Source organism: Neobacillus kokaensis, from assembly GCF_014656545.1.
GTDB classification, from domain to species: domain Bacteria; phylum Bacillota; class Bacilli; order Bacillales; family Cytobacillaceae; genus Neobacillus; species Neobacillus kokaensis.
In genome coordinates this window covers 1-57,671 of record NZ_BNDS01000005.1, presented here as the reverse complement: position 1 = coordinate 57,671, position 57,671 = coordinate 1, and the positions used below count along the sequence as shown (strand labels likewise).

53 protein-coding genes (1 of these 53 running past the window's edge) are annotated in these 57,671 nt (G+C 43.5%); 40 read left to right on the top strand and 13 right to left on the bottom strand.

Annotated elements, in window-relative coordinates:
- On the top strand, positions 1-600 hold the 3' portion of the coding sequence (gene lipL, locus IE222_RS07585) for an octanoyl-[GcvH]:protein N-octanoyltransferase (protein ID WP_191271374.1). It extends 255 nt beyond the left edge of the window; the window shows 600 of its 855 coding nt (coding positions 256-855); its start codon lies off the left edge, out of view; the stop codon is at positions 598-600.
- Positions 601-684: 84 nt separating this feature from the next.
- On the opposite strand, the gene IE222_RS07580 is transcribed toward lipL, so the two are convergent.
- Positions 685-1,464: an RsfA family transcriptional regulator gene (locus IE222_RS07580; protein ID WP_191271372.1), complete on the bottom strand. Its 780-nt coding sequence runs from the start codon at positions 1,462-1,464 to the stop codon at positions 685-687.
- Positions 1,465-1,849: 385 nt separating this feature from the next.
- Here IE222_RS07580 and IE222_RS07575 point away from each other — a divergent pair, with 385 nt between their 5' ends.
- The 4 genes from IE222_RS07575 to IE222_RS07560 all read left to right on the top strand — a co-directional run bounded on the left by IE222_RS07575 (position 1,850) and on the right by IE222_RS07560 (position 4,633).
- Positions 1,850-2,071, top strand: a complete 222-nt coding sequence (locus IE222_RS07575) for a YuzB family protein (protein ID WP_191271672.1) — start codon at positions 1,850-1,852, stop codon at positions 2,069-2,071.
- A gap of 364 nt (positions 2,072-2,435) precedes the next feature.
- Entirely contained in the window at positions 2,436-3,737 is a 1,302-nt protein-coding gene (locus IE222_RS07570) for an HD domain-containing protein (protein ID WP_191271670.1), read from the top strand.
- Positions 3,738-3,766: 29 nt separating this feature from the next.
- The gene (locus IE222_RS07565; protein ID WP_191271370.1) at positions 3,767-4,270 is read left to right on the top strand and encodes a YwgA family protein; all 504 of its coding nucleotides are present in this window, start codon (positions 3,767-3,769) and stop codon (positions 4,268-4,270) included.
- A gap of 132 nt (positions 4,271-4,402) precedes the next feature.
- Positions 4,403-4,633: a hypothetical protein gene (locus IE222_RS07560; RefSeq protein ID WP_191271369.1), complete on the top strand. Its 231-nt coding sequence runs from the start codon at positions 4,403-4,405 to the stop codon at positions 4,631-4,633.
- A 130-nt stretch (positions 4,634-4,763) separates the two neighbouring features.
- Here IE222_RS07560 and thmT read toward each other — a convergent pair whose 3' ends face one another.
- Positions 4,764-4,949 carry a 2-hydroxymuconate tautomerase gene (gene thmT / locus IE222_RS07555; protein WP_191271367.1) on the bottom strand — a complete coding sequence of 62 codons (186 nt, stop codon included), beginning with the start codon at positions 4,947-4,949 and terminating at the stop codon, positions 4,764-4,766.
- A gap of 212 nt (positions 4,950-5,161) precedes the next feature.
- On the opposite strand from thmT, the gene IE222_RS07550 reads away from it, so the two are divergent.
- A complete protein-coding gene (locus IE222_RS07550) occupies positions 5,162-5,785 on the top strand; it encodes a site-2 protease family protein (RefSeq protein ID WP_191271668.1) in 624 nt (207 codons plus the stop codon).
- A gap of 18 nt (positions 5,786-5,803) precedes the next feature.
- On the top strand, positions 5,804-6,313 hold the full coding sequence (locus tag IE222_RS07545) for a YwhD family protein (RefSeq protein WP_191271365.1): 510 nt from the start codon (positions 5,804-5,806) through the stop codon (positions 6,311-6,313).
- A gap of 206 nt (positions 6,314-6,519) precedes the next feature.
- Here IE222_RS07545 and IE222_RS07540 read toward each other — a convergent pair whose 3' ends face one another.
- The gene (locus tag IE222_RS07540) at positions 6,520-8,589 is read right to left on the bottom strand and encodes a transglycosylase domain-containing protein (protein ID WP_191271363.1); all 2,070 of its coding nucleotides are present in this window, start codon (positions 8,587-8,589) and stop codon (positions 6,520-6,522) included.
- Between the two features lie 276 nt (positions 8,590-8,865).
- Here IE222_RS07540 and speE point away from each other — a divergent pair, with 276 nt between their 5' ends.
- From speE to IE222_RS07520, 4 genes are all read left to right on the top strand, one after another.
- Positions 8,866-9,696, top strand: a complete 831-nt coding sequence (gene speE, locus IE222_RS07535) for a spermidine synthase (RefSeq protein ID WP_191271361.1) — start codon at positions 8,866-8,868, stop codon at positions 9,694-9,696.
- A gap of 317 nt (positions 9,697-10,013) precedes the next feature.
- Positions 10,014-10,886 (top strand): agmatinase, encoded by an 873-nt coding sequence (speB, locus tag IE222_RS07530; protein WP_191271359.1) that lies wholly within the window; start codon positions 10,014-10,016, stop codon positions 10,884-10,886.
- A 166-nt stretch (positions 10,887-11,052) separates the two neighbouring features.
- Complete coding sequence (locus IE222_RS07525) at positions 11,053-11,487, top strand: YwiB family protein (RefSeq protein ID WP_223282618.1); 435 nt, start codon at positions 11,053-11,055, stop codon at positions 11,485-11,487.
- Positions 11,488-11,544: 57 nt separating this feature from the next.
- Positions 11,545-11,724 (top strand): H-type small acid-soluble spore protein, encoded by a 180-nt coding sequence (locus IE222_RS07520; protein ID WP_191271357.1) that lies wholly within the window; start codon positions 11,545-11,547, stop codon positions 11,722-11,724.
- Between the two features lie 154 nt (positions 11,725-11,878).
- On the opposite strand, the gene IE222_RS07515 is transcribed toward IE222_RS07520, so the two are convergent.
- A complete protein-coding gene (locus IE222_RS07515; protein ID WP_191271355.1) occupies positions 11,879-13,159 on the bottom strand; it encodes a phospholipase D-like domain-containing protein in 1,281 nt (426 codons plus the stop codon).
- Positions 13,160-13,502: 343 nt separating this feature from the next.
- Here IE222_RS07515 and IE222_RS07510 point away from each other — a divergent pair, with 343 nt between their 5' ends.
- From IE222_RS07510 to pyrG, 11 genes are all read left to right on the top strand, one after another.
- A complete protein-coding gene (locus tag IE222_RS07510; protein ID WP_191271353.1) occupies positions 13,503-15,614 on the top strand; it encodes a (Fe-S)-binding protein in 2,112 nt (703 codons plus the stop codon).
- A gap of 544 nt (positions 15,615-16,158) precedes the next feature.
- Positions 16,159-17,346 (top strand): acetyl-CoA C-acetyltransferase, encoded by a 1,188-nt coding sequence (locus tag IE222_RS07505; protein WP_191271351.1) that lies wholly within the window; start codon positions 16,159-16,161, stop codon positions 17,344-17,346.
- 87 nt (positions 17,347-17,433) lie between these two features.
- Positions 17,434-18,285, top strand: a complete 852-nt coding sequence (locus IE222_RS07500; RefSeq protein ID WP_191271349.1) for a 3-hydroxybutyryl-CoA dehydrogenase — start codon at positions 17,434-17,436, stop codon at positions 18,283-18,285.
- A gap of 337 nt (positions 18,286-18,622) precedes the next feature.
- Positions 18,623-19,753 carry an acyl-CoA dehydrogenase gene (locus tag IE222_RS07495; protein WP_191271347.1) on the top strand — a complete coding sequence of 377 codons (1,131 nt, stop codon included), beginning with the start codon at positions 18,623-18,625 and terminating at the stop codon, positions 19,751-19,753.
- A 244-nt stretch (positions 19,754-19,997) separates the two neighbouring features.
- Entirely contained in the window at positions 19,998-21,137 is a 1,140-nt protein-coding gene (locus IE222_RS07490) for an acyl-CoA dehydrogenase (protein ID WP_191271345.1), read from the top strand.
- Between the two features lie 112 nt (positions 21,138-21,249).
- On the top strand, positions 21,250-21,888 hold the full coding sequence (locus IE222_RS07485; RefSeq protein WP_191271344.1) for a TetR/AcrR family transcriptional regulator: 639 nt from the start codon (positions 21,250-21,252) through the stop codon (positions 21,886-21,888).
- A 13-nt stretch (positions 21,889-21,901) separates the two neighbouring features.
- Positions 21,902-25,153, top strand: coding sequence for a fused isobutyryl-CoA mutase/GTPase IcmF (icmF, locus tag IE222_RS07480; protein ID WP_191271342.1), 3,252 nt, complete (start codon positions 21,902-21,904; stop codon positions 25,151-25,153).
- Positions 25,154-25,305: 152 nt separating this feature from the next.
- Complete coding sequence (locus tag IE222_RS07475) at positions 25,306-25,479, top strand: hypothetical protein (RefSeq protein ID WP_191271340.1); 174 nt, start codon at positions 25,306-25,308, stop codon at positions 25,477-25,479.
- Positions 25,480-25,601: 122 nt separating this feature from the next.
- Positions 25,602-26,174 carry a DNA-directed RNA polymerase subunit delta gene (rpoE, locus tag IE222_RS07470; RefSeq protein WP_191271338.1) on the top strand — a complete coding sequence of 191 codons (573 nt, stop codon included), beginning with the start codon at positions 25,602-25,604 and terminating at the stop codon, positions 26,172-26,174.
- A 170-nt stretch (positions 26,175-26,344) separates the two neighbouring features.
- The gene (locus IE222_RS07465) at positions 26,345-26,917 is read left to right on the top strand and encodes an ABC transporter permease (protein WP_191271336.1); all 573 of its coding nucleotides are present in this window, start codon (positions 26,345-26,347) and stop codon (positions 26,915-26,917) included.
- A gap of 294 nt (positions 26,918-27,211) precedes the next feature.
- Positions 27,212-28,807, top strand: a complete 1,596-nt coding sequence (pyrG, locus tag IE222_RS07460) for a CTP synthase (protein WP_191271334.1) — start codon at positions 27,212-27,214, stop codon at positions 28,805-28,807.
- A 165-nt stretch (positions 28,808-28,972) separates the two neighbouring features.
- Here the strand turns inward: pyrG and IE222_RS07455 are convergent, their stop codons facing one another.
- Positions 28,973-29,506 carry a DUF2529 domain-containing protein gene (locus tag IE222_RS07455; protein ID WP_191271332.1) on the bottom strand — a complete coding sequence of 178 codons (534 nt, stop codon included), beginning with the start codon at positions 29,504-29,506 and terminating at the stop codon, positions 28,973-28,975.
- A 183-nt stretch (positions 29,507-29,689) separates the two neighbouring features.
- On the opposite strand from IE222_RS07455, the gene IE222_RS07450 reads away from it, so the two are divergent.
- The 11 genes from IE222_RS07450 (at position 29,690) to prmC (ending at position 40,590) form a co-directional block, all read left to right on the top strand.
- The gene (locus IE222_RS07450) at positions 29,690-30,061 is read left to right on the top strand and encodes a response regulator (protein ID WP_066389559.1); all 372 of its coding nucleotides are present in this window, start codon (positions 29,690-29,692) and stop codon (positions 30,059-30,061) included.
- A 218-nt stretch (positions 30,062-30,279) separates the two neighbouring features.
- Positions 30,280-31,137, top strand: coding sequence for a class II fructose-bisphosphate aldolase (locus tag IE222_RS07445; protein WP_191271330.1), 858 nt, complete (start codon positions 30,280-30,282; stop codon positions 31,135-31,137).
- Between the two features lie 141 nt (positions 31,138-31,278).
- Positions 31,279-31,929 carry a fructose-6-phosphate aldolase gene (gene fsa, locus IE222_RS07440; protein ID WP_191271329.1) on the top strand — a complete coding sequence of 217 codons (651 nt, stop codon included), beginning with the start codon at positions 31,279-31,281 and terminating at the stop codon, positions 31,927-31,929.
- Between the two features lie 221 nt (positions 31,930-32,150).
- Positions 32,151-33,437, top strand: a complete 1,287-nt coding sequence (gene murA, locus IE222_RS07435) for a UDP-N-acetylglucosamine 1-carboxyvinyltransferase (RefSeq protein WP_191271327.1) — start codon at positions 32,151-32,153, stop codon at positions 33,435-33,437.
- A gap of 111 nt (positions 33,438-33,548) precedes the next feature.
- Positions 33,549-34,508 (top strand): class II fructose-bisphosphatase, encoded by a 960-nt coding sequence (glpX, locus tag IE222_RS07430; protein WP_191271664.1) that lies wholly within the window; start codon positions 33,549-33,551, stop codon positions 34,506-34,508.
- Positions 34,509-35,011: 503 nt separating this feature from the next.
- Complete coding sequence (gene rho, locus IE222_RS07425; protein WP_191271325.1) at positions 35,012-36,277, top strand: transcription termination factor Rho; 1,266 nt, start codon at positions 35,012-35,014, stop codon at positions 36,275-36,277.
- Between the two features lie 196 nt (positions 36,278-36,473).
- Positions 36,474-36,680, top strand: a complete 207-nt coding sequence (rpmE, locus tag IE222_RS07420) for a 50S ribosomal protein L31 (protein WP_191271323.1) — start codon at positions 36,474-36,476, stop codon at positions 36,678-36,680.
- A 219-nt stretch (positions 36,681-36,899) separates the two neighbouring features.
- On the top strand, positions 36,900-37,508 hold the full coding sequence (locus IE222_RS07415) for a thymidine kinase (protein ID WP_191271321.1): 609 nt from the start codon (positions 36,900-36,902) through the stop codon (positions 37,506-37,508).
- Between the two features lie 438 nt (positions 37,509-37,946).
- Positions 37,947-38,462, top strand: coding sequence for a hypothetical protein (locus IE222_RS07410; protein ID WP_191271319.1), 516 nt, complete (start codon positions 37,947-37,949; stop codon positions 38,460-38,462).
- 180 nt (positions 38,463-38,642) lie between these two features.
- The gene (gene prfA, locus IE222_RS07405; RefSeq protein WP_191271317.1) at positions 38,643-39,716 is read left to right on the top strand and encodes a peptide chain release factor 1; all 1,074 of its coding nucleotides are present in this window, start codon (positions 38,643-38,645) and stop codon (positions 39,714-39,716) included.
- Positions 39,709-40,590, top strand: coding sequence for a peptide chain release factor N(5)-glutamine methyltransferase (gene prmC, locus IE222_RS07400; protein WP_191271315.1), 882 nt, complete (start codon positions 39,709-39,711; stop codon positions 40,588-40,590). Before prfA ends, prmC begins: the two co-directional genes overlap by 8 nt.
- 69 nt (positions 40,591-40,659) lie before the next feature.
- Here the strand turns inward: prmC and IE222_RS07395 are convergent, their stop codons facing one another.
- Complete coding sequence (locus IE222_RS07395; RefSeq protein WP_191271313.1) at positions 40,660-41,121, bottom strand: CBO0543 family protein; 462 nt, start codon at positions 41,119-41,121, stop codon at positions 40,660-40,662.
- A 152-nt stretch (positions 41,122-41,273) separates the two neighbouring features.
- On the opposite strand from IE222_RS07395, the gene spoIIR reads away from it, so the two are divergent.
- The 7 genes from spoIIR to IE222_RS07360 all read left to right on the top strand — a co-directional run bounded on the left by spoIIR (position 41,274) and on the right by IE222_RS07360 (position 47,712).
- Positions 41,274-42,299: a stage II sporulation protein R gene (gene spoIIR, locus IE222_RS07390; protein WP_191271311.1), complete on the top strand. Its 1,026-nt coding sequence runs from the start codon at positions 41,274-41,276 to the stop codon at positions 42,297-42,299.
- 257 nt (positions 42,300-42,556) lie between these two features.
- On the top strand, positions 42,557-43,003 hold the full coding sequence (locus IE222_RS07385; protein ID WP_191271309.1) for a GNAT family N-acetyltransferase: 447 nt from the start codon (positions 42,557-42,559) through the stop codon (positions 43,001-43,003).
- 186 nt (positions 43,004-43,189) lie between these two features.
- On the top strand, positions 43,190-44,239 hold the full coding sequence (locus tag IE222_RS07380) for an L-threonylcarbamoyladenylate synthase (protein WP_191271307.1): 1,050 nt from the start codon (positions 43,190-43,192) through the stop codon (positions 44,237-44,239).
- 320 nt (positions 44,240-44,559) lie between these two features.
- Positions 44,560-45,117, top strand: coding sequence for a manganese efflux pump MntP (locus IE222_RS07375; RefSeq protein WP_191271305.1), 558 nt, complete (start codon positions 44,560-44,562; stop codon positions 45,115-45,117).
- A gap of 85 nt (positions 45,118-45,202) precedes the next feature.
- Positions 45,203-45,646 (top strand): low molecular weight protein arginine phosphatase, encoded by a 444-nt coding sequence (locus IE222_RS07370; RefSeq protein WP_191271303.1) that lies wholly within the window; start codon positions 45,203-45,205, stop codon positions 45,644-45,646.
- Between the two features lie 114 nt (positions 45,647-45,760).
- Complete coding sequence (gene rpiB / locus IE222_RS07365; RefSeq protein ID WP_191271301.1) at positions 45,761-46,207, top strand: ribose 5-phosphate isomerase B; 447 nt, start codon at positions 45,761-45,763, stop codon at positions 46,205-46,207.
- Between the two features lie 596 nt (positions 46,208-46,803).
- A complete protein-coding gene (locus tag IE222_RS07360; RefSeq protein ID WP_223282617.1) occupies positions 46,804-47,712 on the top strand; it encodes a nuclease-related domain-containing protein in 909 nt (302 codons plus the stop codon).
- Positions 47,713-48,446: 734 nt separating this feature from the next.
- On the opposite strand, the gene gyrA is transcribed toward IE222_RS07360, so the two are convergent.
- From gyrA to dnaA, 7 genes are all read right to left on the bottom strand, one after another.
- Complete coding sequence (gene gyrA / locus IE222_RS07355; RefSeq protein ID WP_191271297.1) at positions 48,447-50,984, bottom strand: DNA gyrase subunit A; 2,538 nt, start codon at positions 50,982-50,984, stop codon at positions 48,447-48,449.
- Between the two features lie 101 nt (positions 50,985-51,085).
- A complete protein-coding gene (gyrB, locus tag IE222_RS07350) occupies positions 51,086-53,008 on the bottom strand; it encodes a DNA topoisomerase (ATP-hydrolyzing) subunit B (protein WP_191271295.1) in 1,923 nt (640 codons plus the stop codon).
- Positions 53,009-53,069: 61 nt separating this feature from the next.
- The gene (gene remB, locus IE222_RS07345; protein ID WP_191271293.1) at positions 53,070-53,321 is read right to left on the bottom strand and encodes an extracellular matrix regulator RemB; all 252 of its coding nucleotides are present in this window, start codon (positions 53,319-53,321) and stop codon (positions 53,070-53,072) included.
- Between the two features lie 36 nt (positions 53,322-53,357).
- Entirely contained in the window at positions 53,358-54,473 is a 1,116-nt protein-coding gene (gene recF, locus IE222_RS07340) for a DNA replication/repair protein RecF (RefSeq protein WP_191271292.1), read from the bottom strand.
- Positions 54,474-54,491: 18 nt separating this feature from the next.
- Complete coding sequence (gene rlbA / locus IE222_RS07335) at positions 54,492-54,707, bottom strand: ribosome maturation protein RlbA (RefSeq protein ID WP_191271290.1); 216 nt, start codon at positions 54,705-54,707, stop codon at positions 54,492-54,494.
- Positions 54,708-54,862: 155 nt separating this feature from the next.
- A complete protein-coding gene (gene dnaN, locus IE222_RS07330) occupies positions 54,863-55,999 on the bottom strand; it encodes a DNA polymerase III subunit beta (RefSeq protein WP_191271288.1) in 1,137 nt (378 codons plus the stop codon).
- Positions 56,000-56,224: 225 nt separating this feature from the next.
- A complete protein-coding gene (gene dnaA, locus IE222_RS07325) occupies positions 56,225-57,571 on the bottom strand; it encodes a chromosomal replication initiator protein DnaA (protein ID WP_191271286.1) in 1,347 nt (448 codons plus the stop codon).
- Positions 57,572-57,671: the final 100 nt, after the last annotated feature.

Here is a 57,671-nt window from a genome sequence, read left to right as displayed (position 1 = left end):
AATTCCGGCGGTTTGGCGGTTGTTCTTGACGCAGGAGTCCTCAATATTTCGCTTATTTTTCCGGAAGCAGAAAAAGGGATTGATATTAACCGCGGCTATGATACGATGTGGGCGCTGATTCAGAGCATGTTTGCTGATTTTTCGCAAACGATTGAAGCGCGTGAAATCGTCGGCTCCTATTGTCCTGGAAGCTATGATCTTAGTATAAATGGAAAAAAGTTTGCCGGAATCTCGCAAAGGCGGCTGCGAAGAGGCGTGGCGGTCCAGATTTATTTGTGTGTGGACGGCAGCGGTTCGAAGCGCGCGGAGATTGTACGCAAGTTTTACTCAAGAGCGAAGCGGAACGACGAGACAAAGTTTGTCTATCCGATGATTGTGCCGGAAGTAATGGCTTCCTTGTCGGAGCTGTACGGCTGTAATTTTTCCGTCAGCGATGTGATGCAGCGTCTATTAATCCAGTTAAAGCAACACAGCGGCCTGCTTTATGCCGGGTCATTAAATGAACATGAGCTTGAGCTTTTGCCGGGATATTTGCAGCGGATTGCAGAGCGGAATGAGCCATTTTTGGCCATGCAAAAAGAGGCTGACTCACAGGTGTGACACCTTCATTAGAGTCGGCCTCTCTTTTTTAATGGAGATGCTGCGCGTTGTTCTCCTTCTCCCCATATATGGCAGTTTGCATGGTTATTCCGCAACTTTTTCTAAGTTTCCGTTACGGTCCATTTTGAATTTAGTAGCGGGTCTTTCCTCTTCTTCAAATAAGACAAGCTTGCGGGCACGATTCATGATCTTCATTAATGTTTCGTAGTCTTCCTGCATCGTTTCGGAATTTTCCTCTAGGCCCCTTACCTTGGCGCTCATTTCCTCGTTTTGTCTCTTTAACTCGGCGATTTCCCGCTTTAATCTTTCATTCTCACTTTTTAATGCTTCATTTTGCAGATTGGAATGTTTAAAGTTTTGCAAGAAAGCAATCACTGAATCCATCGTTAGTCCTGCTCCAGTTACTGGCTGTGTATATACCTGCGGCTGCGGCTTGACGTATGATTCCATTGCCATTTCTGCGGTTAAGTTCTGAACCTCGGAAGCTGGTACATCCGCTATTGATACATCCATGGCAGGCATTTCCGGCATAGCAGGGATTTCCATATTGACTGGCATTGTTTCTAGTTCTTCAGGTGCCCCAACCGGCGGATTATAAAGCAGTTTTTTCTTCCCGCCTTGATCTTTTCCTAAGATTCGTTGTCTTTGTTTCCGTTGTTTTTTGGCTAATGCCAATGCTTTTTCATAGCGGTGGCGGACAACTGCATTCCATCTGAAGCCACAGGCCGCGGAGGTTCGGTTCAGCTTGTCACCCACTTCTTCAAATGCGTTCAGCTGGGTACTGCCTTCCCTTACATGTCTAAGGACAGTCTCAGCCAAGAGCAAATCGTTTTCATCTGTCCATGCGTCTTGACGAACTTTCATTTGTTTCAACTCCCTAATAATTATTTTCCAATGAATACTAGCCTGATGCTGGCTGTAATTTAAAAGTTCTAGTCTTATGATGGACAAGTTTTTCAAGGTTTATACCAAAATGGTTAAAAGGATAATAGATTTTTTAAATAGCTATTTTTTCTGGTAAAAATTGTTTGTCTGGTGGGATATCGTGAAAGTTGTTGATATTCGCAGGACTTGTTGAGGGTGGCCGAAGATTGCTGCTTGCATTAGGAGGATAGAAAATGTAAAATACGTTAGGAGTAAAATGGATGATGATTTGTTATTTTTTCTATTGTTTGCCAGCTGGTGAAATTCTAAGCTGCCGGTTGGGTAAAATAATGTTATAGAGTGCTTGAAGAAAGGGTTGTCGGAAATGGCTAATGAATTTCGCGTTTGTGATGATTGCCAAGCCGTAAATTTGAAGACATTAATCCCTCGTTTGAAAGAAGCTGATCCGAATGCCGAAATCAAAATCGGCTGCCAATCATATTGCGGGCCAGGACGGAAAAAGACCTTCGCCTTCGTCAACAACCGCCCAGTCGCCGCCCTGTCAGAAGAGGAATTAATGGAAAAAGTAAATAAAAAGATAAAATAGACGTGAAAAAAGAATAAATCACCTTTGCTGCTGGAATGGACAAAGGTGATTTTTCTTTTTAAGGTGTCATTTTTTGAGAGTTGTGTCAGGCACCATGTGAATTTTTCACATGTTCTGCTCCAGCGCCTAGCGCCTCGAGTCATATGCTAATCCGTCCAAAAGGTTAAAAAGCAACCTTTCAGCCGGCTCGTCTTATGCTAGTCGGTGCTGACCAAGGCGCTTCCGCTATTCGCGGTGCCTGACACCAAAGCAACAGCACTTGTCGAAAAATCCTGCGGAATTTTGTGTTTTTTTGGTATATAATAGAAATAATGATGTTCGGTTAATTAGGTTTATTGGAATGTTAATGGGAAGAGGGAAGCGGATGACCTATATGGTGGAGAAGTTGAGTGAAGAGAAAGTGTTTAAGGATCCTGTCCATCGCTATGTTCATGTGCGTGACCGGGCGATTTGGGATTTAGTCGGAACGAAGGAGTTTCAGCGCTTAAGGCGGATTAAACAGCTTGGTACGACCTTTTTGACCTTCCACGGGGCAGAGCACAGCCGTTTTAACCATTCCCTTGGCGTTTACGAAATTGTCCGCCGTATCATTGACGATGTCTTTGACGGCAGACCGGAATGGGACAATAGGGACCGCCTTCTCACCTTATGTGCCGCCCTTCTTCATGACCTTGGCCATGGACCGTTTTCCCACGCATTTGAAAAAGTATTCGATTTTGATCATGAGGATTTTACACGGGCGATTATTTTAGGCGATACAGAGGTAAACAAGGTACTTAAAAACGTTAGTCCCGAATTTCCGGAAAAAGTTGCAGAAGTGATTGCGAAGACTTCAGAAAAAAAGCTTGTAGTCAGTTTAATTTCCAGTCAAATTGATGCTGACCGGATGGATTACCTGCAGCGTGACGCCTATTTTACCGGGGTCAGCTACGGCCAATTTGACATGGAACGGATTTTGCGCGTCATGCGCCCTCGGGAAGAGCAGGTCGTGATTAAAAAAAGCGGTATGCACGCGGTTGAAGACTATATTATGAGCCGCTATCAAATGTACTGGCAGGTGTATTTTCATCCAGTTTCCCGCAGCGCAGAGGTCATTTTGACGAAAATCCTCCACCGGGCGAAGCAGCTATATAAGGATAACTATGCCTTTAAACACGAGCCGCAGCATTTCATCTCGTTTTTTAGTGAAACTGAAAACGTCACATTAGAAGACTACTTAAAGTTAGATGAAGCGGTCATTATGTTTTATTTTCAAATTTGGCAGAATGAGGCCGACCCGATCTTAAGCGATTTGTGCCGCCGTTTTGTCAATCGAAATTTGTTTAAGTATGCCGAGTTCGACCCGGCTAAGGAATACAAAAAGCTGGCCGAGTTAAATGGCCTGTTTTTAAAAGCAGGGATTGATCCTGACTATTATTTGGTGGTGGATTCCTCCTCTGATTTGCCTTACGACTTTTATCGTCCGGGCGAGGAAGAAGAGCGGCTGCCGATTCACTTATTGATGAAAAACGGGGAATTACGGGAGCTTTCTAGAGAATCAGAGATTGTCGATGCGATTTCAGGAAAACGAAGAACCGACCATAAACTCTATTATCCTGCTGATTTTCTTGCCGATGAATCAAATGCAAAGGATATAAAGAAGCAGATACGTACCCTTTTAGAATAGCTGTTAAATGGAGTAGGAGATGACGAATAGTGTTAAAAGATCATGCCAAGCTGATGCAGGCGATTTTGGTTTCTGGCGAAATCATCGGGCGGAAAAAGCTGCAAAAGATGATATACATTGCGAAAAAAATTCAATTTCCATTTAATGATAGATTTCAGTTTCATTTTTACGGCCCATACTCTGAGGAATTAACGACAAGAGTAGAAGAGCTATGCAACATGGGCTTTTTGAATGAGGTTAAGGAAAAAAAGGGCGGTTATTTTCAATACCGCTATACGCTGACCGAGACCGGGAAAGAGTTCTTGAGCATAAATGAAGTGGACATGCCGTGTTTAGAAGATTGCTTAATAGATATGAATGAGCAAAATGCCAGATTTTTAGAGCTGGTCTCAACGGTGCTGTTTTTTGACGACCTCCCGAAGGGAGAGGTTATGAACAAGGTGTTTACGTTAAAAAGCAGCCAGCGCTACACAGAGGCGGAAATTGATGAGGCTTATCAGTATATTGAAAGCTTGAAAGCGAAAATTCAATAGAGATACGGATAGGAAAAGACGCTTGGTCTCGGTGTAAGTCGGGTATACAGGCGTTTTTTATTTGGAAGGAATATGAATTTTTTTGAAATTCTGTTATGATTTGTCTATCGGAGTGGTGAAGGAGGATGCTACATGGGTGAATTTGTAGGATTGGTTGCGATTGTGATGATCTTCGGTATTCCCATTATTGCGATTCTGGGAGGCTATTCAACGAAGAAGGCAAAATTACAGGCAGAAATGGTTAAAGACCAGCTGGAGCTTGAAAAACTAAAACATCAAAACTATTTAATTGAAACTGAAAAAATGCGCCTTGAACTCGAAAAAATCAAACTCGAAAGTCCAAAGGATAATCTAAATCTATAATGGGACGAAACCAAAAAGAGTGTGTAACCTCAGATGGCTCACACTCTTTTTTACTCTCAAACTGTATCAAGCGCTGAAGCTGGAATGTGAAAAAATCACATGATGCCTGACACCAAATTATGTCACTAACTTATTTGTCGCTAAAGCGTACACCTGCTACGCCGTAGTGATTTTTGCTCATTTCTTCGATGAAGACAGTGACGTTCTCTTTTGGTGCGCCAGTGGTTTCGCTGACGGCGTCAGTTACTTTTTCGACTAACGCTTTCTTTTGGTCTTCGGTACGTCCCTCAAGCATTTTGACTGTTACGTATGGCATTCTCTTTACCTCCTTAAAATGGACTACTTTAGTAGTGTTCCATAATTGACGGAAAAGTGCAATATCTTGCCTATCATTTGATTTTCTTTTTCAAACCGGTTTCATGTATACTATAAGGAAAATAGAGACAGTTCGGTTAAATAAAGCCGTTATAATAAGGAGGAGTAGCCCGTTTGGATTTTTTAGAAGGATTTTTGGCATATCCCTTGCGAATGATTCCCTATGTGGCGATTACGTTGGTGTTTGCCTTCACGCTGCACGAATTTGCCCATGCCTATGTCGCCTATAAATTTGGTGACGAGACGGCGAAAAAACAGGGGCGGCTGACGTTAAATCCGCTACAGCACCTGGACCCGTTTGGCACGATCTTAATCTTGATTGCCGGGTTCGGCTGGGCCCGCCCGGTACCGGTCAACCGCTACTTTTTCAAAAAGCCGCGTCTGGCAGGGATTCTCGTATCTGCCGCCGGCCCGCTGTCGAACTTGCTTTTGGCCTGCATTGGCTTTATGATTGGCTATGGTTTATCTCGCGCCGGCTTTAACTTGACGGATAATTTTTATGATTTTCTAGATATTTTTATCAGGCTTAATATTGTTTTATTCATTTTTAACCTGCTGCCGCTGCCGCCGCTGGATGGCTACCGGATTGTCGAGGACTTAGCGCCTAACCATTTGAGAGCAAAAATGACACAATATGAACAGTATGGAATCCTGATCTTTTTGATCTTAGTTCTTATCGACCCGCTCTACAACGTAACGATCGGACCGATTTTCAGCTTTGTCATCCCTTGGATTTGGGATCTGTTAAGTAATTTCTTTTATGGGGTATTTTTTTAAAGGAGGTTTCGAGCCATAATGGAAGATAAAAAGAAAAAATTGGGCTTTAATATTATCAAAAGTGATCCGACTGCCGGACATAAGGGGTATGGAAAAGGTGCCCTTAGCCTTGATAACGTATCACCTGTCATCATTGATGTCGACGCAGGCGAGGCGGAGATTGATGTTGGAGCGATGCATGCCCGCAGTGCCGTGGAAAAGGGGATCAAATTTTTACCGAATAAAGAGGAAGTTCCAAACGGCAAGCCGTATTGGCTTGTGTGGGTAACGATTGACCGCAAGGAAGAAGGGCCTTATTATGCCGGTGTGACGGCGTGCTTCATGACCGTTGACCGAGAAATCCGCCGCGGCTACAAGTCACTGCCTGAGCATGTCAACCGCATGGATAAGTCGCTTAAGCGCCATATTATTGTTGATGACATGGATGCAAAGTCCAAAAAGATACTGGCCGACTTTCTTCTAGCACATAATGAAGCGTTATGGAATAATTCAAGTGACGAATTGAAGGAAAGTTTGACAAATTTGTGAAATTTAGAAATTTTTTTGAAAAAATAAAATGATGAATCTCTTGTAGTTTTTTAAAAGAATGGGTAGTATTATAAGAAGTGTGAAAAACACTGTAAGACTAGGACAGGAAAAAGCTCCGGAATCATTTCCGGAGCTTTTTCCGTTATAGGGGAACGAGAATGAGGGGCTCCCAGACCAGTTCAGATTATTAATTCAAAGTGGCAAAATTAGCTCCACGGCAGGATGCGTTTGTACCAAGGCTTTTTCATCTTTTGCCCGCCTTTTGCCGGTTCACTGCCGGTGCCGTTTTTCAAATGCTCGGTGCAATACTCAGCCGGCTCCGTTCCTGTGACATAGTAGGTGAAGCGCCGGACCGGACAGTCTTTTGTTGCAAGCTTCCCGTTTTCAGGGTTTACATAGACGCCGATCACCCCGTCCTTTGGCGGTTTAAAGGCTTTTACTGATTTGCCCTCTAAGGCCTCTTCCATAAAATTAGCCCAGATATTTTTCGCATATGATTTTTCCGGACGCAGCTCAATCGGTTTGCCGACATCATAGCCGACCCAAACGGCCGAAACAAGCTGCGGCGAATAGCCAATCATCCAGCTGTCCGTTTCCGTTGATCCGGACTTTCCAGCATACGGTCTTGTAAGGTCTTCCGCAATCGTGCTTCCAGTTACCTTGGCGTAGCCATTCAATTTGGTATCAAACACACCGGTCATCATTTGCGTCATCACATATGCTTTAGCCGGGTCGAGAACCTTTTCCGATTCTTGTTTTCTTTCAAAAATCACCTTGCCGTTATAATCTTCCACTCTCGTAATCAAGGTCGGATAGACGCGTTTGCCGCCGTTGGCAAGCAGACTGTAGGCATTGGCCATTTCAATTATGCGAACGCCTGATGTTCCAAGGGCAAGTGAAGGCACCTGTGCCATTTTCGTAGACAGTCCAAATTTCTGCGCTGTCTCCGCTAACACCTCTTCTCCTAAAAACAAATGCGTTTTAACGGCATAAATATTATCCGATACAGCTAGGGCCTGAGCGAGGGTAATTTCCCCGTCGGCATATTTGTTATTAAAATTATGCGGTGTATATTTAGTCCTGCCGTCATCAAAGTGAAACGTCGTATATTCGCTGCGCATTGTTGACGAAGGGGTAAAGCCGTGTTCAAGTGCACTGTAGTACAGCAGCGGCTTGATGGTTGAACCAGGCTGCCTTACTGCCTGAACGGCACGGTTAAAGGGACTTTTTTCATAATCCCGGCCGCCCACCATTGCCTGGACGTAACCATTTTTCGGATTCATCGCAACTAAGGCCGTCTGAATCTCCGATGAGCTGGATACATATTTTTTGATTTGCTCCTCCGCCGCCTTTTGCTGCTTTAGGTTTAGGGTGGTGTACACCTTTAACCCGCCAAGAGCAATGGTACGGTCATCTAAATGGAGCTGATTTTTCAGGGCATTTTTCACGGCATCCTGGAAATACGGGGCCGCCTTCACTTTTTGGGTTGTATGAACACCGGTGAATACCAGCTTTTCCTCGACAGCTGCTTCTGCTTCTTTTTTACTGATATAGCCATTCTTGACCATGCTGTTTAAAATAATCGCTTGGCGTCTTTTGGCGTTTTCCGGTGAACGCAGCGGTGAGTAGTAGCCAGGCCCCTTTGGAATCCCTGCCAGCATGCTTGCCTCTGCCAAGCTGAGTTCGTTTGCCTTTTTACCAAAATAAAACTGGCTTGCGGCTTCGGCACCATATGCACCGTTTCCATAGTAGATGGTATTTAAATAGCCTTCCAAAATATCATTTTTTGAATAATTCATTTCCAGGCGGATCGTATAAAGGGCCTCATGAAGCTTCCGTGTCCACGTTTTGTCATGTTCTAGAAACAGATTTCGTGCATATTGCTGGGTGATTGTGCTCGCGCCCTGTACCTTGGCAAATGCCTTGACATCGGCAATCACTGCTCCGGCAATCCGTTTGTAGTCAAAACCGTGGTGGTCGAAAAAGCTTTTATCTTCAATTGAAATCGTGGCATTCACTAAATCTGGAGAAATATGGTCGAGCTTAGCCCAGTAACGCTTCTGCCCGCTATTGCTTTCGCCGATCAACGTACCGTCGTCCGAGAAGTACAGCGTCGACTGCGGCACAGCAAGCGGCGGTGCGCCTAGAACCTTGGCGTAGGCCAGGATGCCGATCAGGACAATAGCCATACAAACCATGCCGATCAAACTGATGAACAATATAGCGCGAAAGATTTTAATCGTCTTACGAAACCCGTGATCCGTCATGATTTCCACAGTGGCCACCACCTGTCTTTTTTTAAAAAATCAACGCCCCAGTTTAAAGGCCGTGTTTTGCTAAAAAATTAGATAGTAATAGTATTGAAAAAATATTGGATTTTTAAACATTTTTTGGCCGTGATTTTATTTTTACTAGACAATTTCGTGTGATTGTAATTCAATAGTTTGGGTAGTATAAAAATTGAATGGATGGAAATACGGCGGATGTTGTTTGCAAGACGTGTTTCGGTCTTTTGGGAGTGGTATGTAGAAAAATTGGAAGGATGATAATATATGGCTGGACTGTGGTTTACGGAAAAGCAAACGGAGAACTTTGGGATTACGATGAAAGTCAATAAAACCTTACATACAGAGCAAACCGAGTTTCAAATGCTGGAGATGGTGGAAACGGCGGAATGGGGCAACATGCTGCTGCTTGACGGCATGGTTATGACCAGCGTGAAGGACGAATTTGTCTATCATGAAATGGTTGCGCATGTGCCGCTATTTACCCATCCAAATCCGGAGAATGTGCTCGTTGTCGGCGGCGGCGACGGCGGAGTCATCCGTGAGGTATTGAAACACCCAAGCGTGAAAAAGGCGACCCTTGTCGATATCGATGGAAAAGTCATTGAGTATTCGAAGAAGTTTTTGCCGGAGATTGCCGGCTGGCTGGATGACCCGCGGGTGGATGTTCGAGTAGACGATGGCTTCATGCATATCGCTAACAGCGACAATGAATATGACGTCATCATGGTCGATTCAACAGAGCCTGTTGGTCCTGCGGTAAATCTGTTCACAAAAGGGTTCTATGCTGGGATTTCCAAGGCGTTGAAAGACGATGGAATCTTCGTCGCCCAATCGGATAACCCATGGTTCAAAGGGGACTTAATCCGCAATGTGCAGCGTGATGTTCGTGAAATCTTCCCGATAACCCGGCTGTATGTCGCCAATATTCCAACCTACCCGAGCGGCCTATGGGCCTTTACCATCGGTTCGAAAAAATACGACCCGCTCGAAATCCAAGACGACCGCTTCCATGACATAGAAACAAAATACTACACAAAAGAACTCCACAAAGCAGCATTCGTCCTGCCGAAATTTGTGGGAGATTTGGTGAAATAAATTCTAGATTTTCTCTGGAAGGGAAAATGAGCTTCAGAGAGTAAGTAGAAGGGTTCTAGCTGGTGTCTTGAAGGAAAAATGAGGATAAGACAGCAAGTAGAGTCAGTCAAGCTGGTGTCTGAAAGAGAAAATGAGGTTTAGACAGGAAGTATCCGTCTAGCTGGTGTCCGCAAAGGAAAATACGGTTTAAACAGCAAGTAAGAGGAACAAGAAGTCTACCTGTAAAAAAATGTGTCCGCTCCATGTGGAATCGTGTCCACGGGTGGTGCCTGACACCAAGACATAACACCAAGAAATAGAAAGAGAGGAAACCGAAAATGCGTTTTGATGAGGCTTATTCAGGGAATGTGTTTATTAAGAGTCATCCGAATTATGAGGAGAGCCGGGTTGTGCTTTATGGGATGCCGATGGATTGGACGGTGAGCTATCGTCCAGGGTCGCGCTTTGGCCCGGCAAGGATTCGTGAGGTGTCGATTGGTCTTGAGGAGTACAGCCCGTACCTTGACCGCGAGCTTGACGAGGTGAAATATTTTGATGCTGGGGATATTCCGCTGCCGTTTGGCAATCCGCATAAGAGCCTTGATTTAATCGAGGAATATGTAAAAACAATACTGGATGCTGACAAATTTCCGTTTGGCATGGGAGGAGAGCACCTTGTCTCATGGCCGGTAATGCGGGCAGTTTATAAAAAATATCCAGACCTCGCGATTATCCATATGGATGCTCATACTGATCTTCGTGAGAATTATGAGGGGGAAGAGCTGTCACACTCTACTCCAATTCGAAAAATTGCTGAATTGATTGGACCGTCTAACGTTTATTCTTTCGGGATCCGTTCTGGGATGAAGGAAGAATTTGAATGGGCAAAGCAAAACGGCATGCATATTTCTAAATTTGAAGTGCTTGAGCCGTTAAAGGAAATTTTACCGAAGCTTGCCGGCCGTCCTGTTTATGTCACAATTGATATTGATGTATTAGATCCTGCTCATGCGCCTGGAACGGGCACTGTGGATGCAGGCGGGATTACTTCAAAAGAGCTTCTTGCCTCGATTCACGAAATTGCCCGCTCTGAGGTGAACGTTGTCGGTGCCGACCTTGTGGAAGTAGCTCCGATTTATGACGTTTCTGAGCAAACCGCCAATACCGCAAGCAAACTGATTCGCGAAATGCTGCTTGGCTGGGTGAAATAATTTTTTATCATTCAGGTGTCTGCCCAAATAGGGTGGGCATCTTTGTTTTATATAGGGGCTGCGTCTGTTTATAATGGATATTAGCGAATTTAGCGAAAAGTAGCTTCTATTAGGGAATCTCCATCTTTTATTAGCGAATTATTTTTTAAAAGGGAAGTGCAGTTTTTTGACGACAAATGAAATACCAGTAAAGGTCACTGTAAAGACCACAATTGATGAAGCGGATCCGATGGAATTGGTTGTTTTTGGCCGCTATTTTCAAAAAGGCAATGCTTCCTATCTGAAGTATGAGGAAGTAATGGAAGAACTCGGTACTGTTCGAACGATTGTAAAGATATCCGAAGAGGAGATGTTAATTTTACGCAGCGGGGCGATAAAAATGCGGCTTCCGTTCCAGCTGCAGAAAAAATTAAATGGCAGCTATGAAATGCCGTTCGGTGTATTTGAAACAGCTACATTGGCGCAGAAAATGGAGTTTACCGACGGTCATGTACAAGGCGGCGGGCAAATTGATATTGTCTATGATTTCGAGATGCAGGGCTCTCCAGCCGGCACTTATCAATTAAAAATTCAATTTCATCCGGTTCACATGAGTGAATAATATCCAAAAAAATGCAAATAGTAGTAATGTACTTTTTTGCAAGGAGTGAACCGATAAATGAATGTGGGAAGAGCAAAAGAAATTCTCGAATCGGCAGAGATGATCAATGTCAGCTACGACGGGACGCCCGTGATTATCCAGCATGTCGATGAAACAACGAAAATGGCACGGATCTACACTAGAAAAGATCCGGATAATGAACGTGATGTCCCAGTCCTCAACTTAATAGAAGACTAACAAAGAGTCTCCGAAGCAAAGTTCGGGGACTCTTTTGTTTAGAAATTTTCAATTCGCGGATAAAACCGGAAATCCGCGGATAACCAACCTTGATTCGCGGATAACTTCAACAAATTGGCGGATAATTTATGAAAAAACGCGGATAAACTAATTTTTATAAAAAATAAGAAATTGCCCCAGCCAGGACTTCTTTCAAAGATCGGGAAAAATTCGGTTTTTCCAACGTCTCGAGTGTCAGCGGTTTGGAGTCCCGGATGTCTTTTGCTAAAACGTCTTTTAATTGCCTGATGAAATCAGCATCATAGATGAAGCAGTTGATTTCTTTGTTCAAATAAAGGCTGCGTTTGTCGAAGTTGGCGGTGCCAATATCGCAGACTTTATTGTCGACCACAAAGATTTTGGCATGATAAAAACCATTATTATATTGGTAAACCAGAGCACCTTCAGGCAAAAGCAGTCGGAAATAGCGGTAGGAGGCCTCCTGGACAAGTACATGATCAGCGGTAAACGGAACAACGATCGTAAGCTTGACGCCCCGCCTCAATGCCCTTAGAAGTTCATCCAAAATCCGCCGGCTTGGAATAAAATAGGGTGTACCAATCATGATTTCAAGTTCGGCCTGCTGTATTAACGAAATAAACCGCTCCTCAAGCTGATTGCCTTCAGTTGGAACCAGTTTATAGCGGATTCCGTCGAAGGCTGGTGCCGGAGAAAAGGCGAGCTCTGAAGCAGTCTCCATGTCAGCAGTTTTCATATGACTTCCCGCAAAACCCGATAAAGGCTTCCTTTGTAAGAAATCCCTGCTTTTACTACGTGAAAAACCGCAAGTCGCTCTATGCCAATCCAGCAGATATTCTTCTTGTAAAAACACCACATCATCACCGGTAATTTTTAAATGATAATCCCGCCACGGATTTAATGGAGGCGGGGCCTCATCAATATATTCCATGCCCACATTAAAGCCGCCAAGGTAACCGATTTTTCCATCAATCACAGAAATTTTCCGATGATTCCTGACGTTTGCAGAATAAAACAAAAAGGGGAGTTGAACGCGGTCACTAAAGGCCACTTTGACACCGGCACGCCGCAAGTCTGCAACCGCGGCCTTTTTTACCTTCAGGCTGCCAAGCCGGTCCAGCAAGAGGCGCACCTCAATCCCAGCCTGCGCCTTTTCTTTTAAAATTGAAAGAAATTCCGCTACAAACTCGTCATCCTTTACGATATAAAACAACACGTAAATCTGTTTTTCAGCCTGCCACAGCACTTCGAAATAATCTCGGAACAATTTTTTTCCATGAGTAAAAATTTTAAAATGGCCGCTAAGCATCGGGCTTTCTTGATCACCGATCAGCGAAAGTTGCTTCCTTCGACCTAAGCTAAAATCTAAAACGAGCCATAAAATGATAAGTAATAAACCTGCGCCTAACACAAACATTGGAATTCCTCCAATCAGTGAAATTAGTTTTTCCAGGGCAGTAGGATTCTATTACAACACTATTTTTGCGGATAATAAGGTGTACAATCTACAGAATTGGTAGAATATTTTAAAAACAGGTTGACTGAACGTGCGTTCACTTTATAATAGAAAGTAAGATATTTTCAAAAAATTAACTATTTTTTGCGATAAGGAAGGGTAATCAAATAATTGAAACTTTCAAAAACCTGTTGACTGAATGCTCATTCATTATATAATAATGATAAGACTAGTTCAGAAAATTAATTATTTTCAACTACTTGTGATAACAGCAGAGGAGAATTAAACGAAGGGGGCGTTTTACATGAATGGTCTGTTATGGATTAACCTTATTGCGTTTCTTGCTGTAACCGCTTACGGCATCAGCTTGTTCACCTATGTTGTCAAAACCCGGATCCAGTACATTAAGCTTGGAAAAAAGACGGAGTTTGACAACAATGTGAAGGAACGGCTGAACAAAATTTGGGTCATGGTTTTTGGCCAAAAGAAGCTCTTAAAGGACAAAAAGAGCGGGATTATCCACGTTATGTTTTTTTATGGCTTCATTCTTGTTCAATTCGGGGCAATTGATTTTATTTGGAAAGGAATTAAACCGGGATCGCATCTGCCGCTTGGCCCGCTCTATCCGGCATTTACCTTTTTCCAAGAAATTGTCACATTGACAATTTTAGTAGCGGTTGTCTGGGCGTTCTATCGCCGTTACATTGAAAAACTTGTCCGCTTAAAGCGCGGCTTTAAAGCAGGGCTCGTATTAATCTTTATCGGCGGCTTAATGCTTTCCGTTCTTCTCGGAAACGGTATGGGAATCATCTGGCATGGCGAAGAGCCAACATGGTCTGAGCCAGTGGCTTCGGTCATTGCTATGGCGCTTTCAGGCATTGGTGAGACTGCCTCCATCGTTATTTTTTATGTTGCTTGGTGGATCCATTTGCTATTCCTGCTTTCTTTCTTAGTGTATGTGCCGCAGGGCAAGCACGCTCACTTAATCGCAGGCCCGGCCAACGTTTACCTAAACCGTTTGGAGAAGCCTGGCAAGTTATCCAAGATTGATTTTGAAGATGAAACGCAGGAATCCTTCGGGGTTGGAAAAATTGAAGACTTTACCCAACTGCAAATGGTTGATTTTTACGCCTGCGTGGAGTGTGGCCGCTGTACCAATATGTGTCCTGCAACCGGGACTGGAAAAATGCTGTCGCCGATGGATTTAATTGTGAAAATGAGAGACCATCTGACTAATTATGGTGCCGCGGTGACGTCGAAAAAGCCATGGGTGCCAACGTTTGCATTTAACAATACGCAAGGGAATCAGCTGGCTCTTGCTGCCAGCGGGCAAGGCGCACAGGAATCTGCTGCTGCTTTATACAGCCCGAGCTTGATCGGCGACGTCATTACCGAAGAGGAAATTTGGGCATGTACGACGTGCCGCAACTGTGAAGACCAATGTCCGGTAATGAACGAGCATGTTGATAAAATTATCGATCTTCGCCGCTATCTGGTTTTAACAGAAGGAAAAATGAACCCTGATGCCCAGCGTGCGATGACGAACATCGAACGTCAAGGAAACCCTTGGGGCTTGAATCGCAAGGAGCGTGAAAACTGGCGCGAGCTTCGCGAAGATGTCGAGGTAAAGACGGTTAAAGAAATGAACAAGGCAGGCGTTGAGTTTGAATACCTCTTCTGGGTGGGGTCCATGGGTTCTTACGATAACCGCAGCCAAAAGATTGCCCTTTCGTTTGCCAAGCTGTTAAACGAAGCTGGCGTGAAATTCGCCATCCTGGGCAACAAGGAAAAGAACTCCGGCGATACAGCCCGCCGCTTAGGAAACGAGTTCTTGTTCCAGGAGCTTGCAACGAAAAACATTGAGGAATTTGAAAAAGCGGGTATCAAGAAAATCATTACAACGGACCCGCATGCGTATAATATTTTCAAAAATGAATACCCAGATTTCGGCTTGGAGGGTGTCGAGGTTTATCATCATACCGAAATCCTTTATGAGCTAGTCCGTGACGGTAAGCTCGTACCGAAGCATGCTGTCAATGAGACGATTACGTTCCACGATTCCTGCTATCTCGGACGTTACAACGATGTCTACGATCCGCCGCGTGAGATTTTGAAGGCGATCCCTGGTGTGAAGCTGGTGGAAATGGAACGCAGCCACGACAAGGCGATGTGCTGCGGCGCGGGCGGCGGTTTGATGTGGATGGAGGAAGACACAGGCCAGCGCATCAACGTAGCGCGTACCGAGCAGGCTTTAGAAACACATTCGTCGATGATCAGCTCCGCCTGTCCGTACTGCTTAACGATGCTGTCTGACGGAACAAAGGCGAAGGAAGTCGAAGACACAATCAGCACCTACGATGTCGCGGAAATTTTGGAAAAAGCAGTCTGCGGCGAGCCTGCGGCTGTAAGTGCCTAACATGGTGTGATTAGTTGAAAGGAGACGCGCGGCGCGCTAATTGGCGTGAGGGCGTGTCTCTAATTAGCTTGCGACGCTTTTTAATTATTGGAGGGCAGTTTAATTAGCGTAGGGTGCACTTCAATTAGCGCAAAAGCGTCTCCAATTAGCGTAGGGCGCACTTCAATTAGCGCAAAAGCGTCTCCAATTAGCGTAGGGCGCATTTCAATTAGCGCAAAAGCGTCTCTAATTAGCGTAGGGCGCACTCAAATTGGCGTAAAAGCGTTCCAATTAGCGTAGAAGCATCACTAATTAGCGCAAATAGTAGAGGTTGAAAAACAAAATTTTAGGAATTTTGTGTAAAACAATTCAACTTCTGCTATTTTTTATGTAGAATAGAGGTATGGATAAAACGCTTTCATTTCCATCTGGTTACGTGGTCTGAATTTATTTAGTCTGCGTTCGTTTTTGCATTTTGGCCGAGCGAGCGTTCAGTCGCTTGTTCGAAGACAGCTTTTTTTAAAAAAAATAAGTCTGAATTTTGGCAAAAGGGAGAGGGTTTTGAATGGGAAGAACGGTTATTTTAAGCGGTGTTCGTACACCATTTGGGAAATTCAACGGCGGTTTGAGCAGTCTTTCCGCTGCATCGCTGGGCGGCATTGCGATTAAAGAGGCACTGAATAGGGCGAATGTGGCGCTTGACGAAGTTGATGAGGTTATTTTGGGAACGGTTTTACAAGGTGGACAAGGGCAAATCCCATCTCGCCAGGCGGCAAGAAACGCTGGACTGCCGTGGGAAGTGAAAACAGAAACGATTAATAAAGTGTGTGCATCAGGGCTGCGTAGTGTAACTTTGGCAGATCAAATTATCCGCCTCGGGGATGAAGAAGTAATTGTCGCTGGCGGGATGGAATCAATGAGCAATGCTCCGTACATTTTGCCAAAAGCGCGCTGGGGCTTAAGGATGGGTGACGCTGCCGTTCAGGACTTGATGATTCACGACGGCTTAAGCTGCAGCTTCACTGGCGTTCACATGGGGACATACGGAAATTCAACAGCAGAAGAACTGGAGCTCAGCCGCCAAGCCCAAGATGAGTGGGCGTTTAGGAGCCACCAGCGGGCGATTGCCGCCATCGAGAGCGGGAAATTTTCCGAGGAAATAACTCCAGTGGAGGTACCGCAGCGAAAAGGTGCACCAATAGTGGTCGAGAATGATGAAGCACCGCGGAAGGATACTTCCATAGAAAAATTAATAAAGCTCAGGCCGGCCTTTAATGGCGAAGGGACGATCACCGCAGGAAACGCTCCAGGGGTCAACGACGGTGCCGGGGCGCTGGTGCTGATGAGCGAAGAGCGCGCATTGCGTGAGGGACGTAAAGTGGAGGCGGTTGTCATCGGCCAGGCGGCCATCGCTGTGGAAGCGAAGGATTTCCCAAAAACACCCGGATTTGTCATCAATGAAATTTTACGAAAAACAGGCAAGAGCATAGCAGATATCGATTTGTTTGAAATTAATGAGGCTTTCGCGGCAGTAGCGCTGGCGAGCGGACAAATTGCCGGTCTTGACCCGGAAAAGGTCAATGTTAATGGCGGTGCGGTCGCCCTCGGACATCCAATCGGTGCCAGCGGGGCGCGCATCATCATTACTTTAATGCATGAATTAAAGCGGCGCGGAGGCGGTATCGGGATTGCCGCGATTTGTTCCGGCGGCGGCCAGGGTGATGCGGTGATGATTGAGGTGCCAAAGGGATAATAGTTATTCCGGTTTTTGGCTGTTTAGCCAAAAAGATCGAAAAAATAGCCAAAACTCAAAACAAATAAAGAAGCCGGAGGCGAAAACATGAAGGTTGAAAAAGTAATGGTTGTTGGAGCAGGTCAAATGGGATCGGGAATTGCCCAGGTTTGTGCACAGGCAGGATACAAAGTGCTGCTGAATGATTTGAAACCGGAATTCGTGGAGCGCGGACTCGGAGTGATTAATAAAAATCTTTCCCGTAATGTCGACAAAGGCCGTATCACGGAAGAACAAAAGCGGGAAATTTTAAATAACTTAATAGCTTCAACTGATTTGAACGATGCCAGCGCAGTCGACCTCGTGATTGAAGCAGCGGTTGAAAATATGGAAATTAAGACGAAAATCTTTGCACAGTTAGATGTAATTGCCCCTGCCCATGCGATTTTAGCCAGCAACACTTCATCATTGCCGATTACCGAAATTGCGGCGGCGACAAAGCGCCCAGAAAAGGTGATTGGCATGCACTTTATGAACCCGGTGCCGGTAATGAAGCTGGTGGAAATTATCCGCGGTCTGGCAACGGCTGATGAAGTGTACCAGGTGATTGAAGATATGACAAAAACTTTGAACAAGGTACCGGTGGAAGTCAATGATTTCCCAGGATTTGTGGCCAACCGTGTGTTAATGCCGATGATCAATGAAGCGATTTATACATTGTATGAGGGTGTGGCAACAAAGGAAGCGATTGATGAGGTTATGAAGCTGGGGATGAACCACCCAATGGGTCCGTTGACCTTGGCAGATTTTATCGGACTAGATACTTGCCTATACATCATGGAAACACTCCATGAAGGCTTCGGCGACGATAAATACCGCCCATGCCCGCTGCTTCGTAAGTATGTCAAAGCAGGCTGGCTCGGCAAGAAGAGCGGACGTGGGTTTTACGTGTACGAATAAAGCTGGTTTATCCGTGGAACCGTGTTAGCTGTAACGACGAATCTGGAGTGGTATCGGTGAATCAGGGATATATCAGAAATTGCTCGACGATATGGATGTATCGGAAATAGATATTAGCGAATCCTGAGTAGATATCGGGTTCACATATCGGTGACTCTATGCCAGATATAAACGGATCGGTGCCAGAACGGTGCATCCTTGCCAGATATCCGCGTATCGCCAAGCGATATTTCGTGTAGCGCCAAGAATATATCGCGTATCGCCAGGCGATATCCGCGGATCAGCACCACATTTCCGTGACCCAACAAAACTATCCTCGGAGAAGGGGAGAACCGACATGAATCTGACATTTACAGAAGAACAAGAGATGATGAGAAAAATGGTGCGCGATTTTGCTGAAGCAGAAATTGCCCCATTTATTGAAAACATGGAGAACGGAGAATTCCCGCGTGAAATCCTGCGCAAATTGGGAGAGCTTGGATTGATGGGTATTCCAATTCCGGAATCATACGGCGGCAGCGCGATGGATTTTACCTCCTACATTATCGCCATCCATGAGCTTTCCAAAGTTAGTGCGACGATCGGCGTGATTCTCTCGGTGCACACCTCGGTCGGCACGAACCCGATTGTTTATTTTGGAAGTGAAGAACAGAAGCAAAAATATGTGCCGAAACTTGCATCCGGGGAATACTTAGGCGCTTTTTGTCTGACCGAGCCGAGCGCCGGGTCGGATGCTGCCAGCCTTAAAACCCGGGCTGTCCGCGATGGTGACGCCTATGTGTTGAACGGTTCAAAGGTATTTATCACCAATGGCGGTGAAGCAGATGTATATATCGTCTTCGCTACTACCGATCCAAAGCTTGGCACAAAGGGTATAGCTGCATTTATTGTAGAAAAAAATACCCCGGGCCTTTTGATTGGCAAGGATGAAAAGAAAATGGGGCTGCATGGATCAAGAACGGTGCAGCTGACGTTTGACAACATGCGCGTTCCGGCTGCTAATCTTCTTGGCAAGGAAGGGGAAGGTTTTAAAATTGCCATGGCCAATCTAGATGCCGGGCGGATCGGGATTGCTGCCCAAGCGCTTGGAATAGCCGAAGCGGCATTGGAGGCAGCGACTGCCTACGCTAAAGACCGCCGCCAATTCGGCAAGTCAATTGCCGCACAGCAAGGTATCGCTTTTAAGCTAGCCGACATGGCAACGAGTGTTGAGGCTGCGAAACTATTAGTCTATCGTGCCGCCAATCTGCGTTCTAGCGGACGGAAGTGCGGGATGGAGGCCTCCATGGCAAAGCTGTTCGCAACTAGAACGGCAGTGGAAGTCACGACGGAAGCGATTCAAGTATTCGGCGGCTACGGCTACACGAAGGAGTACCCGGTCGAGCGCTACTTCCGCGATGCCAAGGTAACAGAAATCTATGAAGGCACGAGCGAGATTCAGCGGATTGTGATCAGCAAGCATTTGTAAATAATGATCCAAAAATTGTTGATAAGTAAGCTTATCTATGTAGAAACCATCTGATTACCAAGAGTATTTTTCCAATTCAACCCAATATTTGTATATAACCCAGCTTATTTTGTTGATAAAGCCCTAAATTGTGTAGATAAACCTTCAAACTTTGTAGATAAATTCAAAAGTTATGTAGATATCGTCTTAAATCATGTAGATATCCTAAATCCGGAACAAGTAATTAGGGGAGGTCCTTCTAAAAATGAACTTTAAATTATCGGAAGAACATGAAATGATCCGTAAAATGGTGCGAGATTTTGCTAAAAACGAGGTTGCACCACAGGCCGCGGAGCGCGATGAGGAAGAACGTTTTGACAAAGAAATTTTTGACAAAATGGCTGAGCTGGGCTTAACAGGGATTCCGTGGCCGGAGGAGTACGGCGGCATCGGCAGCGACTATCTTGCCTATTGCATCGCTGTGGAGGAATTGTCCCGTGTTGACGCATCAATCGGTGTTACCCTTTCTGCCCACACATCGCTTGCCGGCTGGCCAATCTATAAATTTGGCAGCGAGGAGCAAAAGCAAAAATACCTTCGCCCGATGGCAGAGGGAAGCAAAATTGGTGCTTACGGCTTAACAGAGCCAAGCAGCGGATCTGATGCCGGCGGAATGAGAACGACAGCAAAACTTGACGGCGATGACTATGTCCTGAACGGTTCCAAAATTTTCATCACGAACGGCGGGATTGCCGACATTTATGTTGTGTTTGCCTTAACTGACCCATCGAGCAAGCAAAAAGGGACAACAGCATTCATTGTAGAGAAAGACTTCCCTGGTTTCTCCGTAGGTAAAAAAGAAAAGAAACTCGGTATTCGTTCGTCGCCAACCACAGAAATTATTTTTGAAGATTGCCGCGTGCCTGTCGCCAACCGCCTCGGTAAAGAAGGGGAAGGCTTTAAAATTGCGATGATGACGCTTGATGGGGGACGTAACGGAATTGCTGCGCAGGCAGTCGGAATTGCTCAAGGAGCGCTGGATGCGGCAGTAGAATATGCAAAGGAACGCCACCAATTTGGCAAGCCAATTGCTGCCAACCAAGGCATCAGTTTCAAGCTTGCCGATATGGCCACATCGATTGAAGCTTCAAGACTATTAACCTATCAAGCGGCATGGCTTGAATCCAACGGGCTGCCGTATGGCAAAGAGTCGGCAATGTCGAAGTTACTTGCCGGAGATACGGCGATGAAGGTCACAACGGAAGCGGTACAGGTATTTGGCGGATACGGCTATACAAAGGATTACCCAGTTGAACGTTTTATGCGCGACGCTAAGATTACGCAAATTTATGAAGGCACACAGGAAATTCAGCGCCTCGTGATTTCACGTATGTTAACAAAATAAAGGGCCGGCCAGTACGAAAAAACAGTTGCCGCTTCAATACAAGTAAGCTATTTTACTAGAAAGGCGAAAATCAACGGATCGCCAAATTTGAAAAATAAAGGCGGTTAAAGGAATGAATAAACGAGAAGTTCAGGCTTCGGTCAAGGACGAACGTCTAGTACAAAAAAGGCGCGATCAAATGATCAAAGGGGCCGTACAGCTTTTTAAAGAAAAAGGATTTCACCGGACGACCACTAGAGAGATTGCTAAAGCAGCAGGCTTTAGTATCGGAACATTGTATGAATACATCCGTACCAAGGAGGATGTTCTGTACCTTGTTTGTGACAGCATTTACGACCATGTAAGTGAACGGCTGCAGCAGGATCTTGAACTGAAAAAAGGAACTTTAGAAAGCTTACAACTAGGTATAACGAACTTTTTCCAAGTGATGGATGAAATGCAGGCCGAGGTGCTTGTTATGTATCAGGAAGTAAAATCACTGACAAAGGATGCTCTGCCATATGTGTTAAAAAAGGAAATGCAAATGGTCGGCATGTTTGAATCACTGCTGCGCAAATGTGTGGAGAATGGTGAGCTGGTTTTATCCGAAAAACAAATCAAAATGATCGCTCATAATATTTTCGTGCAAGGGCAAATGTGGGGCTTCCGCCGCTGGGCATTACGAAAATTATATACGCTGGATGAATATATTGAACTGCAAACGGAACTTATACTGGCGGGGTTAAGCCAGTACCAACCACAAAAAGAATGACAGGGGGAGCAGGATGAGTAAAAAGTATCAGCCTAAACACCATATTCGTTTTGTTACAGCTTCAAGTCTTTTTGACGGGCATGATGCCTCCATCAATATTATGAGGCGGATTCTCCAAGCGAGCGGGGCAGAGGTCATTCACCTCGGGCATAACCGCTCAGTAGAAGAGGTCGTGAATGCCGCGATTCAAGAGGATGTTCAGGGGATTGCGATTTCCTCTTATCAAGGCGGGCATGTGGAATATTTTAAATACATGTATGATCTTTTAAAAGAAAAAGGGGCGCCTTATGTCCGCATTTACGGAGGCGGAGGCGGAGTCATTATCCCGAGGGAAATCAAAGAACTGCATGATTACGGAATTGCTCGTATCTTTTCACCGGATGACGGCCGTGAATTTGGTCTGCAGGGCATGATTGACCAAATGATTGAGGAATGCGACTTTTCAACGATCAGCGGTGATGTGGCTGAGCATATCGAGAAACTGCCCACGGGGGACGTTAATGCGATTGCCAAGCTGATTACCCTGGCAGAGCTGCATGTCGATCAAAAAAGTGAAGCGGCGGCAGCGGCTGAGCAGGTGCTGGAAAAAGTCAAGCAGCTGGAAAAGGAAATACCGGTTGTCGGGATTACTGGAACAGGCGGCGCTGGAAAAAGCTCGCTGACTGATGAATTAATCCGCCGTTTTATCAACGAATTCCCGGATAAAAAAGTGGCGATTTTATCTGTTGACCCGACAAAGCAAAAAACGGGGGGCGCCCTCCTCGGCGATAGGATTAGGATGAATGCTATTTTTTCACCTAATGTCTATATGCGAAGCTTGGCGACAAGGGCCGCACGGAGCGAATTGTCGTTAGCGATTACCGACGCTGTTGCCGTTACGAAGGCGGCCGGATTTGACCTGGTAATTGTCGAAACAAGCGGGATTGGCCAAGGCGATGCAGGTATTACCGAGATTTGCGATATTTCAATGTACGTCATGACAAGCGAGTTCGGTGCCCCGTCACAGCTTGAAAAAATCGATATGATCGACTTTGCGGACTTAATTGTCATTAATAAATTTGAACGCAAGGGTTCAGAAGATGCGAAGCGCCAGGTGCAAAAACAATATCAGCGCAGCCATATGCTGTTTGAAAAGGACCCGTCAGAGATGCCGGTTTATGGCACGATTGCCAGCCAGTTCCATGACCCGGGTACAAACGCGTTATTTGCTGCGTTAATTGAAAAAATAAATGAAAAAGCGGGAACAGATTGGATGACCACTTTCAGCAAAAAAGCTGTTGTGGAAAAGCAAAATGTCATTATTCCAACGGACCGCCGTTATTATCTAAGAGAGATTTCCGATGCTGTCCGCGGCTATCATAAGAAGGCAGAAGAGCAGGCGGATCTTGCCCGAAAGGTGTTCCAAATCGAAGGCGCAGCCGAAGCGGTAAAAGACCAGCCGGAAGTTGTAGCAGCGCTGGAAGTGGTCAAGGCTGAGACAGAGTCAAGGTTAACACCTGAATCGAAAAAGATCCTCGACGGCTGGGCTCAGACAAAGGCAGCCTACAGCAGCGACAAGTTTGTCACAAGAATTCGTGATAAAGAGATTATCACGGTGTTAAAAACGAAAAGCTTGTCAGGCCTTGATATTCCAAAAGTGGCTTTGCCAAAGTATAAGGATTACGGCGAGATCCTGCGCTGGGTGTACCGCGAAAACGCCCCAGGCTCGTTCCCGTACACGGCAGGGGTATTTCCGTTCAAGCGTGAAGGCGAGGACCCGAAACGACAGTTTGCCGGAGAAGGGACACCGGAGCGGACGAACCGCCGCTTCCACTATTTATCGAAGGATGATCCAGCCAAGCGCCTAAGTACGGCGTTTGATTCGGTTACATTGTATGGCGAGGATCCAGATTACCGTCCGGATATTTACGGCAAAGTCGGCGAGAGCGGTGTCAGCATTTGTACGTTGGACGATATGAAAAAGCTGTATGACGGCTTTGACTTATGCCATCCGTCGACATCAGTTTCAATGACAATCAACGGACCAGCGCCGATTATTTTGGCGATGTTCATGAACACGGCGATTGACCAGCAGGTGAAACGCAAAGAGGCCGAGCTCGGCCGTGTGTTGACTGTTGAAGAGTTTGCTGAAGTGAAAGCCTATACATTACGGACTGTACGCGGAACGGTACAGGCGGATATTTTAAAAGAAGACCAAGGCCAGAATACATGTATTTTTTCAACAGAATTTGCGCTGCGGATGATGGGCGACATTCAGCAGTATTTCATCGACAATCAGGTACGCAATTACTATTCAGTATCAATTTCCGGCTACCATATCGCTGAAGCGGGGGCAAACCCAATTTCCCAGCTGGCATTCACGCTTGCAAACGGCTTTACCTATGTGGAGTATTATTTAAGCCGCGGCATGCACATTGATGATTTTGCGCCGAACCTGTCATTCTTTTTCTCAAATGGCTTGGATCCGGAGTATACCGTCATCGGCCGCGTGGCGCGCCGCATTTGGGCTGCTGTTATGCGTGAAAAATATGGTGCCAATGAGCGAAGCCAGAAGCTGAAGTACCATGTACAGACATCCGGACGCTCGCTGCACGCGCAGGAAATTGATTTTAATGATATCAGAACAACCCTGCAGGCATTGATGGCATTGCATGATAACTGCAACTCGCTTCATACGAATGCTTATGATGAGGCGATTACGACGCCGACCGAGGAATCAGTCCGCCGGGCGATGGCGATTCAGATGATTATTACAAAAGAGCATGGCTTAACGAAGAATGAAAATCCGCTGCAGGGTTCGTTTATCGTCGAAGAGCTGACTGACCTTGTGGAAGAGGCAGTGCTGCAGGAATTTGACCGCTTAAATGACCGCGGCGGCGTTCTTGGGGCGATGGAAACGCAATACCAGCGCGGCAAGATCCAGGATGAGTCAATGTATTATGAAATGAAAAAGCATACCGGCGAACTGCCGATCATCGGGGTCAATACGTATTTAAATCCGAATCCGCCGTCTGCGGAAGAGGTTGATAATATGGAGCTGGCCCGGGCAACGAAGGAAGAGAAGGAACTGCAAATCCATAATTTGCGCGCCTTCCAGGAGGAGCATGCTGACATGGCGGCGGCTGCGTTAACGCGGCTGAAGGAAGCAGCGGTAAGCGGCGGCAATATTTTTGCCGAGCTGATGGAAACCGTCAAAGTCGCTAGCCTCGGCCAGATTTCCCGAGCGCTTTACGAGGTCGGCGGGCAATACCGACGCAATATGTAAAGATGATTTTGGCATTATGTTGATTGGAGCGCAGCTTAACAGGCAAGTTTAACAAAAAATACAATGGCCATTTTATGCCATTGTATTTTTATGTTAAAATCACATATAAGTAAGGACAAACATCTTAAGAATATGGGCAGGTGTCCACTTTTATGAAATTAGGTTATATGATCATTATTTTACTTATATTTGCCTGGCCATTGTATTATTTGTACGAACGGCAATTAGGAGCGATTTCCTTCCTGCTGTTGGCAATCTTCTTTCTGGTGGTCTCCATTAAAGAATATAAGAAGTTTCGGGAACAAAAGGAACGAGACGGGGAGTAATTTTTTTAGGAAACCTCTGTTGGAACTAGCATAAACAGGGGGAATTTGTTTATAATGGAGAATATGCATTTAGATCAACCAAAATAATTGCCGTGTTTAATAGAGAAAGGAAGTGCCTTAGCTTGAGTCTAGCACAATACTCAAAAGAGGAGTTACTAGAGTTATCCCTCATTGAAATGGCGTATGAATATTTAAAAAACAGCAAGCAGCCAATTTCTTTTCATGATTTAGTAAAAGAAATTTCCGCTGCTGCCGCTATTTCGGAAGAAGTTATGCGATCTCGTCTGGCCCAATTTTACACAGACATCAATATCGATGGCCGTTTTCTTTCATTAGGAGAAAACCGTTGGGGACTTCGCGTGTGGTACCCTGTTGATACCCAGGAGGAAGAAGTCGTGACCGCTGTGAAGCCGAAGAAGAAGAAGGCGAAAAAGGTTGTCGATGAAGAGGATCTTGACGTATACGATGAACTTGATGAAGAGGATTACGATGACGTCGATGACTTCGAAGAGGATGACCTTCTAGATGATGAGGAAGAATTTGACGACATTGATGAAGTTGATGAATTCGATGATGAAGAGGAAGTACTAGAGGACGACGAGGAATTCGAGCTTGACGAAGAGGAAGAACTCGACGAAGACCTTGAACTTGAGGACGAAGAGGACGAGGAAGAAGAGGAAGAGGAAGACCTGTAAAGCGGGGATTCTAGCTTATATTAGATTTTTAAAAGCTGCTCACAAATGGTGGGCGGCTTTTTTTATTAGAGAGGCTTTTTGATCAACTTTTTCCCAATTGTATGTTTGTCCAAACGTTTTTTTTAAAACCCAATAAACTGTTGTTGACTACTAAAAAGGAGTGGTAAATTTTGGGTTTACAACAACTGTTTTCGGGTTTTCGAGCTTTTAGTACAACTAATCAACCAGTCGTAGGAGGATCTGTATTTCCTGTTTTATTTCAAGATGATTTTACACCGCCATATGGATTTGATGTTATGGGTGAATACGATCCCGCAACATCCACCTTTACGGCTCATCAAGATGGGGTTTACTCTATTTTAGCTTCAATTGGATTTGAACCAAATTCTACACTGGCCCCGGTAAATTTTGCTGTGGAAGTTGATATCATATTAAATGGTACTGATTTATTAACAACTGATTTGGATAATGTACCGGTAGAATTATTTGGGGTTCCAGTCGTAGTAAGTACCTCAAGTATCGTACAATTAAATGCTGGAGATACACTGTCGGTACAATTTAGCGCGTTTTCACGAGAAATCGGCTTTGTTAATGGGGTAATTTTAGGATTACCTTTTAATACACACTTTGAAGCGGCAAGATTCCCATCACCATTAATGAACAATATGCCGGCTAGTCCTGCATTTCCGACAGTAAAGGGAGCATTACAAGAACCATTTCTCAAAAAATTCTTTAAAAAGTAATGCATTGCGATATTCATTTTTTAACTTTAGAAGTGCTTGACTTTTCTTCCGCCCCCTTGTAATATCTAGTTTGGGCTCCTTAAAAAAGGACAATTCGTATTTACTAAAATATACGCTCCCCTTACAAAATGTTAAGTGGAGCGTTTTTTTATTGATAAAAACTCCCTCGTCATGGAGTTTTTTCATTTTCCAGCTTCAGAGCGCTTGCGCTTTTACTATATGGAAATATTTTTTCAAAAAAGCCCTTTAACATTCTAAATAATGCACAAACTGTAACCTAAGGGGGAATTTTTAATGACAAAGTATATTTTTGTAACAGGCGGTGTGGTGTCCTCGCTTGGAAAAGGGATTACCGCTGCATCATTAGGAAGATTATTAAAAAATCGCGGCTTGAATGTAACGATTCAGAAATTTGACCCGTATATTAACGTTGACCCGGGAACGATGAGCCCTTACCAGCATGGTGAAGTGTTCGTAACCGATGATGGCGCTGAGACTGATTTGGATTTAGGTCACTATGAGCGCTTTATCGACATTAATTTAAACAAATATAGCAACGTTACAACTGGGAAAATCTATTCTACAGTACTTCGTAAAGAGCGCCGCGGCGACTATTTAGGCGGAACGGTTCAGGTAATTCCGCACATTACGAACGAAATTAAAGACCGTGTCTTCCGTGCCGGTAAAGAAACCAATGCGGACGTTGTTATTACTGAAATCGGCGGAACTGTCGGTGATATCGAGTCACTGCCGTTCTTAGAAGCCATCCGTCAAATCAAGAGCGATATCGGCCGTGACAATGTAATGTACATTCACTGTACGCTTGTTCCTTATATCAAAGCTGCTGGCGAAATGAAAACAAAGCCAACTCAGCACAGTGTTAAAGAATTGCGCAGTCTTGGCATTCAGCCAAATATTATCGTCGTGCGTACGGAAATGCCAATTTCACAGGATATGAAGGATAAAATTGCATTATTCTGTGATATCGATAATAAAGCGGTAATTGAATGTCAGGATGCCGACACGCTTTATTCTATTCCGCTTGCATTGCAGGAACAGCATATGGACCAAATCGTTTGCGATCATTTGAAATTAGTGACGCAGGATCCGGATATGACGGAGTGGAAGCAATTGGTTGACAAGGTATTAAATTTGTCAGGCAAGACACGCATTGGTCTTGTTGGAAAGTATGTTGAGCTTCAGGATGCTTATATTTCCGTTGTTGAAGCATTAAAGCATGCAGGTTATGCATTCGATACCGATGTAGAAGTAAAATGGATTAATTCTGATTGCGTCACTCGCGAAAATGTTGCTGAGCTTCTTGGTGATGTTGATGGTGTCCTTGTACCTGGCGGCTTCGGCGACCGTGGTATTGAAGGGAAAATCGAAGCGACCCGTTATGCTCGTGAAAATAAGAAGCCATTCCTTGGCATCTGCTTAGGCATGCAGCTGGCAACTATCGAGTATGCACGCAACGTACTGGGCTATGCTGATGCCCATTCATCTGAATTTGTTCCGGATACGAAGCACCCAATGATCGACTTGCTTCCTGAGCAAAAGGATGTCGAAGACTTAGGCGGAACATTACGTTTAGGACTTTACCCTTGCCGTTTAGCAGAAGGCACAAAGGCATTTGCTGCCTACGGTGAAAAAGTGGTTTATGAGCGTCACCGCCATCGCTATGAGTTTAACAATCATTATCGTCAAGAAATGGAAGAGTCTGGCTTCGTGTTCTCAGGGACAAGCCCTGATGGCCGCCTAGTGGAAATCATTGAGTTAAAGGATCACCCTTGGTTCGTAGCTTCCCAGTTCCACCCAGAATTCGTCTCAAGACCACAGCGTCCACAGCCGCTATTCCGTGATTTCGTTAAAGCTACTATTGAAAAATAAATACTAGTGTAGTTGGGCCAGTTCTCTATCTCGGAGAGCTGGCTTTTTGTTTGTTTTAGTTTCCCCAAAATGTTTATTTAGCTAAATGGGACGGGGAAATAGACAAAACCCTTTAAAAAACCTAAACAAAAACGACCTTACATTATAAGGCCGTTTCTACACTAATTATTCAACCTCATACTCCGCCAATATCTCATCAATCGTAAATTTTAAGCCGTAATACACAAACAAGGCAGCCATCGAGGATGGATATCCAATCCGGCCGCCGAAGTCATCCGGAATCAGGCCTTTTTTCAACGCTAAATCGATATGTACATCTGCAGTATCTGCCAACCCGCCATCCGCAGCATCTATGACTGTGGAAACTGCGACAATCGGGATATTTTTTTCCTGAAGCGCCCGGGCTGCCTGCACTGCCTCTTCATCAACTGAATTTCTTGCAAAAATTATCACCCGGTCGGCGTCCGTTAGCTCTGAAACAATTCCTAAATCCAGCCGCTTTGCCGAATGAAGCGGCTCTGCGCCTTCCAATGCCTCAAACTCAACCGCCTTCATTTCACCAATCCCATAAATATAAATTGAACCATCGCCGGCAGCTGCTTGAGCAAGCAAACGGGCCCCGTCTTCAAAGGAAAACTCCTCATGATCCGCAATTTTTTTAAACAAACCAGTAAGCTGGGTAGTAAACATTTTTAACATAAAAATACTCCTTTCATTTGCGATTTTATTATAGCGCCCTCGACATAAAAATGGAAATTTCCACAATATTACACTAATAAAAAAGAAATAAGAAGGATTTTTTGCTGTGAGGGTAGAATTATAACTAAAGGATAAAAGGGGATTTTAAATAAATAAATTAGTGAATTGGGAAGAGGTGGAAGGATGAAAGAGAAAATTTTAATCGTCGATGATCAATTTGGCATTCGCATATTGCTGAATGAGGTGTTTCAAAAGGAAGGATACAAGACCTTTCAAGCAGCAAACGGAGTTCAGGCACTTGATATTGTAACAAAGCATGCTCCGGACTTGGTCCTTTTAGACATGAAAATACCAGGTATGGACGGGATTGAAATTTTAAAACGAATGAAGGTTATTGACCCGGACATTCGCGTCATCATTATGACCGCTTATGGTGAGCTGGACATGATTCAAGAAGCAAAGGACCTCGGTGCCATCACCCATTTTGCCAAGCCATTTGACATCGATGATATCCGTGCAGCAGTGAGAAAACATATCCCCCAAAAAGCGAATTAGGTTAGATTTACCAATGGGTCCGCTTACATTTTGAAACTTTGAAAAACTGCGTTGGATTAATGGTATTTCTGATTTCTATTTGATATGATTACATATGAATTTTAAATTGTGGATGGGCTTTTCCGATACATATTTCCGAAAATAGAGGGAAACTATTTATGATGGATGACTTCTATTTTATGAGAAAAGACATCGACCTAATTTAAGGAGGAATCGATATGCCTTTAGTTTCAATGACAGAAATGCTGAAAAAAGCAAAAGCGGAACATTACGCTGTTGGGCAATTTAACATTAACAACCTTGAGTATACTCAGGCAATCCTGCAAGCGGCTGAAGCTGAAAAGTCACCAGTTATTCTTGGGGTATCAGAAGGTGCAGGCCGTTATATTGGCGGTTTCAAAACCGTTGTGAAAATGGTCGAAGGTTTAATGGAAGATTACAACATTACTGTACCGGTTGCGATTCATCTTGACCACGGTTCAAGCTTTGACAAATGTAAACAAGCGATTGATGCCGGCTTTACATCTGTTATGATTGATGCTTCTCACCATTCATTTGAAGAGAACGTGGAAATCACTTCTAAAGTTGTAGAATACGCTCATTCCAAAGGTGTTTCTGTAGAAGCGGAACTAGGAACAGTTGGCGGCCAAGAGGACGATGTGGTTGCGGACGGCGTCATCTATGCGGATCCAAAAGAATGTGAAGAACTAGTAAAACGCACTGGTATCGATTGCCTTGCGCCAGCACTAGGTTCTGTTCACGGCCCTTATAAAGGCGAACCAAATCTTGGATTTAAAGAGATGGAAGAGATCGGCAACGCGACTGGTATGCCTTTAGTTCTTCACGGTGGAACAGGTATTCCGACTAAAGATATCCAAAGATCGATTTCTCTTGGTACAGCAAAAATTAATGTTAACACTGAAAACCAAATCTCGTCTACTAAAACGGTTCGCGAAGTATTAGCAGCAGATCCAAATGTATACGATCCACGTAAATACCTAGGACCAGCCCGCGAAACGATTAAAGAAACAGTTATCGGAAAAATGCGTGAATTCGGTTCATCCCAAAAAGCGTAATACTTTTGATCCATTGGTGTCCTGCACCGGCATTTGCCGGTAGGTGACACTTGTTAACAAGGTGAACCGCCCTGCTATTATAAGGGCGGTTTCCGTCTGTTCAAAGACAGGAAATTCAATCGGAAAACTGGAGGGAAAGACATGAAATTTTTTATCGATACAGCTAACCTTGATGAAATTCGTGAAGCACATGACCTTGGATTATTAGCAGGGGTAACGACAAACCCTTCTCTTGTAGCAAAAGAAAAAGGTGTTTCTTTCCACGATCGTTTAAAAGAAATTACCAGCCTTGTTCCAGGCTCTGTCAGTGCCGAAGTTATTGCCCTTGATGCTGAAGGGATGATTAAAGAAGGACGTGAGCTTGCAGCGATCGCTCCAAACATTACTGTAAAAGTTCCAATGACGCCAGATGGATTAAAAGCGGTTCATGCTTTTTCAAAAGAGGGCATTAAAACGAATGTCACGCTTATTTTTAACGCCAACCAAGCCTTGCTTGCAGCAAGAGCAGGGGCAACCTATGTGTCGCCATTCCTTGGCAGATTGGATGATATCGGCCAAAATGGGTTAGACTTAATCTCCACTATCTCCGAAATCTTTGCAATCCATGGTATTGAAACAGAAATCATCGCTGCTTCTATCCGTCACCCATTGCATGTAACAGAAGCAGCTTTAAGAGGTGCCCATATTGCAACCATTCCATACAAGGTGCTAATGGGCTTAACGAAGCATCCATTGACAGATAAAGGAATTGAAGCCTTCTTAAATGACTGGAATTCCCGGACAGAAGCTTAAAATTTCATATAGTTTTTCCATTTTCGTGTAAATTTTTTTAATTACCATACATGAAATTTAAATTTTCGTGTAAACTATAAGTTAGACAAACTGTCGGATTTTAGTTATGATGATTGGAAAAATATACCTAAAATGCTCATGCCGGGTCCGAGTTTTTAAAAAGCTCGGGCCAAGCCAGTTCACTTTCATGTTTTTACATAGGGCTTAGAAGGGAGTCGAAAATGGAAAAACTTAAAATTGCGGGCGGATATCCGTTGAAGGGAACAGTTCGGGTAAGCGGTGCGAAAAACAGTGCTGTCGCGCTCATTCCTGCCACCATTTTAGCTGAATCACCAGTGACAATTGAAGGGCTGCCGAACATTTCTGATGTCGAAATCTTAAAGGACCTCCTTGAAGAGATTGGCGGCAAGGTGCGAATCAGCGAGGATGAAATGACGGTAGACCCACAGACAATGATCTCCATGCCGCTGCCAAATGGAAAGGTTAAAAAGCTTCGCGCGTCCTACTATCTTATGGGGGCGATGCTTGGCCGTTTTAAAAAGGCGGTTATTGGCCTGCCGGGCGGCTGCCATTTAGGACCGCGGCCGATTGACCAGCATATAAAAGGCTTCGAAGCACTTGGCGCACAAGTAACCAACGAGCAAGGAGCGATTTATCTAAGGGCAGATGAATTGCGCGGGGCCCGGATATACCTTGACGTTGTCAGTGTTGGGGCAACCATCAATATTATGCTTGCGGCAGTACGGGCAAAGGGCCGGACAATTATTGAAAATGCCGCAAAGGAGCCGGAAATTATTGATGTGGCAACATTGCTGACCAATATGGGGGCAAAGATTAAAGGAGCCGGAACGGACGTTATCCGTATCGACGGTGTTGAAAAACTGAACGGCTGCCGCCATACAATCATTCCAGACCGGATTGAGGCAGGTACCTATCTGATTCTTGGTGCAGCGATGGGAGAAGGCGTTGTAATTGATAACGTCATTCCACACCATTTAGAATCTGTGATTGCCAAGTTACGTGAAATGGGTGTTCACGTAGAATCTGGCGATGATCAAATTTTTGTCAAGACAGCGCAAAACTTAAAAGCTGTTGATATTAAAACATTGGTTTATCCAGGATTTCCAACCGATCTGCAGCAGCCGTTCACGACGCTGTTAACGCGGGCAACGGGATCGAGTGTTGTAACCGATACCATTTATGGTGCCCGATTTAAGCATATTGATGAATTGCGCAGAATGAATGCCAATATTAAGGTGGAAGGGCGTTCTGCTATTATTAACGGTCCAATCCAGCTGCAGGGGGCCAAGGTGAAGGCGAGTGACCTGAGAGCCGGAGCGGCATTATTCATTGCCGGTCTGATGGCAGAGGGAATTACCGAAGTGACCGGGCTTGAGCATATCGACCGCGGCTACAGCGAGCTAGTCGAAAAGCTAAATGGTCTTGGTGCCACTGTCTGGCGTGAAGCGCTGACACAAGAAGAACTGGAACATATGAAAAATATTTAGTATAGTGGATGAGGGCTGTAAACGGTTTCCTTCATATAGATTTTTAATTACAGCACGTTTAACAACCTCTTTTTTTATCAAAAAGAGAAAAAATGGGAGATGGAAGTAGCAATGGAAAGAAGTTTAACGATGGAGCTTGTTCGCGTGACAGAAGGTGCGGCGCTTGCATCCGCACGCTGGATGGGACGCGGGAAAAAGGATGAGGCTGATGATGCAGCAACAACGGCGATGCGGAATGTGTTTGACACTGTGCCAATGAAAGGAACTGTTGTCATTGGTGAGGGTGAAATGGATGAGGCACCGATGCTCTACATCGGGGAAAAACTTGGGACAGGCTATGGTCCACGCGTTGACGTCGCTGTAGACCCGCTTGAAGGGACGAATATTTTAGCATCAGGAGGCTGGAATGCCTTAGCGGTTCTCGCGATTGCAGACCACGGCAACCTCTTGCATGCACCAGATATGTACATGGAAAAAATCGCTGTCGGCCCTGAAGCAGTAGGTTTGATTGATATTAATGCCCCGGTTATTGATAATCTGAAAGCTGTTGCCAAGGCGAAAAATAAAGATATTGAAGATGTTGTGGCGACTGTATTGAATCGTCCGCGCCATGAGCATATTATTGCTCAAATCCGTGAAGCCGGTGCAAGGATTAAGTTAATCAATGACGGTGACGTGGCTGGAGCGATCAATACAGCCTTTGATAACACGGGAGTTGATATCTTATTCGGTTCAGGCGGTGCACCAGAGGGTGTTCTTTCTGCCGTTGCATTGAAATGTCTTGGCGGCGAAATCATGGGGAAACTTCTGCCGCAGGATGATGCTGAAGTTGAGCGCTGCAAGAAAATGGGCATAGACATCAGTAAAGTATTACGGATGGAAGACCTTGTAAAAGGTGACGACGCTATCTTCGCAGCAACCGGTGTCACTGACGGGGAACTATTGCGAGGTGTCCAATTCAAAGGCTCCCACGCATCCACACATTCTATCGTCATGCGTGCCAAATCCGGAACAGTCCGCTTTGTCGAAGGACGCCATAGCTTAAAGAAAAAACCTAAATTTGTGCTTTAATTTTTAATAGTGTCAGGCACCAAGAAAAGCGTAAGCGCTTCGGTCAGCCCCGACAAGCATAAGACGAGCCGGCGGGAAGGTTGTTTTTTAACCTTTTGGACGGATTGGCTTATAATCTTGAGGGGCTAGGCGCTGAAGCTGGACATGTGAAGAATTCACATGGTGCCTGACACTCAATATAAAAAGAGAAAAAACTCCGAAATCTCCTAGGGGAATTCCTTCCATAAAGAAAAATTCCAGCGAATCACATAAAGACTGTTCACCGTCATCGGTGAATAAACACTTATGCGTTAGGATTTCTGATTTGCCAAAAAATGTAGTTGATTAATTTTCAGCTGAGAGGGTAAAATAGAAATTGTTTTTATATTATGCATATTTTCTGCTATTCTATTCATTTCATAATAACTTCTATTTACTAATCCTCTATATTTTATAATTCGAAAAAACCATCTCCCGCTATATTATGCGGCACGGACGGAAAAATTTAAAAGAGTGGTGTACAAATGGACTTAACAATATCAAGTTTAGAAAATATGAAGCTGAAGGAGCTTTACGAGCTTGCCCGCGAGTATAAAGTGACTTATTACAGCAAATTAACGAAAAAGGAATTAATCTTTGCCATTTTAAAATCTCGTGCGGAACAGCAGGGCTATTTCTTCATGGAAGGCGTTTTGGAAATAATCCAATCTGAAGGATTCGGTTTCTTGCGCCCAATTAACTATTCGCCAAGCTCGGAGGATATTTACATTTCCGCTTCGCAAATCCGCCGCTTCGATTTAAGAAATGGGGATAAGGTGTCCGGAAAAGTGCGCCCGCCGAAGGAAAATGAACGCTATTTCGGTTTGCTTCATGTGGAAGCGGTAAACGGCGAGGACCCGGAGTCTGCCAAGGAACGTGTCTACTTCCCAGCATTAACACCGCTATATCCAAATAGAATGATGAAGCTGGAAACGACTCAAAAGCATCTATCCACACGGATTATGGACCTAGTAGCGCCTGTCGGCTTTGGCCAGCGCGGACTGATTGTTGCACCGCCAAAGGCCGGTAAAACGATGCTGTTAAAGGAAATTGCAAACAGCATTACGACCAATCATCCTGATGTGGAACTAATCGTGTTATTGATTGATGAACGTCCGGAAGAGGTAACCGACATTGAACGTTCTGTTGCAGGCGATGTTGTCAGCTCAACGTTCGATGAAGTGCCTGAAAACCATATTAAAGTCGCTGAGCTTGTCCTTGACCGTGCGATGCGTTTAGTCGAGCATAAGCGTGATGTGGTGATTCTAATGGATAGTATCACTCGTTTAGCACGAGCTTACAACCTGGTAATTCCGCCAAGCGGCCGTACGCTTTCTGGTGGTATCGACCCAGCGGCATTCCACCGTCCTAAGCGTTTCTTCGGTGCTGCCCGTAACATTGAAGAGGGTGGCAGCTTAACGATTTTGGCAACAGCATTAGTTGATACCGGCTCACGTATGGACGACGTCATTTACGAGGAATTTAAAGGGACAGGCAATATGGAGCTGCACCTTGACCGGCAGCTTGCAGAACGCCGTATCTTCCCAGCGCTTGACATCCGCCGCTCTGGTACGCGTAAAGAAGAATTGCTTATTCCGAAGGATCACCTGGATAAATTATGGGCAATCCGTAAATCCATGTCAGATTCACCAGACTTTGCCGAACGTTTCTTGAAAAAATTAAGACACACCAAGTCAAACCAGGAGTTTTTTGATCAATTAGATGTGGAGTTAAAGGCCCGCAGATCCTAAGTGTTTTGGGCTTTTGAGCCTAGGATTTTTTTGAAAAAATCACACCGTTCCTAAAAATTCCCTGCTTGCAAAAATAAGCATGCGTTGTTATAATGTGTACAGTGTGTTTTTAGTAACTTCAAGTGCCTGTTTCAGACAAGCACTTTGATTTATAACTCTGTTTCTTCAGGATTCAGGGCGGAAGGAGATGAAAAGAATGAAAGCAGGAATTCATCCTAATTATAAAAAAGTAATGGTGACTTGTGCTTGCGGCAACACTTTCGAAACCGGATCAGTGAAAAACGAAATCCGCATTGAAACTTGCTCTGAGTGTCATCCATTCTATACAGGTCGTCAAAAATTCGCTGAAGCTGGCGGACGTGTTGACCGCTTCAACAAGAAATATGGCCTTAAGCAACAATAATTTTGCAGGGAACAGGCAAGAAGAAATCCGACTTGCCTGTTTTTTATTGGATAAGATAAAAGCGAAGGCGTCTCTGACCGCCGGAGTTGACATATATAGGAAAATATCGGTGGAGCGGACCTTTTAGGGCTGGCATCCACCGTTTTTGCGACTGGATTTTAAAAAAAGTCGTTGTAGATACTTAGTTAAAAAGGGTTCGTAAGAGGAGGAGACACCTTTATGTATGAAATGAAGCAAAGCGGATGGGTAGAGGTTATCTGTGGCAGTATGTTTTCCGGAAAATCGGAGGAGCTAATCCGTCGTGTACGCCGTGCTCAATTTGCCAAACAAAACATTGTTGTGTTCAAACCAAAAATTGATAATCGCTACAGCGACCAATCTGTAGTATCCCATAATGGATCTTCTTTTCAAGCGAAACCAATTTCCCATTCGATCGAAATCTTACACCATGTGGAAGCTGATATTGATGTGATTGCTATCGATGAGATTCAGTTCTTTGATGAAGGCATAGTCCGCGTCGTCCAGCAGCTTGCTGACCAAGGACACCGGGTAATTTGTGCTGGACTTGATCAGGACTTCCGCGGTGAACCGTTCGGCTCTATGCCCCTCTTAATGGCGATTGCCGAGTCTGTTACCAAATTGCAGGCTGTTTGCTCTGTTTGTGGATCTCCGGCATCACGAACCCAGCGTCTTATTGACGGCCGCCCGGCATCATACCACGATCCAATCATCTTAGTAGGTGCCTCCGAACAATACGAGGCGCGCTGCCGCCATCACCATGAAGTACCAAAAACCGCGGTTCATCATGCGGCGGTGGAAGAAGTATAGGTTTTGTAATTTGGTGCCTGACACCAATTTTTGAAAACTGTCCAAGAGTTGAGACTTGGACGGTTTTTTTGTGGGAAAAATAAAAGATAGTAACATCAGTTAAAAAGCAAAATGTTCATGAGAACAAATTTTAGTAATGAAGCTTGGGATCAGTCCTCATAAACGCTTCATGAGAACAAAGACAGGAAAAAGAACGAGGGATCAGTCCTCATAAACGCTTCATGAGAACAAAGACAGGAAAAAGAACGAGGGATTAGTTCTCATAAACGTTCTATAAGAACAAACACCGGGAAAAGAACCGGCAATCAGTCCTCATAATAGTTTTATGAGACTAAAAATAGCATCTTATTTTTTCTTAACCCCTCCTTTGGAAACAATTCACTTGTCCAGTTACCACCTGCCCAAGGGCATGATAAAGGGTAATGGGAGGTGTACTACATGAAAAAATGGATGTTTCCCACGTTTATGATGCTGCTAATGTTTACTGCGGGGTGCCAAAATGCCAAACAAAATGCGGATGATACCGCTTATGATTTGCGCAGGGATAATAGCGTTCCGAATTACATGTCCAACAAAAACATCGCTAATAACGCTGAAGATACGTCGGATTATTTGGCGGACCGCGACAAGGGCGAGCAGCACATGGTGGAAAATGATATTACCAATCAAAATCCGAACTTCCTTGAACTAAACAGAACGGGAAGCGGCAGCGAAACGGGTGCCGGCAACCAAGCTGATGATATTAAAAAAGCAAAAGATGTGGTTGCGGCAACGAATGAGTTTGTTACTGATTCTGTTTGGATCAACGGCGACCGGATGTGGGTATCTGTTTACAAAAAAGGAACGTTTTCTGACCGTGGAAAAATTGATGCCGAATCCCGCCTGCACAAAAAGCTAGTTACAGCTCTGCCGCGATATAACATTGAAGTACGCGTAAAGGAAGACAGAAGATAGCATGCTCTGATTTCAGGGCATGTTTTTTCAATTTTCCTCATCAAAAAAATTTCCCATTGAAAATGGTTTTGACCTTCGTTTTTACCTATACTATAATTAGAATGTTATGGACTAAAAAAAGAACAAAGCATTTTGCTTTTTTTATAAACAAGTAATTGAAAAAATAGAGGTGAATGGACTGTGTTTGATCGTCTGCAATCCGTGGAAGATCGCTACGAGAGATTAAATGAGCTGTTGAGCGATCCGGAAATTATAAATGATGCAAAAAAACTAAGGGAATATTCAAAAGAGCAATCAGATATTCAAGAAACGGTACAAACCTACCGCCAGTATAAAGAAGCCAAGTCCCAGTTCCAGGACGCAAAGGCAATGCTGGATGAGAAGCTGGATGCGGAAATGCGCGAAATGGTAAAAGAAGAAGTAAACGAGCTGGAAGAACAAATTGAGCAATTTGAAGAGCGCCTAAAAATCTTGTTGATTCCAAAAGACCCGAACGATGACAAGAACGTTATTATGGAAATTCGCGGAGCGGCCGGCGGGGAAGAGGCGGCATTGTTTGCGGGAACGCTTTACCGCATGTACAGTCGTTATGCCGAGTCACAGGGCTGGAAAACAGAGGTAATGGATGCGAGTGAAACTGGACTTGGCGGCTTTAAAGAAATCAGCTTTATGATTACCGGCCAAGGTGCTTACTCTAAACTTAAATTTGAAAACGGCGCTCACCGTGTACAGCGTGTTCCGGAAACAGAATCAGGCGGACGGATTCATACGTCAACAGCAACGGTTGCCTGCTTACCGGAAGTAGAAGAATTTGATATTGACATTAACGATAAGGATATCCGTTTTGATACGTTTGCATCAAGCGGTGCCGGCGGACAGAGTGTTAACACGACCATGTCGGCGGTACGCTTAACGCACATCCCGACCGGTATTGTGGCAACAAGTCAGGACGAACGTTCTCAGCATAAAAATAAAGATAAAGCAATGAAAATCCTACGCGCGCGGATTTATGATAAATTCCAGCAGGAAGCACAGGCAGAATATGACCAAGTGCGGAAATCAGCTGTCGGTACCGGCGACCGTTCCGAGCGGATTCGCACATATAACTATCCGCAAAACCGTGTAACCGACCACCGTATCGGCCTTACGATTCAAAAGCTTGATCAAATTATCGAAGGTAAGCTGGAGGAAGTAATTGAAGCATTAATCCTCGAGGACCAGGCAAAACGATTGGAAAATGCCGCAAATGAGTAAAAAAGTATTCGAAGCTCTGAAATGGGCTTCTTCTTTTTTAGCGGAGGCAGGCCGGGATGACAATGCCGGAGAGCTGCTGCTAAGACACTTTAGCGGGATGTCGCGGACACAATTATTTGCTGGAATGAGGGATGACTTGGAGGATGATGTCTGGGGCCGCTTTAAGGAGGCGGTCCACGAGCACGCATCAGGGATTCCGGTGCAGTACATCATCGGCTCAGAGGAATTTTACGGGCGATCTTTTCTTGTTAATCCTGAGGTCCTAATCCCGAGACCAGAAACAGAAGAACTGGTCTACGGCGCACTGCAAAGAATCAAGCGGCTTTTGAGGGGCAGCGGCCATGGACCTGGCATTAAGCTTGCTGACATCGGCACCGGGAGCGGAGCCATCGCCATTACTATGAAGCTAGAAATGGTGTCAGGCACCAAAATTTATGGAACGGATATTGCTGATGAATCATTGGCTGTTGCGCGGGAGAATGCTGCCAGGCTGGGTGCGGAAGTTGAGTTTATTCAAGGAGATTTACTTGGACCATTTATCGGTCTTGGTGAGCGGCTGGATGTGGTAATGTCGAACCCGCCGTATATTCCACTTTGTGATCAGGAATGGATGTCAGAGGTGGTAACGGATCATGAACCGCATCGTGCCTTGTTCGCAGGAGAGGACGGGCTCGATTTTTACCGCCGGTTTATGGACGAGCTGCCGCAGGTGCTCGCACCCAAAGCGCTTGTCTGCTTTGAAATTGGAGCTGGTCAGGGTGCATCCGTGGCTGGGCTTTTACAGCAGACCTTCCCGGATGCTAAGGTTGAGGTTGTGAATGATATTAATGGCAAGGACCGAATGGTATTTGCAGAAATTGGCTTCGGAGGGTAAGCACCTCGGAGCCTTTTTGTTTACGGTCAGCCATTCAGACTGGGCAAAAAAGATTACACATGTGTTTTTTCACCGCTTTCCTAAAGCAGCATATAATTTTCGGGTCACTTTTATATTCAGCAGGATCAGGCTATAAATAATCGGATAGCTGATAACAGAATACCAAAACTTCCAGCCGTTATAATAAAATACGCCAGTAAAGAGTGAAGCATATTCAAAAGCAAGTGTAACGGCACACCAGATTAAAATATAAATAACCTTTCTAAATAAAGAGCCGTGAAAAGGGTAAAAGTTTACAATAAGCAAACTAACGCAAGGATAAATAATCAGGAAAATCGGAATATATTCTAAATCTACGCCTTTTTTAAAAAAGCCGTAAAGATTATATTTTCCATCTAAAAAGACATCAGCTAATGATGCTAAATAGGCTGTGAAGAAATAGGTCGTATACATCTCTAAATAGGGGATGCGTTTTGGCAGCAAAATCACTGCCAGCAAAGTTACTATTGTCGAAACGGTTAATAAAAGCACAGTAATCCTCCTAGGAATGAAGGGCTTGAAAGTATCTTCTCCTATTTTTGAGCACCTCATACATTTAAGGTTTAATAGATTTTTTTCAATTTAATAGTTTAAGATTCTGACATCTTGTCCACAATGATGATAGCGAAGGGATGGTGCCGGAAATGAGAAGTAAAGTATTAGTTTGGGGATATCTATGTGTATTATCGTTAGCCACGATGCTAAATTTATATATGCCAAAAAACGAAGCAGTTGCGAAGGAATCGATTGTCATTCCAGGAGAAGCGATTCGTCTGAGGATTCTCGCTAACAGTGATTTTGAAAAGGACCAGAAGATCAAGCGGAAAGTGCGCGATGCGGTCAACGCCAAAGTAGAACTGTGGGTCAGGGATCTAACTTCTATGGAAAAAGCAAGAGAGGTCATTGAATCAAAGCTTCCAGAGATACAAGAAATTGCCGAAAAAACAGTTCTAGAACAAGGGTCGGATCAATCGGTTAAAGTAGAGTTTCGAAAGGTGCAGTTTCCAACTAAACTATATGGTCAGTTTTTATACCCAGCTGGAAAGTACCAAGCGATATTAATTACCTTGGGTAAGGGGGAAGGTGCAAATTGGTGGTGTGTGCTGTACCCGCCGTTATGCTTTCTTGATTTTTCAAATGGAGTTGCTGTAACAAGTGATGGTTTTGAAGATTCCGCAATGGCGGCGACAAGTGAACAGGAAGTTATGAATGAACAGGTTGTAGAAGAGGCCGTACAAACTCCAGAGGAACCGGCAGGAGACTCTGAATCAGCTGTGGATAAAAGGGAAGCGGAAGAAACACGTGAAGTAGTGGAAGAGGAACAACCGCAAACGCAAGCTGTGGATAAGTCTCAATCTGTGGAGAAATCAGAATCGCATATCGAGACATTTGACGATGCAGCGATATCTAATGATGAAAATCCTGCTGTAAAATCAGCACCCGAATTGGAAAAAGAAAAACCTGCGGTAAAATCAGTAACTGAAATTACGAAAGAAGAGCCTGTAACTGAACCTGAAAAAGAAGAATCTGTGGAAAAACCAGCAGTAAATTTCGAAACATCTGTGGAAAAAGAAAAAGCTCAACAAGCACCGGTCTACACAAAAGAGGATGAACAGCCGGTAAAAGTGAAATTCTTCGTTGTCGAGCTGTGGGAAAAACTTTTTAACTAAAAAGAGAAACTAGTCCTGAATCGGGGTTGGTTTTTCTTTTTTCAGTTGATGGGTAAAAGTTGCTTCTTGACGGGTAAATTCAAAAAATAGACGAGTAAATTACACTTTTTGACGGGTAATCCCCATTCCAGCGTCCAAGAACCATATTTAGAAAAACACAAAACCTCTTATTTAAAAAAATTACTAGATTTCTCTGTTCTATTTCTCCTATTTTTCCATATTCATAGAATAGAATTTAAAAAATGAGGTGGAAAAGAATGCAGGCATTGATTCGGAAGGCTGATATAGAGGATTTGGAGCTGTTGAAGGCATTTCTTACACGGGCAAACCTAGGGACGGATGGACTAACTGCTGAAACGATTGAGTCTTTTCTCCTTTTGCAGGATGAAAATGATGAAATCAAGGGAACACTTGGAATGGAAGTATTTCAAGGGGCTGGGCTTTTGCGCTCATTGGTCGTGTCACCTGGACAAGCTGAGAAGGAAATTTTCGTCTTATTTGACCAAATGGTGAAGTTTGCAAAAGAAAAGGGGATGGAAAGTTTATTTTTAGCGACAAATAAAGCGGTGACCGTGCCGTTTTTTGAACTAATGGGCTTTAAGCAGGTGGAACGCGACGAGCTGCCTAACAAATTTTACGGCTCAGAACATATTCGACATATCTTAAATGTGGATAACTCGTTATTTTTAAAACTTTCCTTATAACTTTGTGGATATTTCACCAAAGTTATCCACTTTTTCTGATAACTTATGCACAATTTGTGGATAACACTTGTATTTAGTCCCGCCTTCTTTTATACTTGCAAACGTATTATGTGAAAAATATGTGGTAAAGCGCCTGATTTCGCCAAAATTCGATAAAGGCCTGAAAGAGTATGAAGGTGGATAACTATGAACACGAATGTTTGGAAAGTGGATAAATATGTGGATAAATTAGAAAGTAATCCACATATTGTGGATGCAGCTCATTTTTTACGGGAAAATGAAGTCGTGGCTCTGCCGACAGAAACCGTCTATGGACTTGGCGGAAATGCTGAGAATGACGAGGCAGTAACGAAAATATTTGCCGCGAAAGGGCGGCCGTCGGATAATCCGTTAATTATCCACATTGCTGACAAAGTTCAGCTCGACCGATTTGTGAAAGAGATTCCGGTGAAGGCCGATGCATTAATGGATGCGTTTTGGCCGGGACCGTTAACGATTATTTTTAACAAAAAAGAAGGGGTTCTCTCCGAAAAGGCAACAGCCGGTCTAAACACCGTTGCCGTCAGAATGCCGGATCATCCGGTGGCGCTGGCGCTGCTTGCAGCATGCGATCTGCCGATTGCTGCCCCAAGCGCCAACAGCTCTGGTAAACCGAGTCCGACGACTGCCGCCCATGTTGTCGATGATTTAAACGGAAAAATCGCTGGCGTATTAGATGCCGGAGCGACTGGGGTAGGCGTTGAGTCAACCGTCGTCGACTGTACGGAAGAAATCCCAGTCATTTTTAGACCAGGCGGAATCACGAAAGAACAGCTTGAGACCGTTATCGGAGAAGTCCGCATTGACCCTGCTTTAACCAATACCGAAGGAGCGGCGCGCCCAAAATCACCGGGAATGAAATATCGCCATTACGCTCCCAATGCACCGCTTTATTTGGTGTCAGGCACCAGAGAATTTTTGCAGCATTTAGTAGAAGAAAAGCGGCAGGAAGGATTGCGGGTAGGGGTGCTGACGACAGAGGAGCATACCGGGGAGTTTGATGCCGATGTGGTTTTAGCCTGCGGGCGGCGTTCTGAGCTTGAGTCGGTTGCGGCTGCTCTGTATGATATACTACGGCGGTTTAATCAAACGGATGTAGATGTGATTTTTAGCGAAATGTTCCCGACCTCGGGAGTGGGGCTGGCGATCATGAACCGTTTGCAAAAGGCTGCGGGAAATAAAATAATTGCTGAATAAGCTTATGCACCAGAATCTCTTTTTAATGAAGGGGGACTGGTGCTTTTTTGTGTTGATTGCCGGTAAAAGAGTGAATTTGGTTGGTAAATGGTGAGGCTGTGCCAGTAAAAGGCTGAAACAGGTTGTTAATTGGAAGTTATCTGCCGCTAAAGCTATGAAATCTGCCGGTAAACAAAAAGAGGACAACAGAACCGTCCGCCTAATAACCCAGTATAGCTCACCCCCCCGCTTGAAACGGTGGCAATTTCCCTTTATGGCTTCTAAAACCCCTTGGACGTGCATAAGTTGAATTAGTTAGTCCAAGGGGGCGAGAGAGAGAAATGACAGAAATAGTAGGAGAAATCGTAACATTAGTGATCATGGCAGCAGCACTGGGCATGGATGCCTTCTCGGTTGGACTGGGAATGGGGATGTATAAGCTGCGGCTCCGGAAGATCTTTGAAATCGGCATCCTGATTGGTTTATTCCATGTCATCATGCCGCTTTTGGGTATACTTGCCGGAAAACTATTATCGGAAAAGTTTGGAGCCCTCGCTTCTTGGATTGGGGGCCTCCTGTTAATTATATTAGGAGCGCAAATGATTTGGTCAAGCTTAAAGAAGGAAGCCGAAAGCGCCATTACTCCGGTTGGCTTTGGCCTATTGCTTTTTGCCTTAAGTGTAAGTCTTGATAGTTTCTCGGTCGGTTTAACGCTAGGAATATTCGGAGCAAAAACCATTTTAGTCATTTTATGCTTCGGCATTGTGGCAACCATACAAACATGGGCAGGCTTATTGCTGGGAAAAAAGGTACGGGGCTGGTTAGGAACCTACAGCGAAGCCCTGGGCGGGGCAATTCTGCTGGGATTTGGATTCAAGCTGCTAAGCACGTTTTTTTAGATAAAACTTGGTAAGACCATTTTTTTTAAAGACAATCCATATGGTAAAATAGAATATACAACCATACGGAAAGGGGGAACAGTGGATGCGGCACATTTTGTTTGTCTGTACTGGGAATACATGCAGGAGTCCGATGGCAGCGGCAATTTTAAAAAATAAAGCAATCGACGGTATGGAGGTTAAGTCTGCAGGGATCTTTGCGGCGAGCGGCAGTGATGCTTCAGAGCATGCCAAGCAGGTGCTCGTTGACAATCAAATTTCCTACAGCCATCAGTCACAGTCGTTAACGAGTACAGAGGTGGCCTGGGCCGATTTGATCTTAACGATGACAGGTTCCCATAAAATGGCGATTCAGCAGCAGTTTCCGCACGCAATTGAAAAAGTATTTACCTTAAAGGAGTTCAGCGGTGGTGAGCCGTTCGACCAGGACGTGATCGACCCCTATGGCGGAAGCTTGAAGCAATATGAGGAAACCTTTCGGGAACTAGAAAAACTAATTGATAGGGCGATTGAAAAAATAAACGAGTAAAGCTCTCTGTTTTAAAATAGAGGGCTTTTTATTTTTTGTACAGTTTGAATACTTTATATTTTTTAAGCAGTATGTCAAAATTAAGACAGATTTAGAATTCAGGAGGAATTGGACATGAGAGTGGCACTTGCATCTGACCATGGCGGCATCCATATTCGTAAGGAAATCGCCAATTTGCTTGATGAGTTGAAGATTGAATACGTTGATTTTGGCTGTGATTGTGAAACATCGGTTGATTATCCTGACTATGCCTTGCCGGTTGCGGAGAAGGTCGCAAGCGGTGAGTTTGACCGCGGTATTTTAATTTGCGGGACAGGTATCGGCATGTCCATCGCGGCTAACAAAGTGAAAGGGATCCGCTGTGCACTTTGCCACGATACATTCAGTGCAAAAGCAACGCGGAATCATAATGACAGCAACATGCTGGCGATGGGTGAACGTGTGGTCGGTCCTGGCCTGGCACGTGACATTGCGGCAGTTTGGCTGACTGGGGAATTCGAAGGCGGCCGTCATGCCAATCGTGTTGGAAAAATTACCGAGTACGAGGAGAAACATCTGTAAGGTCGGTGTTCCAGGGCCCGAAAGGCGAGGAAAAATCTATTCTCGGACAATGGGCATGGGTTCCATTGCCCAAAAGGCGTAAAAAAAGCTGTTGGCGGTCAAAGGGGTGGGCTTACCTTGCCCAAAGGGCGGTAAAAATCCTGTTTTTGGTCAAAGGTAGGGTGTTCCATTGCCCAAAAGGCGTAAAAAAAGCTGTTGGCGGTCAAAGGGATGGGCTTCCATTGCCCAAAAGGCTGTAAAAATCCTGTTTTTGGTCAAAGGGCTCATAAATTTACGTTGGCTTAGTTTCATAAGAAACTAATTATTATTGTTTGTTGACGTTTTTGTTTGTTTAGTTTTCAAAGAACAACTTTTAACGTATCGCCCGAAGCGACTTTATTAATATACCATCTATATAAATAGATGTCAACATAGTTTTAGTTTTTTCTTATAAAAAATCATACACTTTTTAAAACGGTAAATATTATTGCAAGAAACTAATTTTTCCGTGTTGATAGGGAGGGAGTATTTTGTCACATATTGTTAAATATATTGGCGTTTTTTGGGGGATTAGCTTTTATACAATTAGGGGGAAGTCTATAAAAAAGGGTGAGAATATGAAGAGGTTTCGGGCAGTACCGTATGAGTTGAAAGTTTTAAGAGTTTTATATCCCCGACAAGACTTTTCAGAAAAGGGAATGTTTAATTATTATACTGCTGAAAAGGGCTATGAAGGAGAATTAGAATTTGACAAGCTGACTAATACACTTCGTGGAGAACGCTATATTTTAAATGATCTACTTTTAAAACTTGGCAATACTTACTTTCAAATAGACACAACCGTTATTTCTCAATCTATTTTACACTTTTTTGAAGTGAAAAATTATGAAGGTGACTATTATTTAGACTCCGGTAAGTTTTATAAAATTCCTGGTGAAAAAGAAATAAAAAATCCATTCATCCAGCTAGAACGAAGTGAATCCTTAATGCGTCAGCTGCTTCAGCAAAATGGCTTTAAAATCCAAGTTAAGGGTTTCGTTTGCTTTGTTAACCCCGAGTTTTCTCTTTTTCAAGCACCTCGTGATCTTCCTATTATTCTTCCATCACAGCTTAACCGTTTTATAATCAATATGGATAAGCAGCCGTCAAAGCTAAAAAATGAATTTCATAAACATCTTGCTGAGACATTAATTTCTCTGCATCAAGAAAGGTCTCCATTTACTCAATTACCAGCATATGATTTTGAACATCTTAAGAAGATGGTTACTTGCCCAAGGAGTTATCATTTTATGAAACCTGTTGGTGGAAAAAGTTTTGTTTGTGCTAAATGTGGGTACAAAGAAGGAATTGAATCTGTCATTTTACGTCACGTCGAAGAATTCAGCCTGATTTTTCCGGAGAGAAAGATTACAACGCATGCAATTTATGTTTGGTGCGGGGGTTATATTGCTGAGAGTACGATTAGAAAGTATTTAAAGAAGCACTATAATTCAATTGGATTTGGTAGATGGGTATATTTTGAATAACTCATTTTAAAAGGAGGGAAACCTCTTTTTTTTATTAACAAAAAGAGACACTAGAACCTTTACATATGCTTTAATGTAATTTTTCCTAGATTGCAATTAGTGCCCTTTTACTTATCTCTACACTTAATTTTTTCTTTCAGACAACAGCTAGATCCTTTCTACTTGCTCTCTAAACAAAAATTTCTCCTCTAGACAGTAACTAGAGCCCTTCTACTTGCTCTCTAAATTTAAATTTCTCTCCCAGACAGCAACTAGACCCTTTCTACTTGCTCTCTAAACTTAAATTCCTCTTCCTGACAGTAACTAGACCCTTTCTACTTGCTCTCTAAATTTAAATTTCTCTCCCAGACAGCAACTAGACCCTTTCTACTTGCTCTCTAAATTTAAATTTCTCTCCCAGACAACAGCTAGACCCTTTCTACTTACTCTCTAAACTTAAATTCCTCTTCCTGACAGTAACTAGACCCTTTCTACTTACTCTCTAAACTTAAATTCCTCTTCCTGACAGTAACTAGACCCTTTCTACTTGCTCTCTAAACTTAAATTCCTCTTCCTGACAGTAACTAGCCCCCTTCTACTTGCTCTCTAAACAAAAATTCCTCTTCTAGACAGCAACTAGACCCTTTCTACTTACTTTCTAAACAAAAATTTCTTTCCCAGATAACAGCTAGCACTGCAGATCCGCCTCAACCATACAAAAAAAGGAACACCCTAAAGTGCTCCTTTTAATTAGTCTATTCCTCATCCTCAGCAGTTGGTGGTGTTTCAGCAGAGACCTCAATTGACTCTCCAGCATTCTCACCATCTTCTCCATAAGCAAGAGCATCCGCTTCTTCTTCCTCTTTTTCCACCTTGGCCACGGTAGCAACGAATTCATTTTCGTTTTCCCTTAGGCTGATGAGTTTTACACCTTGTGTGTTTCGACCCATAGTGGAAATGCCGGCAACATCGATTCGAATCAGCACGCCGCCTGTAGTGATCAGCATTAGGTCCTCATTACCAGTGACAGCTCTTACTGATACAAGATCGCCGTTTTTCTCGGTGACGTGGCATGTCTTAATTCCTTTACCGCCTCTGCCTTGAATACGGTATTCGGAGGCTTGCGTTCGTTTTCCGTAACCTTTTTTCGTTACGATTAAGATGTCATTATCTTCTTCTAAAACTTCCATGCCGACCACTTCATCATCGGCATCAAGGGTAATTCCTTTAACACCAGTAGCGGTGCGGCCCATTGACCTTACATCGTCTTCTGGGAAGCGAATCAGCATACCTTTTTTCGTACCGATGATAATATGCTTGTTTCCGTCAGTTAAACGAACGGAAATTAGTTCATCACCATCACGCAGATTCACGGCAATTAGGCCATTATTGCGGATATTCGCAAAAGATGTTAATGGAGAACGTTTAGAAATTCCCTCTTTTGTTGTAAAGAATAAGAACCAGTCATCGACAAATTCCTCTACTGGAATAATCGCATTGACCCATTCGCCTTTATCAATTCCCAGCAGGTTGATAATCGGAATACCTTTAGCCGTACGGCTGAACTCCGGAATTTCGTACCCCTTCGAACGATATACCTTCCCTTTGTTAGTAAAGAAAAGGATCGTATCATGGGTGGAGGTGGTGATTAAATGTTCTACAAAGTCATCTTCATTTGTCCCCATTCCCTGGATCCCGCGGCCTCCGCGCCTTTGCGCCCGGTAAGTGGATACCGGCAGACGCTTAATATAACCGTTATGGGTTAAGCTGATCACGATATTTTCGCGTGGAATCAAGTCTTCATCTTCAATATTTTCAATGCCGCCAGCAACAATCTCTGTACGACGCTTATCATTGAAGCGCTCCTTAACCTCTAATAATTCTGCGCGGATGATTTCAAGAACTTTTTCTTCATCTGCTAAAATCGCTTTTAATTCTGCAATCAGCTTGACTAATTCCTGATATTCTTCCTCAATTTTTTCACGTTCCAAGCCTGTTAAACGCTGAAGACGCATGTCCAGGATTGCCTGTGCTTGTTTTTCAGAAAGGCTGAATTGCTCCATTAATCCCGTACGGGCAATATCAGTGGTTTGAGAATTACGGATAAGTGTAATAATTGCATCTATATGGTCTAGGGCTATTCGCAAGCCTTCTAAAATATGAGCTCTTGCTTCCGCCTTTCGAAGTTCAAACTCTGTCCTGCGGCGAATGACCACTTTCTGGTGATCCAAGTAATGCATTAAGCATTGTTTTAAGCTCAATACCTTAGGGTGCCCATTAACAAGAGCTAAAGTGTTAATGCCGAAGCTTGTCTGTAAAGCTGTTTGTTTATATAAATTATTAAGGAGGACATTGGCATTAGCGTCTTTACGAACCTCAATGACGATGCGCATCCCTCTGCGGTCAGATTCATCTCGAAGGTCTGTAATACCCTCTATTTTTTTATCACGAGCAAGCTCGGCAATTTTTTCGATCAGTTTTGCTTTATTTACTTGGTATGGCAGCTCATTTACGATGATAACTTCTTTGCCATTTGATTTTTGTTCAATTTCTACTTTAGCTCGTAGCGTGATAGAACCGCGGCCTGTTTCGTAAGCTTTACGAATCCCGCTGCGGCCGATAATGAGTCCTCCAGTTGGAAAATCAGGACCCGGGATAATTTCCATCAGTTCCTGAGTCGTTATGCCAGGATCATGACTAACTGCCATTACGCCGTCAATGACTTCTCCAAGCTGATGCGGCGGAATATTAGTCGCCATCCCAACAGCAATACCGGTGGTTCCATTAACCAAAAGATTGGGGAACCTTGCCGGAAGAACAGCAGGTTCTCTTTCTTCGCCATCATAGTTATCTTGAAAATCAATCGTATCTTTGTTAATATCTCTTAATAATTCCATCGAGATTTTGGACATTCTTGATTCTGTATAACGCATTGCCGCAGCGCCATCACCGTCAACGGAACCAAAGTTACCGTGACCATCGACAAGCATATAGCGATAGCTAAAGTTTTGGGCCATCCTGACCATGGTTTCATATACTGCAGAATCACCATGCGGGTGATATTTACCAATTACATCCCCAACGATACGGGCTGACTTTTTGTACGGTTTATCTGCATGGATGCCAAGGTCATGCATTGCATATAAAATACGGCGGTGAACCGGCTTTAACCCGTCGCGAACATCTGGAAGGGCACGGGAAACGATAACACTCATTGCATAGTCAAGAAAGGACGTTCTCATCTCCTGACTAATATTAATCTCTTTTACTTGAGGATTTGGTGTTTCAGCCATACTTAAGTACCTCCTAATAAAGGTAATAAAAAACCTTAAACTATTTCATAAAAATCTTTATTAAAAGAAAAGGAGGATAGTGGACCACCCTCTATCCCTTTTTAAATATCTAAGTTCTTCACATATTGGGCATTTGTTTCAATAAAGTTCCGACGAGGTTCTACCTTATCTCCCATTAACATTTCAAATGTTTCGTCTGCTTCTATGGCGTCTTCAAGGTTAACCTGAAGCATCGTCCTTGTAGCTGGGTCCAACGTAGTTTCCCATAGCTGCTCCGGATTCATCTCACCCAAACCTTTATAGCGCTGAATGTTAGGTTTCGGTGAACTTGGCAGCTCGCTGAAAATCCGTTCAAGCTCTTTATCATTATAGGCGTACTCAATCCGCTTGCCTTGCTGTACTTTATATAACGGAGGCTGGGCAATATAAACATAACCCGCTTCGATAATATTGCGCATATAGCGGTAGAAGAAGGTCAACAGCAGAGTACGAATATGGGCGCCGTCGACATCCGCATCGGTCATGATGACGATTTTATGATAACGTGCCTTTGCAATATCGAAGTCTTCTCCAATTCCTGTTCCCACTGCTGTAATCATCGCTCTTACTTCGTTGTTAGAAAGAATCTTATCAAGACGAGCCTTTTCAACGTTTAGAATCTTCCCCTTTAACGGCAGGATCGCCTGGAAATGCCGGTCACGTCCCTGCTTCGCTGAGCCGCCCGCAGAATCACCCTCAACGATATATAATTCACTTTCCGAAGGGTCCTTAGAGGAACAGTCTGCCAGCTTTCCTGGTAAGCTTGAAACTTCAAGAGCACTTTTTCGACGCGTTAGTTCTCTCGCCTTTTTGGCTGCCAGTCTTGCTCTCGCAGCCATAAGGCCTTTATCAACAATTTTTCGGGCTACTGTTGGGTTTTCTAATAAAAACTTCTCAAAGTGGCTGGCAAAAATCGTATCCGTAATGGCTCTTACTTCAGAGTTGCCTAACTTTGTTTTCGTTTGCCCTTCAAATTGCGGATCCGGGTGCTTAATCGAGACAATCGCTGTTAACCCTTCCCGAACATCTTCACCAGAAAGGTTCGTATCAGCCTCTTTAATCAAGCCATTCTTTCTGGCATAGTCATTAATGACCCTTGTTAAAGCAGTTTTGAAGCCTGACTCATGTGTTCCGCCTTCATACGTGTGAATATTATTGGCGAAAGAGTATATGTTATCTGTATAGCCCTCATTATACTGAAGCGCAACCTCAACACTAATACCGTCACGTTCCCCTTCAATATCAATCGGTTCTTCATGAATCACTTCTTTTGTGCGGTTTAAGTGCTCTACATATGATTTAATACCGCCTTCGTAGTGATATTCATTTCGTTTATTTTCTTCACGCTTATCTTCAATCGTAATTTTTAGACCGCGATTTAGAAAGGCAAGCTCACGAATACGAGTCGCAAGAATGTCATATTCATATTCTAATGTTTCAGTGAAAATTTCCCCATCCGGTTTAAAATGGGTAACCGTACCCGTCACATCTGTTTCGCCAATTACTTTTAGATCGGCAGCGGGGACACCTCGTTCATATTTTTGATAATGGATTTTTCCATCACGATGAACGAAAACCTCCAAAAATGTGGAAAGGGCGTTAACAACCGAAGCACCTACACCATGTAGACCACCAGAGACTTTATATCCGCCGCCGCCAAATTTTCCTCCGGCGTGGAGAACGGTCATAATGACTTCAACTGCCGGCCGGCCCATTTTTTCTTGAATGCCAACCGGAATACCGCGTCCATTATCTTTAACCGTAATGCTGTTATCTTCTTCAATCGTGACATTGATTTCAGTACAAAAGCCTGCTAGCGCCTCGTCAATACTGTTATCAACAATCTCCCAAACGAGGTGATGGAGCCCCTTACTGCTAGTTGAACCGATATACATTCCAGGTCTTTTACGAACAGCCTCAAGTCCTTCTAAAACCTGTATTTGATCAGCATCATAGACTTGCTCCTGAACTGCTTTTTGATCCATTGTCACTTGATTCACCTGCACTTTCTAACATTAAGTAAATCTATATTTTTAAAAAATAAATCTATAATAATTCCTGCATATTTGTTTGAGTCGAACGCTTCTTTAAGGTTCCTGAAGCTATAGGGGATAAATAGACATACTGATCTGTTACGATGACTGATTTAAAAGGGTTTTTAGATAAATTCATTATCTTTTCCTTATGTTGTATAAGGAATTCCTCCAATATTTCCGAATTCTGGACACATTCCTTATCCAATACGGTAATGATATCCTTTACCCTGATATTAAGGTCTTCACCGATATGAATATACATATTCCACCTCTAGTTTTAAGAATTTCCCATCCAAAGCTATGCTTTTCTCATAACACCAGAAGCAACCTCAAATGTTGAGGCACCTTTTAATGTTTGATGGTCAATTCCGTCTACACTTGTGGTCGTAACAAATGTTTGCACTTTTCCTTGAATCGTATTTAATAAATGAGATTGACGATAATCATCTAATTCTGACAAAACATCATCTAAAAGAAGGATTGGATACTCGCCAATTTCAGCATGAATCAATTCAATTTCCGCAAGCTTGACAGATAATGCAGTGGTTCGCTGCTGGCCTTGCGACCCGAACGTTTGTACGTCTCTATCATTCACAAAGAACAATAAATCATCACGATGAGGGCCAAACAATGTTGTCCCCCGCTCTATTTCTCTATTTCTAACTTTTCCAAACTTTTCTTCAAAGCTTGCTACCATTTTCGACAAGTCTTGCTCTTCTAATACCTCAACAGACGGTTTATATTGAATTTCAAGTGTCTCAAGCCCTCTGGAGATGCCATGATGAATCGGTTTGGCCCAGTTTTGGAGCAGCCGCAAAAACTCAAACCTCTTTGTGACAATTTTCACAGCCATTTGAATGAACTGCTCTGTTAAAATTTCGAGCATCGCTTGATCTGTCTGCTTTTTGATTTGCATCATCTTTAAATAATGATTACGCTGCTGGAGAATTTTTTGATATTGGCTCATATCATGTAAATAAATAGGGGATACCTGGCCAATCTCCATATCAATGAATCTTCTTCGAACCTGAGGGCTTCCTTTGACTAGATTAAGGTCTTCGGGAGCAAACATGACCACATTCATATTGCCAACATATTGGCTCAATTTTTGCTGTTCAATATGGTTGCATTTCGCCTTTTTACCTTTTTTGGATATTACTAACTGAAGAGGCAATGAGCTATGCTGTTTTTGAACCCTACCCTCTATTTTAGCATAATCTTGGTCCCAACGGATAAGTTCTTTATCATTTGAAGTTCTATGTGACTTTGCCATAGCTAAAACATAGATGGATTCCATGACATTTGTTTTTCCTTGAGCGTTTTCACCTAAGATGACATTTACTTTATTTTCAAATTCCACGAATAATTCTTCATAATTACGATAATTTTTTAAGCTTAATGATTCTATATACATGTGAACGTCATCCTCTAATTATTCGGTAATTACAAATTCACCGAAGCCGGGAATTTCAACTTTGTCGCCCGCTCGAAGCTTCCTTCCTCTTCGCTGATCCTGTTCACCGTTAATGAAAACCTCATGTTCACTTAGAAACCATTTGGCCATACCGCCTGACTGAATGATCTCAGCCAGCTTCAAAAATTGGCCTAATGTAATAAATTCCGTGTCCAGTTTGATTTTTTCAGGCAAATCTTCACCCTCATTCTTCAATGTCTTAATACTTTATTTTACTAAAAATTAAACCTTTTTACAAAAGATACTCAAAAAAGCAAAAGCGCCCGTTAGCAGCTGCTGGACACTTTGAAAAAAGCCACCGTTTTCATATCTGGTGGCTTTGGGATTACTTAGTACGTTCTTACAGGTAAAATAAGCTGCAGGATACTTTCGTCATTTAACGGACGGATGACAAATGGACGCATCGCTCCTGTAAAGCTAATGGAAATATCTGTTCCTTCCAGTGCTTTTAGAGCATCCATCATATACTTTGCACTAAAGGAGATTTTTAACTCTTCCCCGGTAACTGATTCACTTTGAACTTCTTCCACTACTTTTCCGATTTCTGGTGTATTAGAAGAAATTTCGATAACTCCGTCGTCGTGAGCCGCCAGTTTTACCACATTATTTCTTCCTTCACGGGCAAGAAGGGATGCACGGTCAATTGCATGCAGAAATCCCTTTGTATTTACTGTAATATCTGTTTTGCTTTCCGCTGGGATTAATCTCGAAGTGTCAGGGTAGTTACCTTCCAATAATCTTGAGAAAAACAATAAATGTTTCGCTTTAAATAAAATTTGATTTTCAGTAATAACGATATCAATCATCTCATTTGAATCATCAATGATTTTACTTAGCTCATTTAAACTCTTTCCTGGAATAACAATATTATAGCTTGCATCATGGTCCGTTTCGATTCTAGCCTTTCGTAGTGCCAGGCGGTGGCTGTCTGTTGCAATACAGTTTAGTTCCCCATTTGTGATGTTCCAGTTTACACCTGTCAAGATGGGACGTGTTTCTGAAGTCGATACAGCAAAATGGGTTTGCCGAATCATTGCTTTTAAGAGATCAGTAGCAATCTGAAATTTATTATTTTCCTCTATTTGCGGCAAGTGAGGATATTCTTCAGCATCAAGACCGATTAAGTTAAATTCGGATTTACCTGAACGAATAACCGTTTGCAAGTGATTTAACACTTCAATTTCAACAAAATCCGTTGGCAGTTTTTTTACAATCTCGCTGAAAAATTTTGCTTGAAGAACAATAGCTCCAGGCTGTTTGATTTCAACAATTTCATCGCCAGCTTCTTCTTTAGGTATAAATGATTCAATTGATATATCCGAATCACTTCCGGTTAATGTTACTCCCTCAGTGGTTGCAGTCATTTTAATCCCCGTCAGGATTGGGATAGTTGTTCTGGAAGTGACTGCCTTCATAACATCTTGAACACTTTGTACGAGACGGTCCCGCTGAATGATAAATTTCATTTTTTAATCCTCCGTTTAAGCATATTTTTTTAGCAGTAACATATAATAATATTTTTTAAAAAAATAGAAGAAGTACTAGTAGGGCTTGTTAACATGTGGATAACTCGTTTTTACAATGGAAACACAGCCTATCCACATGTGGACAGACTGTGCATATATCACAAGCGGTTATTCACATTTTCAACAGATAAGCTAAATCTTATAAAGGCTCAGCTTGCAATCTTTTTACACCTTTAATAGTTCATTGAGTTCTTTTACTTGTTTTTGAAGCTGCGAATCTGTCTGTAGCAGCCTAGAAATCTTTTCATGGGCATGAATGACGGTTGTATGGTCTCTGCCGCCAAACTCTTCCCCTATTTTTGGCAAAGAATAGTCGGTTAATTCACGAGACAGGTACATCGCAATTTGCCTTGGGAATGCAACTGTTTTTGTCCGTTTTTTCGCCTTAAAATCCTCAAGTTTTACGTTATATTGCTCGCCAACAACCTTTTGAATTTCATGAATGGTAATGACCTTCGGCTTTGAACTAGGAATGATGTCCTTTAAAGCCTCTGCTGCTAAATCAGCATTGATATCCTTATTAATCAGCGATGAATAAGCCACAACACGGATTAATGCCCCTTCAAGCTCACGAATGTTTGAATCGATTTGGTTAGCAATATAAAGCATCACTTCATTTGGAATATCCAAGCCGTCTGCCTTGGCTTTTTTCCGCAAAATCGCAATCCTTGTTTCTAAATCGGGCGGAGTTATATCAGTAATTAACCCCCATTCAAACCTCGATCTTAAGCGGTCTTCTAATGTTGGAATTTCCCTTGGCGGCCGGTCACTGGAAATGACGATTTGCTTACTTTCTTCATGCAGGCTGTTAAAGGTATGGAAAAATTCCTCTTGGGTCGATTCTTTTCCAGCTAAAAATTGAATATCATCAATTAGCAGTACATCAACATTACGATATTTATTACGGAAACTCTCTGCGCGATTGTCCCGGATTGAATTAATAAATTCATTGGTAAACTTTTCAGAAGACAAATAGACTACTTTTGCTGATGGATTATGCTCTAAAACATAATGTCCAATGGCATGCATTAAGTGCGTTTTTCCGAGCCCAACGCCTCCATAAATGAACAGCGGATTGTAGGCTTTAGCCGGTGCTTCCGCTACGGCAAGTGAAGCAGCGTGTGCAAAGCGGTTACCGGAACCAATGACAAATGTATCAAATGTATATTTAGGAATTAGTACACTGGTTGGAAAATCGTTTTGATCGTCATCCTTTTTTGCCTTTTTTGGCGGTGTTTTAATTTCAATTTCTTCCTCTTTTTGATCTTGCGGAATAATAAACTTTGCCGATAAGTTTTCACCGGTTATTTCATATAAAATATCTGAAATTAATTTAGAGTAACGCTCCTCCAGCCAATCGCGAGCAAACTCATTTGGAACATTTATGACAAGCAGATCGCCTTGAAGGGAATGGGCTTTGGTGGATTTTAGCCATGTTTCAAAGCTGGGCTTGCTTATTTTCTTTTCAATATTGGAAAGAGCCGCCTGCCATAGGTCCGCAATATTTTCCAACTACTTTCCCTCCCTTTTTTAAAAGATTCTCAAAGTTCTCTGTGTCCTACTTCATTAAAACAAAAACAATCGTCCGATCTGTTGGCTTTTAAAGCACGTT

Coding starts and splice junctions, on each gene's coding strand:
- IE222_RS07580 (WP_191271372.1), bottom strand. CDS start 1,464: ATGAAAGTTCGTCAAGACGCATGGACAGATGAAAACGATTTGCTCTTG.
- IE222_RS07575 (WP_191271672.1), top strand. CDS start 1,850: ATGGCTAATGAATTTCGCGTTTGTGATGATTGCCAAGCCGTAAATTTG.
- IE222_RS07570 (WP_191271670.1), top strand. CDS start 2,436: ATGACCTATATGGTGGAGAAGTTGAGTGAAGAGAAAGTGTTTAAGGAT.
- IE222_RS07560 (WP_191271369.1), top strand. CDS start 4,403: ATGGGTGAATTTGTAGGATTGGTTGCGATTGTGATGATCTTCGGTATT.
- thmT (WP_191271367.1), bottom strand. CDS start 4,949: ATGCCATACGTAACAGTCAAAATGCTTGAGGGACGTACCGAAGACCAA.
- IE222_RS07550 (WP_191271668.1), top strand. CDS start 5,162: ATGATTCCCTATGTGGCGATTACGTTGGTGTTTGCCTTCACGCTGCAC.
- IE222_RS07545 (WP_191271365.1), top strand. CDS start 5,804: ATGGAAGATAAAAAGAAAAAATTGGGCTTTAATATTATCAAAAGTGAT.
- speE (WP_191271361.1), top strand. CDS start 8,866: ATGGCTGGACTGTGGTTTACGGAAAAGCAAACGGAGAACTTTGGGATT.
- speB (WP_191271359.1), top strand. CDS start 10,014: ATGCGTTTTGATGAGGCTTATTCAGGGAATGTGTTTATTAAGAGTCAT.
- IE222_RS07520 (WP_191271357.1), top strand. CDS start 11,545: ATGAATGTGGGAAGAGCAAAAGAAATTCTCGAATCGGCAGAGATGATC.
- IE222_RS07515 (WP_191271355.1), bottom strand. CDS start 13,159: ATGTTTGTGTTAGGCGCAGGTTTATTACTTATCATTTTATGGCTCGTT.
- IE222_RS07510 (WP_191271353.1), top strand. CDS start 13,503: ATGAATGGTCTGTTATGGATTAACCTTATTGCGTTTCTTGCTGTAACC.
- IE222_RS07505 (WP_191271351.1), top strand. CDS start 16,159: ATGGGAAGAACGGTTATTTTAAGCGGTGTTCGTACACCATTTGGGAAA.
- IE222_RS07500 (WP_191271349.1), top strand. CDS start 17,434: ATGAAGGTTGAAAAAGTAATGGTTGTTGGAGCAGGTCAAATGGGATCG.
- IE222_RS07495 (WP_191271347.1), top strand. CDS start 18,623: ATGAATCTGACATTTACAGAAGAACAAGAGATGATGAGAAAAATGGTG.
- IE222_RS07490 (WP_191271345.1), top strand. CDS start 19,998: ATGAACTTTAAATTATCGGAAGAACATGAAATGATCCGTAAAATGGTG.
- IE222_RS07485 (WP_191271344.1), top strand. CDS start 21,250: ATGAATAAACGAGAAGTTCAGGCTTCGGTCAAGGACGAACGTCTAGTA.
- icmF (WP_191271342.1), top strand. CDS start 21,902: ATGAGTAAAAAGTATCAGCCTAAACACCATATTCGTTTTGTTACAGCT.
- IE222_RS07475 (WP_191271340.1), top strand. CDS start 25,306: ATGAAATTAGGTTATATGATCATTATTTTACTTATATTTGCCTGGCCA.
- pyrG (WP_191271334.1), top strand. CDS start 27,212: ATGACAAAGTATATTTTTGTAACAGGCGGTGTGGTGTCCTCGCTTGGA.
- IE222_RS07455 (WP_191271332.1), bottom strand. CDS start 29,506: ATGTTAAAAATGTTTACTACCCAGCTTACTGGTTTGTTTAAAAAAATT.
- IE222_RS07450 (WP_066389559.1), top strand. CDS start 29,690: ATGAAAGAGAAAATTTTAATCGTCGATGATCAATTTGGCATTCGCATA.
- IE222_RS07445 (WP_191271330.1), top strand. CDS start 30,280: ATGCCTTTAGTTTCAATGACAGAAATGCTGAAAAAAGCAAAAGCGGAA.
- fsa (WP_191271329.1), top strand. CDS start 31,279: ATGAAATTTTTTATCGATACAGCTAACCTTGATGAAATTCGTGAAGCA.
- murA (WP_191271327.1), top strand. CDS start 32,151: ATGGAAAAACTTAAAATTGCGGGCGGATATCCGTTGAAGGGAACAGTT.
- glpX (WP_191271664.1), top strand. CDS start 33,549: ATGGAAAGAAGTTTAACGATGGAGCTTGTTCGCGTGACAGAAGGTGCG.
- rho (WP_191271325.1), top strand. CDS start 35,012: ATGGACTTAACAATATCAAGTTTAGAAAATATGAAGCTGAAGGAGCTT.
- rpmE (WP_191271323.1), top strand. CDS start 36,474: ATGAAAGCAGGAATTCATCCTAATTATAAAAAAGTAATGGTGACTTGT.
- IE222_RS07415 (WP_191271321.1), top strand. CDS start 36,900: ATGTATGAAATGAAGCAAAGCGGATGGGTAGAGGTTATCTGTGGCAGT.
- IE222_RS07410 (WP_191271319.1), top strand. CDS start 37,947: ATGAAAAAATGGATGTTTCCCACGTTTATGATGCTGCTAATGTTTACT.
- prmC (WP_191271315.1), top strand. CDS start 39,709: ATGAGTAAAAAAGTATTCGAAGCTCTGAAATGGGCTTCTTCTTTTTTA.
- spoIIR (WP_191271311.1), top strand. CDS start 41,274: ATGAGAAGTAAAGTATTAGTTTGGGGATATCTATGTGTATTATCGTTA.
- IE222_RS07385 (WP_191271309.1), top strand. CDS start 42,557: ATGCAGGCATTGATTCGGAAGGCTGATATAGAGGATTTGGAGCTGTTG.
- IE222_RS07380 (WP_191271307.1), top strand. CDS start 43,190: ATGAACACGAATGTTTGGAAAGTGGATAAATATGTGGATAAATTAGAA.
- IE222_RS07375 (WP_191271305.1), top strand. CDS start 44,560: ATGACAGAAATAGTAGGAGAAATCGTAACATTAGTGATCATGGCAGCA.
- IE222_RS07370 (WP_191271303.1), top strand. CDS start 45,203: ATGCGGCACATTTTGTTTGTCTGTACTGGGAATACATGCAGGAGTCCG.
- rpiB (WP_191271301.1), top strand. CDS start 45,761: ATGAGAGTGGCACTTGCATCTGACCATGGCGGCATCCATATTCGTAAG.
- IE222_RS07360 (WP_223282617.1), top strand. CDS start 46,804: ATGAAGAGGTTTCGGGCAGTACCGTATGAGTTGAAAGTTTTAAGAGTT.
- gyrA (WP_191271297.1), bottom strand. CDS start 50,984: ATGGCTGAAACACCAAATCCTCAAGTAAAAGAGATTAATATTAGTCAG.
- gyrB (WP_191271295.1), bottom strand. CDS start 53,008: ATGGATCAAAAAGCAGTTCAGGAGCAAGTCTATGATGCTGATCAAATA.
- remB (WP_191271293.1), bottom strand. CDS start 53,321: ATGTATATTCATATCGGTGAAGACCTTAATATCAGGGTAAAGGATATC.
- recF (WP_191271292.1), bottom strand. CDS start 54,473: ATGTATATAGAATCATTAAGCTTAAAAAATTATCGTAATTATGAAGAA.
- dnaN (WP_191271288.1), bottom strand. CDS start 55,999: ATGAAATTTATCATTCAGCGGGACCGTCTCGTACAAAGTGTTCAAGAT.